58 protein-coding genes and 6 pseudogenes are annotated in these 54,214 nt (G+C 65.3%); 48 read left to right on the top strand and 16 right to left on the bottom strand.

Going from position 1 to position 54,214, the window contains the following annotated elements; translation table 11 throughout:
* Together OR16_RS37160 and OR16_RS37155 are read left to right on the top strand one after the other, a co-directional pair.
* Positions 1-766 (top strand): DUF1501 domain-containing protein (locus OR16_RS37160; protein WP_006164226.1); only part of this gene is annotated, 766 nt, incomplete at its 5' end.
* Positions 767-967: 201 nt separating this feature from the next.
* On the top strand, positions 968-1,366 hold the full coding sequence (locus OR16_RS37155) for a type II toxin-antitoxin system VapC family toxin (protein WP_006164224.1): 399 nt from the start codon (positions 968-970) through the stop codon (positions 1,364-1,366).
* A 35-nt stretch (positions 1,367-1,401) separates the two neighbouring features.
* Here the strand turns inward: OR16_RS37155 and OR16_RS37150 are convergent, their stop codons facing one another.
* Positions 1,402-1,986: a gamma carbonic anhydrase family protein gene (locus OR16_RS37150; protein WP_006164222.1), complete on the bottom strand. Its 585-nt coding sequence runs from the start codon at positions 1,984-1,986 to the stop codon at positions 1,402-1,404.
* A gap of 227 nt (positions 1,987-2,213) precedes the next feature.
* Between OR16_RS37150 and OR16_RS37145 the strand changes: the two genes are divergently transcribed.
* Both OR16_RS37145 and OR16_RS37140 read left to right on the top strand, forming a co-directional pair.
* A complete protein-coding gene (locus OR16_RS37145) occupies positions 2,214-2,942 on the top strand; it encodes an SAM-dependent methyltransferase (RefSeq protein WP_006164220.1) in 729 nt (242 codons plus the stop codon).
* A 151-nt stretch (positions 2,943-3,093) separates the two neighbouring features.
* Positions 3,094-3,612 (top strand): BON domain-containing protein, encoded by a 519-nt coding sequence (locus tag OR16_RS37140; protein WP_237717378.1) that lies wholly within the window; start codon positions 3,094-3,096, stop codon positions 3,610-3,612.
* 174 nt (positions 3,613-3,786) lie between these two features.
* Here the strand turns inward: OR16_RS37140 and OR16_RS46945 are convergent, their stop codons facing one another.
* A complete protein-coding gene (locus tag OR16_RS46945) occupies positions 3,787-4,113 on the bottom strand; it encodes a hypothetical protein (protein ID WP_006164216.1) in 327 nt (108 codons plus the stop codon).
* 62 nt (positions 4,114-4,175) lie between these two features.
* Between OR16_RS46945 and OR16_RS46940 the strand changes: the two genes are divergently transcribed.
* From OR16_RS46940 to OR16_RS37115, 5 genes are all read left to right on the top strand, one after another.
* Positions 4,176-4,550: a hypothetical protein gene (locus OR16_RS46940; protein ID WP_006164214.1), complete on the top strand. Its 375-nt coding sequence runs from the start codon at positions 4,176-4,178 to the stop codon at positions 4,548-4,550.
* A gap of 60 nt (positions 4,551-4,610) precedes the next feature.
* Positions 4,611-5,015 (top strand): DUF4440 domain-containing protein, encoded by a 405-nt coding sequence (locus OR16_RS37130; RefSeq protein WP_100228057.1) that lies wholly within the window; start codon positions 4,611-4,613, stop codon positions 5,013-5,015.
* Between the two features lie 365 nt (positions 5,016-5,380).
* Complete coding sequence (locus tag OR16_RS37125) at positions 5,381-5,905, top strand: alpha/beta hydrolase (RefSeq protein WP_043422662.1); 525 nt, start codon at positions 5,381-5,383, stop codon at positions 5,903-5,905.
* Positions 5,872-6,150, top strand: coding sequence for a hypothetical protein (locus OR16_RS37120; RefSeq protein ID WP_043422660.1), 279 nt, complete (start codon positions 5,872-5,874; stop codon positions 6,148-6,150). The genes OR16_RS37125 and OR16_RS37120 overlap by 34 nt, the downstream gene beginning before the upstream one ends.
* Positions 6,147-6,536 (top strand): RidA family protein, encoded by a 390-nt coding sequence (locus OR16_RS37115; protein ID WP_006164211.1) that lies wholly within the window; start codon positions 6,147-6,149, stop codon positions 6,534-6,536. The genes OR16_RS37120 and OR16_RS37115 overlap by 4 nt, the downstream gene beginning before the upstream one ends.
* Before the next feature lie 75 nt (positions 6,537-6,611).
* On the opposite strand, the gene OR16_RS37110 is transcribed toward OR16_RS37115, so the two are convergent.
* On the bottom strand, positions 6,612-7,328 hold the full coding sequence (locus OR16_RS37110; protein WP_006164209.1) for an FCD domain-containing protein: 717 nt from the start codon (positions 7,326-7,328) through the stop codon (positions 6,612-6,614).
* 425 nt (positions 7,329-7,753) lie between these two features.
* Here OR16_RS37110 and OR16_RS37105 point away from each other — a divergent pair, with 425 nt between their 5' ends.
* From OR16_RS37105 to OR16_RS37020, 20 genes and pseudogenes are all read left to right on the top strand, one after another.
* The gene (locus tag OR16_RS37105) at positions 7,754-8,743 is read left to right on the top strand and encodes a Bug family tripartite tricarboxylate transporter substrate binding protein (protein WP_006164207.1); all 990 of its coding nucleotides are present in this window, start codon (positions 7,754-7,756) and stop codon (positions 8,741-8,743) included.
* Between the two features lie 358 nt (positions 8,744-9,101).
* Positions 9,102-9,545: pseudogene (locus tag OR16_RS46935) on the top strand (porin); the annotation flags it as partial.
* A 25-nt stretch (positions 9,546-9,570) separates the two neighbouring features.
* Positions 9,571-10,173 (top strand): annotated as a pseudogene (locus OR16_RS46930) (porin); the annotation flags it as partial.
* Positions 10,174-10,266: 93 nt separating this feature from the next.
* Positions 10,267-10,764, top strand: a complete 498-nt coding sequence (locus OR16_RS37095) for a MarR family winged helix-turn-helix transcriptional regulator (RefSeq protein ID WP_006164203.1) — start codon at positions 10,267-10,269, stop codon at positions 10,762-10,764.
* Between the two features lie 185 nt (positions 10,765-10,949).
* A complete protein-coding gene (locus OR16_RS37090) occupies positions 10,950-11,375 on the top strand; it encodes an organic hydroperoxide resistance protein (protein ID WP_006164202.1) in 426 nt (141 codons plus the stop codon).
* A 149-nt stretch (positions 11,376-11,524) separates the two neighbouring features.
* Entirely contained in the window at positions 11,525-12,451 is a 927-nt protein-coding gene (locus tag OR16_RS37085; RefSeq protein ID WP_006164201.1) for a LysR substrate-binding domain-containing protein, read from the top strand.
* A 133-nt stretch (positions 12,452-12,584) separates the two neighbouring features.
* Positions 12,585-12,959, top strand: coding sequence for a CzcE family metal-binding protein (locus OR16_RS37080; RefSeq protein WP_006164199.1), 375 nt, complete (start codon positions 12,585-12,587; stop codon positions 12,957-12,959).
* Between the two features lie 112 nt (positions 12,960-13,071).
* Positions 13,072-13,443, top strand: a complete 372-nt coding sequence (locus OR16_RS37075) for a helix-turn-helix domain-containing protein (RefSeq protein WP_006164197.1) — start codon at positions 13,072-13,074, stop codon at positions 13,441-13,443.
* A 42-nt stretch (positions 13,444-13,485) separates the two neighbouring features.
* Positions 13,486-13,752, top strand: a pseudogene (locus OR16_RS46925) (HipA N-terminal domain-containing protein); the annotation flags it as partial.
* Positions 13,670-13,984 (top strand): hypothetical protein, encoded by a 315-nt coding sequence (locus OR16_RS46920; RefSeq protein ID WP_006164195.1) that lies wholly within the window; start codon positions 13,670-13,672, stop codon positions 13,982-13,984. The pseudogene OR16_RS46925 and the gene OR16_RS46920, both read left to right, overlap by 83 nt.
* Positions 13,985-14,184: 200 nt before the next feature.
* Positions 14,185-15,189 carry a tripartite tricarboxylate transporter substrate binding protein gene (locus tag OR16_RS37065; protein ID WP_006164193.1) on the top strand — a complete coding sequence of 335 codons (1,005 nt, stop codon included), beginning with the start codon at positions 14,185-14,187 and terminating at the stop codon, positions 15,187-15,189.
* Positions 15,190-15,241: 52 nt separating this feature from the next.
* Positions 15,242-15,631, top strand: a complete 390-nt coding sequence (locus OR16_RS37060; RefSeq protein ID WP_006164191.1) for a Zn-ribbon domain-containing OB-fold protein — start codon at positions 15,242-15,244, stop codon at positions 15,629-15,631.
* Entirely contained in the window at positions 15,628-16,809 is a 1,182-nt protein-coding gene (locus OR16_RS37055) for a thiolase (protein WP_006164189.1), read from the top strand. Before OR16_RS37060 ends, OR16_RS37055 begins: the two co-directional genes overlap by 4 nt.
* Positions 16,810-16,826: 17 nt before the next feature.
* Positions 16,827-18,948 (top strand): annotated as a pseudogene (locus OR16_RS37050) (3-hydroxyacyl-CoA dehydrogenase NAD-binding domain-containing protein).
* Between the two features lie 139 nt (positions 18,949-19,087).
* Positions 19,088-19,270, top strand: coding sequence for a hypothetical protein (locus OR16_RS37045; RefSeq protein ID WP_006164185.1), 183 nt, complete (start codon positions 19,088-19,090; stop codon positions 19,268-19,270).
* Positions 19,267-20,349, top strand: a complete 1,083-nt coding sequence (locus OR16_RS37040; protein WP_006164183.1) for an FUSC family protein — start codon at positions 19,267-19,269, stop codon at positions 20,347-20,349. Before OR16_RS37045 ends, OR16_RS37040 begins: the two co-directional genes overlap by 4 nt.
* A 275-nt stretch (positions 20,350-20,624) precedes the next feature.
* The gene (locus OR16_RS37035) at positions 20,625-20,834 is read left to right on the top strand and encodes a DUF3311 domain-containing protein (RefSeq protein ID WP_006164181.1); all 210 of its coding nucleotides are present in this window, start codon (positions 20,625-20,627) and stop codon (positions 20,832-20,834) included.
* A gap of 19 nt (positions 20,835-20,853) precedes the next feature.
* Positions 20,854-22,239, top strand: coding sequence for a sodium:solute symporter family protein (locus tag OR16_RS37030; RefSeq protein WP_006164180.1), 1,386 nt, complete (start codon positions 20,854-20,856; stop codon positions 22,237-22,239).
* 28 nt (positions 22,240-22,267) lie between these two features.
* Positions 22,268-23,920, top strand: coding sequence for an amidohydrolase (locus OR16_RS37025; RefSeq protein ID WP_043422674.1), 1,653 nt, complete (start codon positions 22,268-22,270; stop codon positions 23,918-23,920).
* A complete protein-coding gene (locus OR16_RS37020; protein ID WP_006164177.1) occupies positions 23,917-24,933 on the top strand; it encodes a CobW family GTP-binding protein in 1,017 nt (338 codons plus the stop codon). Before OR16_RS37025 ends, OR16_RS37020 begins: the two co-directional genes overlap by 4 nt.
* On the opposite strand, the gene OR16_RS37015 is transcribed toward OR16_RS37020, so the two are convergent.
* Positions 24,900-25,721: a CPBP family intramembrane glutamic endopeptidase gene (locus OR16_RS37015; RefSeq protein WP_006164175.1), complete on the bottom strand. Its 822-nt coding sequence runs from the start codon at positions 25,719-25,721 to the stop codon at positions 24,900-24,902. The genes OR16_RS37020 and OR16_RS37015 overlap by 34 nt on opposite strands.
* A 316-nt stretch (positions 25,722-26,037) precedes the next feature.
* Between OR16_RS37015 and OR16_RS37010 the strand changes: the two genes are divergently transcribed.
* The 5 genes from OR16_RS37010 (at position 26,038) to OR16_RS36990 (ending at position 33,107) form a co-directional block, all read left to right on the top strand.
* Positions 26,038-27,150, top strand: a complete 1,113-nt coding sequence (locus OR16_RS37010) for a LacI family DNA-binding transcriptional regulator (protein ID WP_006164174.1) — start codon at positions 26,038-26,040, stop codon at positions 27,148-27,150.
* Positions 27,151-27,535: 385 nt separating this feature from the next.
* On the top strand, positions 27,536-28,369 hold the full coding sequence (locus OR16_RS37005; RefSeq protein WP_006164173.1) for a Bug family tripartite tricarboxylate transporter substrate binding protein: 834 nt from the start codon (positions 27,536-27,538) through the stop codon (positions 28,367-28,369).
* A 74-nt stretch (positions 28,370-28,443) separates the two neighbouring features.
* The gene (locus tag OR16_RS37000; RefSeq protein WP_006164171.1) at positions 28,444-29,601 is read left to right on the top strand and encodes an L-talarate/galactarate dehydratase; all 1,158 of its coding nucleotides are present in this window, start codon (positions 28,444-28,446) and stop codon (positions 29,599-29,601) included.
* A 249-nt stretch (positions 29,602-29,850) separates the two neighbouring features.
* Positions 29,851-30,138, top strand: coding sequence for a hypothetical protein (locus OR16_RS36995; RefSeq protein WP_006164169.1), 288 nt, complete (start codon positions 29,851-29,853; stop codon positions 30,136-30,138).
* A gap of 395 nt (positions 30,139-30,533) precedes the next feature.
* Entirely contained in the window at positions 30,534-33,107 is a 2,574-nt protein-coding gene (locus OR16_RS36990; protein ID WP_006164167.1) for a penicillin acylase family protein, read from the top strand.
* A 184-nt stretch (positions 33,108-33,291) separates the two neighbouring features.
* Here OR16_RS36990 and OR16_RS36985 read toward each other — a convergent pair whose 3' ends face one another.
* Genes OR16_RS36985 through OR16_RS36975 form a run of 3 tightly spaced genes read right to left on the bottom strand, consistent with a single transcriptional unit; the run spans position 33,292 to position 36,268 of the window.
* On the bottom strand, positions 33,292-34,068 hold the full coding sequence (locus OR16_RS36985; RefSeq protein ID WP_006164165.1) for an enoyl-CoA hydratase: 777 nt from the start codon (positions 34,066-34,068) through the stop codon (positions 33,292-33,294).
* A gap of 9 nt (positions 34,069-34,077) precedes the next feature.
* Positions 34,078-35,049 carry a Bug family tripartite tricarboxylate transporter substrate binding protein gene (locus tag OR16_RS36980; RefSeq protein ID WP_006164163.1) on the bottom strand — a complete coding sequence of 324 codons (972 nt, stop codon included), beginning with the start codon at positions 35,047-35,049 and terminating at the stop codon, positions 34,078-34,080.
* 46 nt (positions 35,050-35,095) lie between these two features.
* The gene (locus OR16_RS36975) at positions 35,096-36,268 is read right to left on the bottom strand and encodes a CaiB/BaiF CoA transferase family protein (protein ID WP_006164161.1); all 1,173 of its coding nucleotides are present in this window, start codon (positions 36,266-36,268) and stop codon (positions 35,096-35,098) included.
* 306 nt (positions 36,269-36,574) lie between these two features.
* Between OR16_RS36975 and OR16_RS36970 the strand changes: the two genes are divergently transcribed.
* Together OR16_RS36970 and OR16_RS42340 are read left to right on the top strand one after the other, a co-directional pair.
* The gene (locus OR16_RS36970; RefSeq protein WP_006164160.1) at positions 36,575-37,000 is read left to right on the top strand and encodes a phasin family protein; all 426 of its coding nucleotides are present in this window, start codon (positions 36,575-36,577) and stop codon (positions 36,998-37,000) included.
* Positions 37,001-37,159: 159 nt separating this feature from the next.
* A complete protein-coding gene (locus OR16_RS42340) occupies positions 37,160-37,306 on the top strand; it encodes a DUF3096 domain-containing protein (protein ID WP_006164159.1) in 147 nt (48 codons plus the stop codon).
* Between the two features lie 45 nt (positions 37,307-37,351).
* On the opposite strand, the gene phaP is transcribed toward OR16_RS42340, so the two are convergent.
* The 5 genes from phaP to OR16_RS44745 form a co-directional block, all read right to left on the bottom strand.
* Positions 37,352-37,912, bottom strand: coding sequence for a TIGR01841 family phasin (gene phaP / locus OR16_RS36965; protein WP_006164158.1), 561 nt, complete (start codon positions 37,910-37,912; stop codon positions 37,352-37,354).
* Between the two features lie 345 nt (positions 37,913-38,257).
* Positions 38,258-38,581 carry a putative quinol monooxygenase gene (locus OR16_RS36960; RefSeq protein ID WP_006164155.1) on the bottom strand — a complete coding sequence of 108 codons (324 nt, stop codon included), beginning with the start codon at positions 38,579-38,581 and terminating at the stop codon, positions 38,258-38,260.
* Between the two features lie 49 nt (positions 38,582-38,630).
* Complete coding sequence (locus tag OR16_RS36955) at positions 38,631-39,380, bottom strand: SDR family oxidoreductase (RefSeq protein WP_006164153.1); 750 nt, start codon at positions 39,378-39,380, stop codon at positions 38,631-38,633.
* 222 nt (positions 39,381-39,602) lie between these two features.
* Positions 39,603-41,258: an acyl-CoA synthetase gene (locus OR16_RS36950; protein WP_006164151.1), complete on the bottom strand. Its 1,656-nt coding sequence runs from the start codon at positions 41,256-41,258 to the stop codon at positions 39,603-39,605.
* A 427-nt stretch (positions 41,259-41,685) separates the two neighbouring features.
* The gene (locus OR16_RS44745) at positions 41,686-41,853 is read right to left on the bottom strand and encodes a hypothetical protein (protein WP_006164149.1); all 168 of its coding nucleotides are present in this window, start codon (positions 41,851-41,853) and stop codon (positions 41,686-41,688) included.
* A gap of 186 nt (positions 41,854-42,039) precedes the next feature.
* Here OR16_RS44745 and OR16_RS36945 point away from each other — a divergent pair, with 186 nt between their 5' ends.
* Entirely contained in the window at positions 42,040-42,594 is a 555-nt protein-coding gene (locus OR16_RS36945; RefSeq protein ID WP_006164147.1) for a YbhB/YbcL family Raf kinase inhibitor-like protein, read from the top strand.
* 424 nt (positions 42,595-43,018) lie between these two features.
* On the top strand, positions 43,019-44,224 hold the full coding sequence (locus OR16_RS36940; protein ID WP_006164145.1) for an NAD(P)/FAD-dependent oxidoreductase: 1,206 nt from the start codon (positions 43,019-43,021) through the stop codon (positions 44,222-44,224).
* A 39-nt stretch (positions 44,225-44,263) separates the two neighbouring features.
* On the opposite strand, the gene OR16_RS36935 is transcribed toward OR16_RS36940, so the two are convergent.
* Together OR16_RS36935 and OR16_RS36930 are read right to left on the bottom strand one after the other, a co-directional pair.
* Entirely contained in the window at positions 44,264-44,803 is a 540-nt protein-coding gene (locus OR16_RS36935) for an RrF2 family transcriptional regulator (protein WP_006164142.1), read from the bottom strand.
* A 123-nt stretch (positions 44,804-44,926) separates the two neighbouring features.
* Complete coding sequence (locus OR16_RS36930; protein ID WP_006164141.1) at positions 44,927-45,721, bottom strand: SDR family NAD(P)-dependent oxidoreductase; 795 nt, start codon at positions 45,719-45,721, stop codon at positions 44,927-44,929.
* A gap of 266 nt (positions 45,722-45,987) precedes the next feature.
* Here OR16_RS36930 and purT point away from each other — a divergent pair, with 266 nt between their 5' ends.
* From purT to OR16_RS36915, 3 genes are all read left to right on the top strand, one after another.
* Positions 45,988-47,190 (top strand): formate-dependent phosphoribosylglycinamide formyltransferase, encoded by a 1,203-nt coding sequence (gene purT / locus OR16_RS36925; RefSeq protein ID WP_006164140.1) that lies wholly within the window; start codon positions 45,988-45,990, stop codon positions 47,188-47,190.
* A 100-nt stretch (positions 47,191-47,290) separates the two neighbouring features.
* Entirely contained in the window at positions 47,291-47,989 is a 699-nt protein-coding gene (locus OR16_RS36920; protein WP_006164139.1) for an aspartate/glutamate racemase family protein, read from the top strand.
* A gap of 79 nt (positions 47,990-48,068) precedes the next feature.
* Positions 48,069-48,449, top strand: coding sequence for a DUF427 domain-containing protein (locus OR16_RS36915; RefSeq protein ID WP_006164138.1), 381 nt, complete (start codon positions 48,069-48,071; stop codon positions 48,447-48,449).
* 24 nt (positions 48,450-48,473) lie between these two features.
* Here OR16_RS36915 and OR16_RS47570 read toward each other — a convergent pair whose 3' ends face one another.
* Positions 48,474-48,869: a GntR family transcriptional regulator gene (locus OR16_RS47570; protein WP_272942903.1), complete on the bottom strand. Its 396-nt coding sequence runs from the start codon at positions 48,867-48,869 to the stop codon at positions 48,474-48,476.
* A complete protein-coding gene (locus OR16_RS47565; protein WP_272942902.1) occupies positions 48,827-49,216 on the bottom strand; it encodes a GntR family transcriptional regulator in 390 nt (129 codons plus the stop codon). Before OR16_RS47565 ends, OR16_RS47570 begins: the two co-directional genes overlap by 43 nt.
* A gap of 199 nt (positions 49,217-49,415) precedes the next feature.
* On the opposite strand from OR16_RS47565, the gene OR16_RS36905 reads away from it, so the two are divergent.
* The 7 genes and pseudogenes from OR16_RS36905 to OR16_RS36880 form a co-directional block, all read left to right on the top strand.
* The gene (locus OR16_RS36905; RefSeq protein WP_237717375.1) at positions 49,416-50,033 is read left to right on the top strand and encodes an isocitrate lyase/PEP mutase family protein; all 618 of its coding nucleotides are present in this window, start codon (positions 49,416-49,418) and stop codon (positions 50,031-50,033) included.
* Positions 50,000-50,230: a hypothetical protein gene (locus OR16_RS46915; RefSeq protein ID WP_237717374.1), complete on the top strand. Its 231-nt coding sequence runs from the start codon at positions 50,000-50,002 to the stop codon at positions 50,228-50,230. Before OR16_RS36905 ends, OR16_RS46915 begins: the two co-directional genes overlap by 34 nt.
* A 2-nt stretch (positions 50,231-50,232) precedes the next feature.
* A pseudogene (gene leuC / locus OR16_RS36900) lies at positions 50,233-51,634 on the top strand (3-isopropylmalate dehydratase large subunit).
* A 2-nt stretch (positions 51,635-51,636) separates the two neighbouring features.
* Positions 51,637-52,263: a 3-isopropylmalate dehydratase small subunit gene (gene leuD / locus OR16_RS36895; RefSeq protein WP_043422666.1), complete on the top strand. Its 627-nt coding sequence runs from the start codon at positions 51,637-51,639 to the stop codon at positions 52,261-52,263.
* A complete protein-coding gene (locus OR16_RS36890) occupies positions 52,260-52,886 on the top strand; it encodes a YbhB/YbcL family Raf kinase inhibitor-like protein (RefSeq protein ID WP_081488998.1) in 627 nt (208 codons plus the stop codon). The genes leuD and OR16_RS36890 overlap by 4 nt, the downstream gene beginning before the upstream one ends.
* 60 nt (positions 52,887-52,946) lie before the next feature.
* Positions 52,947-53,945, top strand: coding sequence for a Bug family tripartite tricarboxylate transporter substrate binding protein (locus OR16_RS36885; RefSeq protein ID WP_006164135.1), 999 nt, complete (start codon positions 52,947-52,949; stop codon positions 53,943-53,945).
* Between the two features lie 33 nt (positions 53,946-53,978).
* A pseudogene (locus OR16_RS36880) lies at positions 53,979-54,214 on the top strand (tripartite tricarboxylate transporter substrate binding protein); the annotation flags it as partial.

Genomic DNA, 54,214 nt, shown 5'->3' with positions numbered 1-54,214 from the left:
GCTCACCGTGCCCAATGTCTCGTTGAAGGGTACCGGACGCACGCCCTTCGACGAGCGCCAGACCCGCGTGCTCGCGCAGATGTATCGCGGCACGCGCTTCGAGTCACTGATCAACGAGGGCTTCGAGCTGCGCCAGACCGTGGCGCAGGAGGCCGAGGCCATGCAGCGCCGCAACAGCATGATGACCGCGAACCTGCCCGCGCAGGCCGAGCCTGACATGGCAGGCCGCATGCAGGAGATGCAGGCGGCCAACCGCCGCGCGCTCAGCGCCAAGGGCTTCGAGGTGGAAGCGCGCCGCATGGCGGGCCTGATGCGCGAGCGCTTCAATCTCGGCTTTATCGATGTCGGCGGCTGGGATACGCACGTGAACCAGGGCGGCGCGCAGGGGCAGTTGGCCAACCTGCTGGATAACCTCGGGCGCGGCATCTCCGGATTCGCGGACGAGATCGGGCCGGTGTGGAGCAAGACCACGGTGGTGGTGGTCTCCGAGTTCGGCCGCACCTTCCGCGAGAACGGCACGCGTGGCACCGACCACGGCCACGGCACGGTGTACTGGGTAGCCGGCGGCGCCGTGCGTGGCGGGCGCATCGCCGGGGAGCAAGTCGCGGTGGAGCAGCGCACGCTGAACCAGAATCGCGACTGGCCAGTGCTCAACGAGTACCGCGCGATGCTGGGCGGGATGTTCAAGCGGCTTTACGGGCTGGACGACGCGCGCCTGGCGCATGTGTTTCCCGATACCCGGGCGGTGGATATCGGGCTGGTCTAGGAGACGCGGCCTACGGCTAGCCATAGAGCGGCGACGAGGAGGGAACGCTTGTGGTCACGGGCGTCGGATGCTAGGCTTAGCTAATTGATTAGCTAGACGAAGCGGAGCCTGCCATGCTGATTGTGAACATGCACGACGCCAAATCGGGCCTCTCCAGGTTGGTGGAAGCGATCGAGAGTGGCGAAGAGAAGGAAGTGGTAATTGCCCGAACTCCTGCTCGACACGCATATCGCGCTTTGGGCCAGCTTTGACGATGAAAGGCTTTCGCCGCGCGCTCGCGAGTTGATCCAGGCGCCCACAAATGAGATCTGGGTCAGCGCCGCCAGCATTTGGGAGATTGCCATCAAGAGTTCGCTCGGCAAGCTGCCAGCAGCCATCACTGCAGCGCAGGCCGCGGTTGTCTTCCGCCTCTCGGGCTACCAGATGTTGCCCGTCGAGGCAAAACACGCACTCTTGGTCGAGTCTTTGCCAACCTTCGCCAATCACAAGGATCCATTCGACCGGATGCTGATTGCACAAGTGATGAGCGAGGCAATGGTGTTGCTAACGGAAGATGCGCTGCTTCCCCAATACGGCAAGACCTACGTGCTTGGCGCATAGAAGGGAACCTTTGACTGCGGTGATCGTGGCGAGCGTCAAACGTCGCTCGCCTCCAATTCCGCCTGCAGCCGTGCAACCTCCCGCATCATCTCCGCCGAGAACGCCGACCCTTCCCACACCCGGTAATTCTGCTGCGCATAGGCCTGCGCGTTCCTGGCGTACAAGAACGCATTCAGCCGGTTGCGTAGGTAGTTGTTCTGCGTGCGCGTGACCTTGCCCGGGCTGCCCATCACGATGGAATTGGGCGGGATCACGGTGCCTTCCTTGAGCAAGGCATGCCCGGCGACGATGCTGTTTTCGCCGATCACGCAACCGTCCATGATGGTGGCATTGATGCCGATCAGGCAGTTGTCGCCAATCGTGCAGCCGTGGATGGTGCAGTGGTGCGTGATGGAGCAATGGCTGCCGATGATGGTCGGCGTGCGCTCGCCGATATGCAGCATCACGAAATCCTGGATATTGGTGTAGGCGCCGATCACGATTTCCCGGCTTTCGGCGCGCGCCGCCACATTGATCCAGATCGATGCGCCCTCGTGTACCGTGATCTTGCCATAGAGGTAAGCCGACTCATGCACGTAGGCGGACGGGTGCAAGCTCACATCGGGGCCGATGACTGCCATCGCTGTCTCCTGGGATTATTTTTGGAATGCGCAGATTGTACGTCGATGCGCTCGCGCGCCCGGGGCGGCGCGCGCCAGCAGCCGCGTCATTGCCCGCGTGACGGGCCCTGTGCTGGTAGGTCTCATACCAGCATAAATTCTCATCTTGTCGCGCCGGGACCGGCCCTTTAGGCTGTTCAGGGCCATCTCCCCGCAACCAGCCTGAGCGAACGAAGAGGAACGCTTCCATGACCCCCAACAAGACCGCCGCCGCCGATTCCGCAGCCAAATTCGACCCCAGCCGCGCCGGCGAGTACGAACAGCAAAGCCGCATCGCGCTGGCTGGCTACGATGCCTGCCATGAACTGTCAGCCTGCATGCTGGCGGCAACGCTCGGCGCCGGGCGCGCGGCCGAGGTGCTTGTGGTCGGCGCCGGCGGCACGGCGCAGGAGATCCTTTGCGCGGCCCGGCTGGAGCCGGCGTGGCGTTTCACGGCGGTCGATCCGTCGCAGCCGATGCTGGACCTCGCCATGGCGCGCGTCGCCCAGGCCGGGCTGGGCGAGCGCACGCATGCCGTGCCGGGCGTGGTGGAGGACCTGCCCGCCACGCTGCGTTTCGACGCTGCCACCTTGATCGGTGTGCTGCATCACCTGCCGGGGGACGCAGCCAAACGCGAGATCTTGCGCGCCATCGCCGCCCGCCTGAAACCGGGCGCGCCGCTGATCCTCGCCGGCAATTACCGCGCCTATGCCAGCGAGCCGCTGCTGCTCGCGGCGTGGGGCGAACGCTGGCGTATGCAAGGCGCCAGCGCCGACGCAGTCCAGGCCAAGCTGGGCAAGATCCTGCAAGGCGCGGACCCGCTGCACTCCGAGGCTGCCGTGCAGGCGCTGCTGGCCGAGGCGGGCTATGACGCGCCGCAACGTTTCTTCGGCAGCCTGTTCTGGGGCGCGTGGCTGGCGCGCAAGCGGGGCGGCTGAGCCTGGACGCTCGCGCATGGCCGGGCTTTGCACGGTTGCCAGCCGGTTCTATCCTACGCAAACGAGAGCCGCCATCAAGGAGCTTGCCGTGCCCTTCCGCCCTTTGTCCTTGCCCGTACAGATCGCCATGGCGGCGCTGGCCGCCACCGCCATGCTGGCCTGGCCGGCGCGCAGCGCCGACAGCGACCAGGAAAACCGTGGCCACGACCCCTTCTTCCCGATCTCGTCGCGCATCGCCAATTGCCCGGAGCCGCTCGGGCCTCGCGTGGACGAGGCACAATGGCGGCGCGACGCCCATCACCGGATCGAGGACGGCAACCACTGCTATGTCGAAGGCCGCTGCCGTCTGGGCAATTCCTACCAGTATGAGCAGGAGATCGTGGAAAGCACGCAGCGCCGCCTGCGGTCGCTGTCGATCGCGCTGCCGAGCTGGCAGGAATCCACGCTGTGGCTCACCGTGCGGGGCCGCTGGCTGCTGGTGCAGGGCTGTGTAGGGCGGGGCTTCCCCGGGCAGCCCTTCATGGCGGCACTGCGCGAAGTCGCCGACGTGGAGATCGTGGTCGACCAGACCACGGCGGATCCGGCGCGCGGCGTGCCTTACCCCGTATTCGGTAGCCGTCCCGGCCCGGTGGCACCCGTTCCGCCGCCATCCGGCCGAGGGTCGAATTAGGCATTTTCTTCCTGGGGTTGGATTCTTTGCTGCTGGCGCCAATCCGGATTGTGGGGCGCCATGCCAAGTGCTACCTTCTGGGCGTACTGGCGGCCCGTCCGGGTGGAAACCCTGATGCATGGGAAAGCGCCAGCGGCAGGTTTTTTGCTCGGGACACGACATGACTGCTTACCCTCACGGGCCGAAGCCCGCCTTCAGGCGGCTGGGTGCGATGCTATTTCCATTGCTGCTATGGGGGCTTGCCAATGCCGCCCCGGCGCAGCAAAGCCGCACCGACAGCCCGGCGGAGGGTGTGCCCGGCACCATCTGCGACGCGCCGTGGTTCCAGTCCGGCGCGCGGGCGCAGATGGAGGCCAGTGGCGACATGCCGATGTCGATCACCATGACCATCCGGCACCCCACGCTCACGGAGAATGGCTGCAGCGCCTGGCTGTCGATCCATTCGAAGTCGGCGCTGGCGGCCATGATGGGCCCGCCGGTCGTGATGGACCAGGTCCACAAGATGAGCTTCGAGCGCGGGGCGACCGCCGGTTCGGTGGGCAGCGTGAGCAGCCAGGGAGGGCGTGGTGCTGCCGGGCGAGACGCTCAGTTCGAGCCTGGATCTCGAGATCCACAGCCTGGCAACGGACGAGATGGTCACGACCATTCGCGCGCCATCGGCCTCGGTCTCGGTAGGCGAGCGGCGCGTCGGCCGCGCGCAAACCATCGAGACCACGCTGGGCCGCCGCGAATGCATGCCGATCACTTACGAAAAGCGCACCTCGCTGGGGCCCTTGATGATGGGCGATGAGCTGATCCAGACCGACCCAGCGGTCATGAGCGTCACTGACTGGTACTGCCCGACGGAAGCGTTCGTGCTGCGCACCGAGGTGCGGCAAAAAGGAAAGGTTGAGAGAATCGATACGACTGCGATTGGCATGGACGACGATGCGCAGTGATGCAGGATGCTGAGCGCTGGCGGGAACGCTGCGCCGGGGAACGCCAAGGAGCACCACGATATGAACAACGAGAACCAAGAGATCGATTTGCTGCCCTTGCTCCGGCAACTCGAAACCGAACTGCACCGTCCCGCCGCGCGCGGCGACCGTCACCGGCTGGACGCGCTGCTGCACGAGGACTTCCTGGAGTTCGGCCGCTCCGGCGGCATCTACACCAAGGCCGACACACTGGATGAACTGCCCAACGAAGCCGCCACGGGCACGATCTGGGCGCAGGACTTCTCGCTGCGCACGCTAGGGCCAGGCGTGGCCATGCTGAACTACCGGTCCGCCTGCCAGCAGCCGGACAACCGGCTGGACCGGCACACCCTGCGCACCTCGATCTGGACGCTGACCGCCAAGGGTTGGCAGATGTCGTTTCACCAGGGCACGCCAACCGAGAGCTTCGCGGAAAAACCCGTGTAATCGGGCAGCCGCTTGGCGGCTCCTGCCCCTAGCCGCCTGGTCGTTTCCCCCTTCATGCCAGTCCCGGCAGCACTGCGCTCGCGGCGCTCCGATCGTCGAATTGTGTGTTTTGCGATAATTTATAAATGTTAGTTGTTTGTGTCTGTTGACTTGTTATGTATATTTAAATACATTGTTGAGCACGCGGGCGCGCCGGCCACCGGCATGGCAGGCCGCGCTTCGCCGCCTGCGTGACACCCAAGCAAGAACAAGCGGCGAGAGACGCCGATTCGACCGAGACCAGATTGAATACTCCAGACCCAACTTCCCTTGAACCGCAGCCGCAACTGCCCACCGAGGCGGCCCGCGCATACGAGCAGACCGTATTGGACTGGTCCCAGGATCTGCCCGACGGCATCGTGGCGGTGCGTCACCTGCGCTATGGAACGGATCGCCAGCACAGCTATGACGTGTTTACCGCCAACACCTTGCGCAACGCGCCCGTGCTTGTGTTCTGGCACGGCGGGGGATGGACGAATGGCTACAAGGAGTACGTTTCCTTCCTGGCATCCAACGTGATTCGCCTGGGCATGGTGCTGGTTGCGCCGACCTATCGGCTGGCGCCGGCGCATCGCTTGCCCGCGGCATTCGACGACGCCGTGGCGCTGCTGGCGGAATTGCCCGGCGAGCCGGCTTTACCTGGCCGGGCATTCCGCCGGGGGCGGGATCGCGGCAAGTGGCGGCGCTGCGTACACCGGCCTTGCGCGCGGCCGGTGTCGGGCCCGAGGCGATCCGAGGTTGCCTGCCGATCAGCGGCATCATGGATCTTCATCATCCGAGCCCGGTGCCGCAAAGCCTGGAGGACCGGGTCTATACCATGCTGCTGGAAGCGCCCGATCTCGACGCGGTGATGAGCCCATTGTGCTGGGCCGCAGGCAACACCGTCCCCATGATCCTGAGCTACGGCGAGCACGATAGCGAGCGCGTGATTCACTCCAACCGCCGCCTGCGCGCCATGCTGGCTTGCCAGGCCGGCCCGGTCGCATGCCATGTGCACCAAGGGGAGGATCACTTCCAAACGCACACTGCGCTGAGGGATCCCTCGCATCCGTGGTTCGCGCGGCTTTCCGCGCTCGTCAAGGAGACGTCGCAATGAAAGAGGTGATCGATATCGGCCTGCCCGTGCCGGGCCAGCCCTTCTCTTGGGCCACCAAGGCGGCAGGGCTGCTGTTCACGGCGCATGGGCCGGTTCGCCGCGATGGCTCGGTCGATACCGGGGACATCGCGCAACAGGCGCGGCTCACTTTCGAGAACCTGCGGATGGCGGCCGAGGCCGCGGGCGCGGATCTGTCGTGTGTTGCGCAGGTGCTGGTCACGCTGGTGGATGCCGGCGACGTGCCCGTTGTCGATGCCGTGTATCGGGAGTTCTTTGCAATGCCATATCCAAACCGCTCGACCGTGATTGCCAAGGCGCTGGTGGTGCCTGGCATGCGCATCGAGATCGTTGCCTATGTTTCACTGTCTTCCGTGCAAGCTGGCTAAGAACGCAAACAAGCAACCACGCGCGCGCCGCCCACGAGCCGGGCAGCGCATGGCAGCGTTGACCGGCGGCGCGGGCTACTCCGCGAAGCGTTTGCTGAGTACGTCGGCCGTGCGCATCAGGTGCTGGCGCAGCAGCTTGGAGGCCTTCGCGGTGTCGCGGGCGAGGACAGCTTCCATCAGGTCCAGGTGTTCCTTGAGGACATCGTTGGCCAGCTCCTTGCTGGAGCGCGGATAAGCCAGGCGGATACGGCGATAGCGCTCCGAATGATCCACCAGTTGTTCGTCGATGCGCAGCAGCCATTTCGACGTGGCCGCGCAGACCAGCGCGAAATGAAAGCGGCGATGCGCCGATTCCCAGAGTTCGACCGCGGCGGTATCCGAAGCATCCGTCGGGAGCCGGGCCTTGGTCAGCTTGTAGTAGGCCGCCATGATGTTCGCCCCCCAATCGTCGTCGCCGTGCGCGATGGCATCTTCCAGCAGCAACAACTCGATCGACGTGCGCGCGCCCATCAGGTCAAGCAGGTCGCTCCTGGACAGCGGCGAGACGCTGAACCCACGCTGGCCTTCATTGCTGACGAGCCCTTCGCCGCAGAGCAGCATCAGCGCCTCGCGAATCGGGCTGACACCCAGTTCGTAGCGCTGTTGCAGCGCCTGGAGGCGCAGCTTTTCGCCGGGGGCCAGGCCGCCCGCGATGATGTCCGCGCGCAGCAACTGATACGCCCTCTCGGAGATGGTCTGCGCTGGAGCGGGTTCGGTGTTCTGCAGCCTATGCAGCAAGTCTGTGGTCCGCATGATCTCTCTTCTTTGGTGAGTCTCGGCGGGGTTCCGGGAAAAACTCAAGAGCACAGAATTATATACCTGAGGCCATCCTTCATAAATTATCGGTGTTCAACGAAATTGTGAGTTAGTGGGGTAGCCGCCGCCAGACACGGCTTCGTACCTGCAAAGCGGGTGTAAGCAAAACGGTACTCAAGTGTCCGCAGCCCTCTGTGCTTGCCTCCCATGCTTTCCCACGCTCGGCATGTTTCCTGTTGGCCCCGGGTATACACCAGCGTTTATTTGATTGAAGAGAATTTATAATTTTTTTAACTTGTTATGTGAAACGTTGTTTCATATATGAACAGCGGGACGGCATGGCAAAGGGTGCCTCATGGCGAATGAGGCTGCGTGACCAAGAGCGTGTATGTGCAGGTCTGAATAACTTCCAGAGGGTTGTCATGAAGCATTTCGAAAGGCGCAAGGTGGTGGCTGCCATCGCAGCCGTTGTCTCCGTCCTGGCCACCGGTGCCGCCTGGGCACAGGGCGGCTATCCGTCCAAGCCCGTCACCCTCGTCGTGGCCTATCCGGCGGGCGGCGACACGGACGTGCTGGCACGCCTGTTTGCCGAGAAGCTCACCGGCCGCCTGGGGCAGCCAGTGGTGGTGGAAAACCGGTCAGGCGCGAGCGGGACGATCGGCACGGCGTTTGTGGCGAAGGCGGCGGCCGACGGCTACACGCTACTGTTAGCGCCGAATACCATCTCCATCTCGCCGCACGTGCTGCGCCCGGGCACTGGCGCGTCTTACGACCCGCAGAAGGACCTGACGCCAGTCGCGCTGCTCGGGACGCAGTCGTTGTTCGTGATCGTGAACAAGGCCTCCGGCGTGAACAAGATGGCAGATCTTGTGGCCCACGCGAAGTCGGGCAGCTTGCAGAGCTATGCCAGCCCCGGCAGCGGTTCGCCGATGCAGATCCTTGCCGAGCTCTTCAACAAGTCGGCGGGCGTCAAGATCATGCAGGTGCCCTATCGCGGCAGCGCACCGGCGGTCGTCGATCTGCTTGGGGGCCAGGTCCCGATGATGTACTCGACGCTGGGCCCGGTTGCGCAATATTTCCCCTCCGGCAAGCTGATGCCCCTTGCCGTGGCCGACCAGAAGCGCTCGCCGTTCGCGCCCAACGTGCCGACGCTTGCCGAGTTGGGATACAAGGACGCCGAGGTCGGGGCCTGGCAAGCCGTGGTCGGGCCGAAGGGCATGCCGGCCGAGCTTGTGCGCACGCTGAACGGCCACTTCAACGAAATCCTGAAGATGCCCGACGTGGTTGCCCGCATGGCCACCATTGCCGTGACGGCCCAGGGTAGCGACCCGGCCACGCTGGGCAAGCTCATTGCCTCGGACTATGCGCGCTACGGCAAGCTGGTCAAGGAATTCGGCATCCAGGCGGATTAGTCGTCTTGCCGGCGGGCGTAAAGGCCAGATGGCGGCCTTGCTGCGTTCCCTCACGGTCGGGCATTTCTCCGGCTTGCTGTGATCTAGCCAGAGCATCCGGGCGGGCCACGTAGCCACGCAGCCGTCCCTGAAATCGCAACGCACCGTGTTTTTCCCGCCGCTTCGGCGCCGGGGAGGGCTTCGTGCGTGCCGGATCCGGATTTGTATGGAGTTATGGAGTTTATAGATTTCTAGCGTGGTTGCCGAAGCTGCCCGCGACCAGGGGCAGCTTCGCGTGCAGGGCGGGTCCGGGAGGGATGGGAAGCCCCGTCTCTCCTGCCATCAAAACGATTCGATTCGAACGGCTGGAGGGAAGGCAATGAAGCGGGCATGGGTGGTGTTTGGCGCAGTGGGAGCAATCGGCGCAACGGCGGGAATGAGCGGGGCCTGGGCGCAGTCGTCCAGCGTGACCCTCTATGGCGTGACGGACATGGGCGTTGTCCGCGAAAGTGGTGCCGCCGCCGGTTCCGTGACCAAGGTCACCAGCGGGATGATGGCGGGATCCCGCGTTGGCATGCGCGGGCGGGAAGAATTGGGAGGCGGATTGGCCGCCTTCTTCACGCTGGAAGCGGGCATCCTGATGGACACGGGCGCTTCGGGGCAGGGCGGCCTGTTGTTTGGCCGCCAGTCCTACCTGGGACTGGACTCGCGTTATGGTCGGCTGACCCTGGGGCGCCAGTACACGACGCTGGCCTACGCCCAGGTCGAGATGGATCCCTTCGTCACGGGCCTGGCCGGCACGTCCGCCAACCTGATTTCGGCGGGCGGGCGGGCGTGGCGGCAGCAACCGTTTCGACAATGCGGTGAAATACAACCTGCCTGGCTCGCTGGCGGGCCTCGAAGGCGAAGTGTCGTACAGCTTCGGCGAGGTCCCCGGAAGCACCAATACCAACAGCCAGTTTGGCGCATCGATCGGTTATACGCGTGGCCCGTTCAAGGCGAAGCTGGCTTACGCCGATGCCCAGGATGCCAACGGCCCGGGCAAGAATGCCCGCGAGGTCTTCTTCGGCGCGAAGTACGATTTCGGCGTTGCAACGGGCTACTTCAACTATGTCGTCAATCGCGGCGCGATCGTTCCTGGCACGCCCAACTACAAGTCGGAGGATGTGCTGGTCGGGGCTTCCGTGCCAATTGGTCCGGGGCGCGCCATCCTCTCCTACATCTACAAGAACGATCGCACTGCGGCTAACAACGATGCCCAGCAGTTCGCCGTCGGCTATGTCTATGACCTGTCCAAGCGGACCAGCCTCTACACGTCTTACGCGCATATCCGGAACAACGCGCCGAATACCGCGGCGACCGGTTTCTATCGGGTCTGGAATGCGAACGATGTTGGCAATGCCGGCGCCGGCAACAGCGCGATGAGCATTGGCGTCAACCACATTTTTTGAGCCGCAGCGCCGGGTGCAGATGCTCAGATATGCGTTAATGTACTCATTAAAAATAGCTTGCAATTGAATCGTGCGCTATGTATATTTCAGCCCATGGACACGAAACGCACCTCCCGGACCAAGCAGGCAGCACCTGGCGCCGCGGCAAATGCCGCTTCGGCGTTGCTGCTGGGCCAGCAGTTCTGCTTTTCCGTGTATGCCACGTCGCTTGCGCTGAACAAGCTGTACCGCAAGCTCCTGGCGCCGCTGGGCCTGACGTATCCGCAGTATCTGGTGATGATGGTGCTATGGGAGGCCGATGGCCTGACCGTCTCGGAAATCGGTGGCCGCCTGCATCTGGATTCGGCCACGCTGACCCCGCTGCTCAAGCGCATGGAAGCGCAGCAACTGCTGCGGCGTGAACGTGCCGTTGCCGACGAACGGCAGGTCATTGTCACGCTGACCGCCGAAGGCCATGCGCTCAAGGAGCAGGCTGAGGCGGTGCCCCGGGCGGTGCTGTGTGCCTCTGGCTGCAGCGTCGATCAGGTGATGGCGGTGAAGACGGAGCTGGACCAGCTGCGCGAGAGTTTCGCCACAGCGGCCGGCGGGTAAGGATCAAAGCGCCGGCGCGATTGGAGCGACGGCTGAAGGCGGGCTGAACAACTTGACAGCCCATCTTTATTGTCTAATATATAGCGTGCTATTTAATAGTTAGCTATTTAATAGGGAAAGCGAACAGGCTTTCTTCAACCGAAGGCTCGATGAGCCGGTTTTTATCACTAGCCAGGAGTGTCATCATGTCGATCGAAAAAGTCCTCTACCGTGCTTCCGCCACCGCAACCGGAGGCCGTGACGGCCGCGCCGTGTCGTCCGATGGCGCGCTGGATATCAAGCTGGCCACCCCGCGCGAGCTGGGCGGCGCGGGTGGTGCCGGCACCAACCCGGAACAACTGTTCGCGGCTGGCTACTCGGCTTGCTTCCTCGGCGCCCTGAAGTTCGTGGCGGCGCGTGACAAGGTGGCACTGCCCGCTGACACCGCCATCACCGGCCAGGTCGGCATCGGCGCCATCCCCACCGGGTTTGGCATCGAGGTGGACCTGAACATCGCCCTGCCGGGGCTGGACCGCGCCGTTGCGCAAGACCTGGTCGACAAGGCCCACGTGGTCTGCCCGTACTCGAATGCCACGCGTGGCAACATCGACGTGCGCCTGACGCTGGCCTAAGCACGCATCCAGATCCCCGGAGTCCCCGGGGCCGGCCCCGCGCGATGCTCTAAAATGCGCAATCCTTGCACGCGGGGCCGGGGGGCTTGTCTCGCGCGCTGTCCCAGGCAGCAAATGGCGAAACAACAACACAGCCCCACGGAGACACAGTGCGCTACGAGCTCACCGACCTGCGCCTGTTCCAGGCGATTGCCGAAGCACAGAGCCTTTCCAGCGGTGCTTCCGCTATCCACATCACGGCATCCGCCGCCAGCTACCGCCTCAAGAATCTCGAGCATGCGATGGGCACCGCCTTGTTCGTGCGCAGCGCGCGCGGCATGGAGCTCACGCCCGCCGGGGAAACCTTGCTGGTGCACGTGCGCGAACTGCTGCGCGGCGTGGAGCGCATGCATGGCGAAGTCGGTCGCTTTTCCGCTGGGCTCAAGGGCCATATCCGGCTGCTGGCCAATAGCAGTTCGCTCAATGGCTTCATCATCCCCAGCGTAAGCCGCTTCCTGGCCGCCAACCCGGACGTCAACATCGACCTGGAAGAGCGCGCCAGCCAGGCGATTCCCTCCGCCGTGGCCGCGCAGGAGGCCGATATCGGCATCCTGGCCGGCGACATCGATGCCAGCGAGGTGCGCGCCGTGCGCTACGCGGTGGACGAACTGATCCTGGCGGTGCCCAACGGCCATCCGCTGGCGCGCCAGGCCGAGTTGCGCTTTGGCGCTGCGCTGGATTTCGATTTCGTCTGCATGAGCCGCGCCAGCAGCAACTTCCTTTTCTTGCGCGACATGGCGCAGCGCGCCGGCAAAAGCCCCAACGTGCGGCTGCACGCCCACAGCTTCGAGGCCGCGTTGTCGCTGGTCGAAGCCGGCGTGGGCGTGGCGCTGGTACCGCGCAGCGTGGCCGCGACGGCCCTGCGTGAGGCGAGGATAGCCGGCGTGCGCCTGGCGGAGACCTGGGCCCGCCGCGAGCTGAACCTGATCGTGCGCGCCGAAGGCAAGCTGCCGTCCTTCACGGCGGCGTTCGTGCAATTCCTGCTCAGCGACCCGCGTGTTGCCGCCACGCGGGAGGATGGCGCGCCTGTGGTGTAGTTGCGGGCATTGCCGCCATCCATGAAAAAAGCGACTGCATTTTGGCGGAATATATCATTTTTAGAATAAATTCATCGTCGCTACACTTTCCTCGTGTACCCAAATTTGACAAGGGTAGGCACAAGGAAAAACGATGAACAAGAAGCAAACGCTCGCCGCCGCTCTGGCACTCTCCCTCCTCGGCATCGCCTCCGCCAGTCCCTCCGCCTGGAGCGCCACGGCGCCCACGCCGGCCAATAAGGCAACCCGTGTCGCCGCCCTGTTCGGCAGTCCCGCCGACGTGAGCACGACGACCCGCACTGTCACGCTTGCCCCGGGCATGAACTACGTGAGCGTGGCCTCCGGTGAATCGGTGGCCTTCCGCGCCGGCGACAAGACCGTCGGCTGGACGTTCCTGGAGGCCATCGGCGGCACTTCGGTCGAGATGAGGACCATCTTCCCGGATGTGGCGCAGGCCAGGGGGATCCGCGTGTATATCGCGCCGAGCCAGTTGTTTACCGGGGGATGAGCTTAGATGGAATACAGTACATAACTTGTATTTCAAATTTACATTGTTTAACCTGTATTCCGTTTTTACTGGCTAGACTTTGTTGGCTAAATAGCATGTGCCGGAGATCGCCATGGACTATCCCATCAAAGCCATCAGCCAGCTACGTCCCATCCTGCAAGGCTTTCGCAAGGCCAATCACCTGACGCAGGCGGAGGTTGCAGCAAAGCTGGGTATCACGCAGCAGTCATACGCCCAACTGGAGGCCAACCCCGCCGCGGCCAGCATCGAGCGCCTGTACCGGACCCTGCAAGTTCTTGGGGTGGAACTGGTATTGAGTCCGATAGCCTCACAGGCCGCCATGCCTCCCGGCGCTTATCAGTCGGCGCCGCGACAAGGCACCGCGGCGACTGCTCTGGTGGCGCAAGATAGCGCCGCCCCCGCCAAGCCCAAGCGCGCGAAGGCGATCGCGCCCGCCGCGCCGAAGCGGCGCGAGGCTTGGTAGGCATGGGGCGCCGCTCACACAAGCAAAAGGCTGCAGATCTGGATGAACGGCGTCCCGGTCGGCATCTGGGAACGCGCGCAGGTGGAGTCGCTGACCTACTTTGACGAGTGGATCCAGGACGAGCAAGGGCGCCCGCTTTCCCTGTCCCTCCCATTCCTGCCGGCCAATGCGCCCTACAAGGGCAGCATCGTCACCGATTTTTTCGGCAATCTGCTGCCGGACAGCGATGCCATTCGGCGTCGCCTTGCGCAACGCTTCCGGACCAGCGGCGTCACGCCGTTCGAACTGCTCGGTTCGCGGCAACGAGAACTACTACCTGATTGGGCAGATACGCCGCAGGCACTGGCTTGCACAAGGCCGGCAGGTCGGCTTGAGCACGCAGGGCGTCGAAGCGCTTATCGAAGAACTGATCGCCGCAATGGACTTGGTGCTGTCCAAGGTCGCGGCCGGCCTGCCGGCGGGTTTCCCCGCGGACCTGGCCGACGCAATCCTCGAAGGTGTACGGTGGCAGTCCCGAAAGCTGGCCGGAATGCCGGCATGACGGAGCAATGGCCAGGCGCCCGCCGGGTCTGATAACCCCCCAAGCGTTCCAATTCCACGAACCGGTGATTCGAATCTTTCGGATGGCCGGGCTCCGGCCACAAAAATATACTGGCCGGCAGCCCCAAGCCATCGATGGCGGATTTCTCCGCCTCTTGTCGACCAGGCGGCGGCACACAAGAACGAAAGACCGGAGACATCGTGAAATCCATTCAGGCCCGCCCGCGCCTGCTCGCCTTGTGCGGCAGCGTCATTAGTTCCCTGATCTCCCTGGCGGCCTCCACGCCCGCGCTGGCCCAGCCGGACGCGTATCCCAGCAAGCCTGTCACCATCGTGGTGGCATTCGCGCCCGGCGGCATGACCGATATCGTGGGGCGTTTGCTGGCGGCCGAACTGACGCAGGCGTTCAAGCAGAGCTTTGTGGTGGAGAACCGTCCCGGCGCCGCCGGGCAGATCGCCACCGAGTATGTGGCGCGCAAGCCCAACGATGGTTACACGCTGCTGCTTAGCGCGACCGGCCATGTGATCGGGCCGGCCGTGCAGAAGAACGTGCGCTACCAGCCGGTGAAGGATTTCGAGCCGATCGCATTGATCGCCAAGGCGCCGAACATGCTGGTGGTGAACCCATCGGTGCCGGCCAGGACGTTGCCGGAATTCATCAAGTGGGCTAAATCGCAGCCCAGCGTGCCTTATGGCTCGGCCGGGGTCGGCGGCTCCACGCACCTTGCCGGCGAGCTGTTCCGGCAGGTGGCGGGCGTGCCGCTGGTGCATGTGCCGTACAAGGGCGCGTCGCCGTCGACCAACGATGTGGTGGCGGGGCAGATTCCGATGGTGTTCCAGGATTCCATGAGCGTGTCGGCGTTTATCGCGGCCGGCAAGCTGCGTCCGATCGCGGTCACCAGCGCGGAACGCAGCAAGCTGTTTCCAGATCTGCCGACGATTGCAGAAGCCGGTTTCAAGAACTATGACCTCTACACCTGGCTGGGTTTGTACGCACCGGCCGGCACGTCGCCGGAGATCGTGGCGCGGCTGAACCAGGAGGCCAACCGCATCATGAGCTCGCCGGAGATGGCGGCCAAGCTGCGCAAGCAAAGCGCCGAAGCCGCGGGCACGCTGGGGCCGGCGGCATTCCGCAAGTACGTCGAGGCCGAGGTGGCCAAGTGGCAGCGCACGGTCCAGGTCACCGGCGTGAAGGTGGACGAGTAAGTGGGTGGGCAGGTGAACGAGCAGGTGAACTAGCAAGGGCGGAGCCATATCGATGCAAAACGAATCCTCCACACAGGACGCCCAGGGCGCGGACGCCTTCTACTTTGGGCAGTTGGCCCAGGGCCGCTTCGCCATTCCGCGCTGCGCGGATTGTGGCCGGTGGCACTTCTTTCCACGCGTGCTTTGCCCGCACTGCGGCTCGGATGCGCTGGAATGGCTTGCGCCCTCGGGCCGCGCCACCGTGTATTCCACCACCACGGTGCGCCGCAAGGAGGGCGACTACAACGTCTGCCTGGTCGACCTGGACGAAGGGCCAAGGATGATGAGCCGCATCACCGGCGTCGCGCCGGATGCGGTCCGCATCGGCATGCGCGTGCAGGCGCAGGTCGCGCACGAGGAAGCCGGGCCGTTGCTCGTATTCGTTCCGGGAGAGACGCAATGATGGGCAGTACCAGAGGCACATCCGGCTCGCAGCGCGGCGCCATCGCCATCCTCGGCACCGGGCTGGCCGGCCTTGGCCACGCCGGCGGGCGTACCGAGCAGGAGATCATCGCGCAGGCAGCGCATGCCGCGGTGAAGGCCAGCGGACTGCGCATGCAGGAGATCGACGGCATCATCACCTCCAGCCTCACCTCGCCGTGGTGGGTGATGCGCATGGCCGAGTACCTCGGCATCCGGCCGAGATTCTCCGATAGCACGATGTTTGGCGGCTCGTCGTTTATCGCCGACCTGAAGATTGCCGCCATGGCGATCGAGGCGGGCGAATGCGACAACGTACTGATCTGCTACGGCAGCACGCCGCGCAGCGCGCCGAGCAGCTCGCGCCAGAACCAGATGCGGGCCGAGCTTGACCCGCAGCCCTACGAGCACCCGTACAAGCCCTTCAACCCGCCCAGCAGCTATGCGCTGGCCGCGGCGCGCCACATGCACCAGTACGGCACCACGCGCGCGCAACTGGCCGAGGTGGCCGTGGCCGCGCGCAAGTGGGCGCAGCTCAATCCCGACGCGTTCTCGCGCGACCCGCTTACGATGGATGACGTCATCAACGCGAAGATGATCTCGGACCCGCTCACGGTGCGCGATTGCTGCCTGGTCACCGATGGCGCTGGCGCCTTCGTGGTCACGCGGGCCGACCGCGCGCGCGGCCTGCACGCCAGCCCGGTGTATGTGCTGGGTTGCGGCCATGCTCACTGGCACCGGCAGATTTCCTGCATGGACGATGTGACGGTCACGCCCGCCGTGGAGTCCGGGCGCAGGGCATTCGCCGAGGCGGGCCTGAGGCCGGACGATATCGATGTGGTGGAGCTCTACGATGCGTTCACCATCAACCCGATCCTGTTCCTGGAGGATCTCGGCTTCTGCGCCAAGGGCGAAGGCGGTGCCTTCGTGTCCGGTGGGCGCATCGAGCCGGGCGGCGCGTTTCCGATGAACACCAATGGCGGTGGGTTGTCCTGCCTCCACCCGGGCATGTACAGCATCTTCCTGGTGATCGAGGCCGTCACGCAGCTGCGCCGCGAGGCTGGCGCGCGCCAGGTCAAGGACGCTGAGATTGCGCTGGTGCATGGCAATGGCGGCGTACTGTCCAGCCAGGCTACGGCCATTCTCTCCACTTTGCTTTGAGCCCGCGCAATCCCATGATGTCCAGTTCTTCGGCATCCGCCTTCACTCCGCTCACCGCTACGGTGCAATATGGCCGCCAAGGCCGCATCGCCATCCTGTTGCTCGATAACCCGCCCGTGAACGGCCTGGGGGACACCGTACGCCTTGGCCTGTTCGACGGCATCGCGCTGGCCGCGCAAGACGATGCCGTGGCGGCAATCGTGATCCTCGGCGCCGGCAAGGTGTTCTGTGGTGGCGCGGATATCCGCCAGTTCAATACGCCGGCTGCCAGCGCGCAGCCCACCCTGCGCCAGGTGATCGCGCGCATCGAGCGGTCGGCCAAGCCGGTGGTTGCCGGCCATCCATGGCGTGGCACTGGGCGGCGGCATGGAACTGGCCCTCGGCTGCCACTACCGCATCGCCAGCGCCGACGCCAGCCTGGGGCTGCCGGAGGTCAACCTCGGGCTGGTGCCGGGCGGTGGTGGCACGCAGCGCCTGCCGCGCTTGATTGGCGTACCGGCGGCGCTGGCGCTGATCCAGGGCGGCAAGCCCGAGCGCGGCGACAAGGCGGTGGCGCTCGGCATGGCCGACGCACTGATCGGAGGCGAGCCGCTGGCCGCGGCCGTGGCCTTTGCCGAGCGTGTGGCGGGTTTGCCGGGCACCCATCCCGTGATCGCGCGCAAGCCTTGTGCCGATGCCGCTGGCGTGGACTTTGCGGCGCGCATCGCGGCGGTTAGCGCCAAGGCGCGCAATGCGCTGGCGCAACGCGCCGCCATTGCCTGCGTGGAAGCCGCCACGCGCCTGCCGATTGACGCCGGTCTCGACGCCGAACGAGGCCACTTCGACCAGCTCGTGGCAGGCACGGAATCGAAGGCGCTGCGCCACCTCTTCTTCGCAGAACGCGAGGCGCCCAAGGTGGCAGCACTGCCGGCAGGCGCATCGCTGCGCACGGTGGCGCGGGTGGGCATTCTCGGCGCCGGCACCATGGGCGCCGGCATTGCCATGGCCTTTGCCAACGCCGGCATCCAGGTGACCTTGCTGGAACAGCAGCAGGCCGCGCTGGATCGGGGACTGGCCATGATCCGCCGTAACTACGAGATCACGGCAGCCAAGGGCAAGCTCACGGCGCAGGGCATTGCGCAGCGCATGGCATGCATCACGCCCACGCTGGCCGAGGCTGCCCTGGCGGATGCCGACCTGGTCATCGAAGCGGTCTTCGAGGACATGGCGGTCAAAGAAGCCGTGTTCGCCCGGCTCGGCGCGTTATGCAAGCCCGGCGCCATCCTCGCCACCAATACCTCGCGCCTTAGCATCGACGTGATCGCCGCCTCCACTTCGCGCCCCCAAGATGTGATCGGGCTGCACTTCTTCAGCCCGGCCAACGTCATGAAGCTGCTGGAAGTGGTGCAGGGCGAGCGCACCGCGCCGGAGGTCACCGCCACCTGCATGAAGATGGCCCAGGCCATCGGCAAGATCCCGGTGCTGGTGCGCGTGTGCGAAGGTTTTGTCGGCAACCGCATGCTCACGCCATACTGGCGCGAGGCCGGCTTCCTGCTGGAGGAGGGCGCATCCCCGCAACAGGTGGACGGCGCGCTCACGCGCTTTGGCATGGCCATGGGCCCGCTGGCCATGGCCGATCTTGCCGGCATGGATATCAACTGGGCCACGCGCAAGCGGCTCGCACCGACGCGGCCCGCGCACCTGCGCTACTCCAAGGTGGCCGACCGCATCTGCGAGCAAGGCCGCTTTGGCCAGAAGACCAATGCGGGCTACTACCGCTACGAAGCCGGCGGCCGCTCGCCGCTACCCGATCCGGCGGTCGACGCGCTGATCCGTGCCTGCGCGGCGGAGGCCGGCATCGAACGCCGCGACGTGAGTGACGAGGAGATCGTCGAGCGCTGCATGCTCGCACTGGTTAACGAGGGCGCGCGCATCCTGGAGGAGGGCATCGCGCAGCGCGCCTCGGATATCGACGTGGTGTACGTGCATGGCTATGGCTTTCCTGCCTGGCGCGGCGGGCCAATGTTCCATGCCGAGACCATCGGCCTGGGCTGCACGCTCGACAAGATCCGGGCGTTGCATGCCATCCACGGCGAGCACTGGGCACCCGCGCCACTGCTGGTGCGGCTGGTGGCGCAGGGGCGTGCGACCTTCGCCTAGGGCTGAACGGCACAAGGCGCGTGCCTGTGTGCCCGGGCACCGGTTGCCTTGCGGTGAAAGGCGGAGGACACTAGCGTATTTAGCTGGTGCCAGCCGGGCGGTCGCGCCCGGCGCTTCCCCGTTGTCAGCCAGGTAGCCGATGATGTTGCCAAGAATCACCCGTCTGCTCAAGCGCACGGCCGTGGTGGCCGGCGTGGTGCTTGTCACCGTGCTGGGCGTGCGGGCCTACGATTCGCAGCGCGGCGCGCCGCTGGAGCCGTGGCACACCCACGTGCCCGAGGAATTGCATGAAGGCATCGCGCAAGCCGGCGGGCCAGCATGACCGGCATGCTGTTTTCTCGCGCCCATCCGTGGCTGCGGCGCGTGCTGCGCCCGATGCTGGATCCGGCGCGGCGCTACCGCCATGCCAAGGTGATACATGCGGGCAGGGTGGCGCTCGGGCTGGTCGGGCTGCTGACGTCCATTGCGCTGACCACCGGCATCCACCTGCCCCACGGCGAATGGGCATCGATCACGCTGCTGGTGGTCATCGGCGGCCTGCAGCACCACGGCAATATCCGCAAGAAGGCGGCTGAGCGTGCGCTCGGCACGCTGATCGGCGCTGGCGCGGGGCTGGTGATCATCCTGCAGCAATCGTATTTTCACGCGCCCTTGCTCAGCTATGCGCTGATCGTGATCGCTTGCGCCATCTGTGCCTATCACGCGATCGGCAAGGGCGGCTACGTGGCGCTGCTCTCGGCCATCACCATCTTTATCGTCGCCGGCCATGGCGAGAACGCCATTGCGGACGGCCTTTGGCGCGCGGCGGATGTGCTGATCGGCATCGCGATCGCGCTGCTGTTCTCCTTCGCGCTGCCGCTGCACGCCACCTACACGTGGCGCTACAAGCTGGCCGAGGCCCTGCGCAGCTGCGCCAGGATGCACACAGCCATCGTCAACGGCGCGGGCTTCGACCGGGCTGTGCTGCAGCGGGCCATGGTGCTGCAAGGCAGCTTGCTGGTGCAGCTGCGATCGCTGATGCCATCGGTGGCCAAGGAGATCAACGTATCGATGGAGCAGCTCGAAGCCATCCAGCACGGCATGCGCGTGAGCATCAGCCTGCTGGAAGTGCTCGCGGCCACGCGCCCGCGCGTTGACGACGAACTAGCCAAGGCATTTGTGCGCGACTATCTTGCCGAAGAGAACCGCCGCGTCAGCGCGATGCTGATCGGCATGGCGCGCGCGTTGACCCATGGCGTGGTGGCGCGCCTGGCGCCGCGTGGCACTTGTTCGCTTGCGCAAATCGCGGGCACCGTTGCGCCGCGATGGGCCGGCTATGTCTCGCTGACGCTGCGCTTGTCCGAGGAGTTCGACGACCTCAGGCAGCGTCTGGCGGCCATCGCGGATCGCTGGAACATTTAAGCCCGCTTTGGCATCTCCAACCGCCTGATTCCCTCGCAGCGGCACCATCGGTGCCTGCCTGCCCACAGGCGTTAACCCTGAGCCCGCTTGGGAAAACGGGAAGCGCTGGACTCATCGATACGTGCCCGCTGGTACTAGCGCTTCCCTGGCCGATCTTCAATACTGCAAAAAAAGACCAGCCGGCCATGCCAGGCGGGACGATGGCCGTGGCGTGCATCCACCATGCACATTTGCGCGTATCGCCACGGCCACAACAAAAATCAAAGGAGACAAGCATGCTCAGGTACCTGATCGGTATTGGCATCCCCTATGTTGGCGTGATCGGCTTGCTGCCGTGGGTGGCCTCGATGGACATCTACGTGCTCGGAGTGCCGTTTATCTACATGTGGATCTTTGCCTGGTTCGTCCTCACCTCCGGCTGCCTGCTCACCTGCTGGCTGATGTTCGACCGGCATGTGCCGGACACCGATCCCCGCAATTGCTGATCGCCACCGGAGCCTGAGCATGTCAACCATCGTATTCCTGGGCTTTATCGCATTCTCGCTGTATCTTGCCATCCGCTCCCGGAAGGGGCACGGGGCGCAGAGCGTGCACGATTTCTTCGTGGCGTCTCGGCAGTTCGGCGCCGCGCTGGTGTTCTTCCTCGCGGCCGGCGAGATCTACAGCATTGGGACCATGGTTGGCTTTCCCGGCGGCATCTACGCCAAGGGTCCCACCTATGGCATCTGGTTTCTCGGCTACATCCTGCTGGCGTATCCCATCGGATACTTCCTGGGCCCCAAGATCTGGCAGGCCGGCAAGCGCCACAATGCCATCACCTTGCCCGACCTGTTCAAAAGCCACTACGGCAGCCGCGCGCTGGAGCTGGTAGTGGCGATCTCGGCCATCCTGTTCCTCATTCCCTGGGGCCAGTTGCAGTTCACCGGGCTTGTTGCCGCGCTCAAAGGGCTGGGCTGGCACTTCGAGCCCTTGCACCTGATCCTGATCTCGGCGGCGCTGGCATTCACGTACATTGCGATCTCCGGTGTGCGCGCCTCGGCCTATATCGCCATCCTCAAGGACATCCTGATGGTGGTGGCGATCATCGTCACTGGCGTCGCGGTATCGTGGGAATACGGCGTGCATGACGTGTTCCATGCGGCCAGCCAGCATGTGAGCAACACCATGAACACGCAGCAGCTGAAGTTCTCCATGAGCACCATGCTGTTCCAGGCGCTCGGTTTCTACATGATGCCCTTCGCGATACAGAACTTCTTCACGGCCAAGACGGCCAACACCATCCGCCGCACGCAGGTGGCGATGCCGCTGTACATGCTGATGTATCCCTTCCTGGTGGTAGCCTCGTACTACGCCATCAGCGCCGACCTGAAGCTGGCCTCGCCCAATGACGCGTTCTTCGCGGCCGCCGTGCATCTGCTTCCCGGCTGGCTGCTTGGTCTGGTGACCGCCGCCGCGGCGCTGTCCGGCCTGCTGGTGCTGGCGGGTATCTGCCTGGCGATCGGTCCCATTGTCAGCCGCAACCTGCTGCCGGGCATGCCGGAGAGCAAGCAAAAGCGCAGCGCCAAGATGGTGATCGTGTGCTACCTGCTGGCTTCCATCGTGACCACCATGTTCACGCCGAACCTGATGCTCACGCTGATCAACACCACCTACTACGGCGTGACGCAATTCCTTCCGGGTGTGCTGATCATCCTGTTCCATCTCAAGGTGCGGCCGGTGGCGGTGGGCCTGGGCATTGTCGTAGGGCAGTTGCTGGCCATTTTCTTCTACACGCAGCAGGTGGATTTTGGTGGCGTCAACCTTGGCTTTATCTGCCTCGCGGTCAATATTGCAGTGACGTGCGTGACCAACGCCGTGATGCGTCCGGTCAAGCCTTTCGCCATTCCCTAATGCCTGCATCCGGATGAAGTCCATCGCCATGACAATAAACGATAAGCCCGCCGCGACAACCGTATTCGCCGCCAAGCGCATCCTCACCATGAACCCGGCCCAGCCACACGCCACGCACGTGGCGGTGCGCGACGGCAGGATCCTGTCGGTGGGTACGCTGGAGGATGCAAGGCAATGGGGGCCGTACGCGCTGGACGACACCTTCCGCGACAAGGTGCTGATGCCGGGGCTGGTGGAGGCGCATTGCCACCTGATGGAAGGTGCGATGTGGGACGCCGTGTACGTTGGCTACTACGATCGCCGCGGGCCGGACGGCACGCTGTGGCGCGGCCTGACCACGCTCGAGCAGGTCATCGAACGGCTTGCCCAGGCGCAAAGCAACATGGCAGATGACGGCGAACCCCTGCTGGCCTGGGGGTTCGATCCGATCTTCTTTGGCACCGCGCGCCTCACCACGCGCGAGCTTGACGTGGTGTCCGCGCGCCGGCCCATTGCCATCCTGCACGCCAGCGTGCACCTGATGAACGTCAACAGCGCCATGCTGGCATTGGCCGGCATCGACGAAGACACCGACATCGACGGCATCGACAAGGATAGCGATGGCCTGCCCACCGGAGAACTGCAGGAGTTCGCCGCGATGTTCCCTGTCTACCAGGTGATCGGCGGCAAGCTCTCGATAGCCGCCAGCGAGAAGCCCGCCGCCATCTGGAACTTCGGCCGCGTGGCGCAACTGGCCGGCGTGACCACGGCGACCGACCTGGTCAATGACCTGACCGAGCTGGGCAACCGCACCTTGCACGAGGTCACCGCCGACCCGGCCTATCCCGTGCGCATCGTGCCCGCGCTGGCGCCGCAACGCAGCCCCGCGCACGGCGCGCAAGGGGCGCTGGCGGCCATGGAGGGCAATACCGACAAGCTACGCTTCGGGCCCGTCAAGTTCATCGTCGACGGCTCGATCCAGGGCTTTACCGCCCGCGTCAAATGGCCAGGCTACTTCAGCGGAAAGCCCAACGGCTTGTGGCTGATTCCCCCGGAGCAGCTTGCCGAGACCCTGGCGCCGTTCCATCGCGCCGGCCTTCAACTGCATATCCACACCAACGGCGACGAGGCCACCGAGGTCGTGCTCGATGCACTGGAGACCCTCCTGGAAAAGTATCCGCGCCCGGACCATCGCCACACGCTTCAGCACTGCCAGATGGCGGACGCGGGCCAGCTTCGGCGCATCAAGGCCCTGGGGCTGTGCGTCAACTTCTTCTCCAACCACATCTACTATTGGGGCGACGCGCACTACAGCCAGACCATGGGCCCCGATCGCGCCAACCGCATGGACGCGGCCGGCTCCGCCCTGCGGCTGGGCATTCCATTCGCATTCCACTCCGATGCGCCGATCACGCAACTCAGTCCGATGTTCACCGCCTGGTGCGCCGTGCAAAGGCAGACAGCCTCCGGGCGCATCCTGGGCGAGCAAGAGCGGGTGCGCATTGCCGACGCGCTGCGCGCGATCACGCTCGGAGCCGCCTACACGCTCCGCATGGATCACCTGGTTGGCAGCATTGAAGTCGGCAAGTTTGCCGACTTTGCGGTGCTCGAAGAAGATCCCTCCGTGCAGGCGCCCGAGCGGCTTAAAGACGTGAAGGTGTGGGGCACCGTGCTAGGTGGGCGCGTGTTCCCGTCGCCATGACCGGTGCCGCCATCCGCCCGCCAATCGACCTCGTGGTGATAGGCGGCTACCTTGGCGCTGGCAAGACCACGCTGCTCAACCGCGTGCTGACGCAACCCCACGGCAAGAAGGTGGCGGTCCTGGTGAACGATTTCGGTGATATCAATATCGACGCACAACTGATTCGGGGCCAAAGCGACGATGTGATCGAGCTGGACAATGGCTGCATTTGCTGCACCATCGGCGGGGCGCTGGTCGATGCATTGACCCGTATCGACACACGGGTAGACAGGCCGGATGTCCTGCTGATCGAGGCTAGCGGCGTATCCGATCCGCTCAAGATCGCGCAGATCGGCCTGCTCAATCGCGCTTTCAGCCTGACGGCGGTGCTTGTGCTGGTCGATGCGATTGGCATCGATGCCACGCTCGCCGATCCTTACGTTGGCGATCTGGCGCGGCGCCAGATCGTGGGCGCAGGCGTGGTTGTGCTCACCAAGCTGGATCTGGCGGGGGCTGAAGATCAGGCTGCCGTGCGCGCCCGTATTGCCGCGCTCACGCAGGCAACGCTGATCGTGGAGGCGGATCGTGGACGCATTCCGTTGAGCTTGATTTTCGATGCGTGCGTTGCGCCTCGCCCGCCGATCCGTTTGTGCCAGCCCCTGGCTTTCAGCCGCCCCGATACGCTGCAGATCTCCAGCTTCTCCGTGCGGCTGCATGGCAAGTTCGACAAGCAGCGCCTGAAGGCGTTTCTCAAGTCGCTGCCCGGTAATGTGCTGCGTGCCAAAGGTATCGTCAGGCTGGCGGGCCATGTGGGCGTGCATGCGTGCCAGCTGGCAGCGCGCCGAGTGGCACTGTTGGCTTGCGAGCAAGCCAACGCAGAGGATCTCTGCACGATGGTGTTCATCTCTGCACGATGGTGTTCATCGGCCGCTTCGACGCCGCGGAAGAAACTGGCTTGCGGGCCGGGCTTGTGGATTGTCTGCAGGATGAAACGGGGAAATCAGGAGTGGCCTTCCGTCGCGCCCGCGCCGTGACGTTGCCACAGTAGCCGGCGCAGCATCCAGGCCCCGGCCAGCCCCAATGGAGCGGCTAGCGCCCACACGCCGATCGACGCTTCCAGCGCCGTGCTTTCCGGTGCAATCGCGGCCGAGACCATGACGCCCGTGTTGAGGCCCGCATGCAGGACAATGCCGGGCCAGAGCGAACGCGTGCGGCAATAGAGCGCCGCCGCGAACAGCCCGATGGCGAACGCGATCACGAACTGGTAGATGTTCAGGTGCGCCACGCCGAAGACGAACGCCGAGTAGACGCTGGCGTCGGCGCGGCCATATCGCCTGAGCATGCCGCGCAGCAGGATGCCGCGGAAGAACATCTCCTCCACGAACGGTGCAATCACGCACACCAGCACCCAGATGCCGATGCCGCCGCTCGTCATCTCCGTGATCATGCGCGCGTCGTCGGCGGAAAAGGGGAACAGTGCCTCGATGCCGACCATGGCCAGGCCATCGAGCAGCAGGATCAGTGGCACCATCAGCAGGATCGGCGGACCCAACAGGCCCAGCGTGGCCGCCACGCTGGCGCTGCCCTCGTGGAACAGCTTGCGATAGCTCAACCCGCTGGCATGCAGCAAGGTGCTGAACACCAGCCCGTAGCAGACCACACGAATGAGACTGGCGGCGGCCATCGGCTGCATGCCGTTGCGCAGCAAGGCCGGGCGCAGCAACATGGTCAATATCACCTCGACAAACCAGGCCACGAAGGTGAGCGCTAGCGCCCACTGGAAGGTAATCGGTTGGGTCTGGTCTGGCCGGTTGGAATTCATGGATCGCGAGATCTTTCAGGGCGAAGGGCTTGTCGTAGACGGCCGTCTCCATTAACGGCAGCGGCATCGCGATTCTGTAGAGTCGGCCACTCGAAAATGACGTGAAAGGCAGGCCGGCGAGGGGTGCCGCTCAGGGCCACGCTCGAGCGGATCGCGATCACGGATGATCGCGCAGTCACTCGCCATTGCCGGCGAAGTCCTGCTCCTCGGTACCGATTCCGGGGCCATCGGGTCTGCCTGGCCAGGTGGGTATACTCTGCGGGCGCGGCGGTCCGAAGCGTCTATCCGGTCTCCGGCACAACTACCAGCAGAAGCGATGAAGCAGGAAAAAGAATCCATTGAGGGCAACCCGCGCAACGAAGAGGGCAGCGGCAAGAAGCCGGCGGCGTTGCCGCACGTTCGCAGCTCGCCCCGAGCGACCGGCAGCGCCACGGTGGCCGATGTCGCCAGCATCGCCGGCGTATCTGCCATGACGGTGTCGCGGGTCCTGAACAACCCGGAACGGGTTTCGCCTCGCACGCTCGCGGTGGTGAAGGGGGCCATCGAGCGCACGGGCTATGTGCCGAACCTGCTCGCAGGGGGACTGGCTTCACGCCGTAGCCGGCTCGTTGCGGTCGTGGTGCCGACCATCGCGAATTCCATGTTTGCCCAAGTCACGCAGGCGCTTACGGATGAACTCGGCAAGGCCGGGTACCAGGTGATGCTCGGCCTTTCCGGATACGACGCGTCACGCGAGCAGGAACTGCTGGACGCCATCCTGAGCCGCCGTCCCGATGGCATTGTCCTGACCGGCACGGTGCATACCGACACTACGCGCACCCGACTGCTCAATGCCGGTATCCCGCTGGTCGAAACCTGGGATATGAGTCCCTCGCCGATGGACATGCTGGTTGGGTTTTCCCACGAACAGGTCGGGGTGGCCGTGGCGGAGTACCTGCTGGGCAAGGGGCACAAGCGATTCGGACTCTTGTTCGCCAATGACCAGCGGGGCGAAGTTCGCCGCCGCGGCCTGCTTGCGACCTTGGCCAGGCACGGTATCGGCGACGTGCCCCTCGAGTCGGTACCAGTCCCAACCACCATGGGCTTGGGCAAGCGGCATTTTGCCAAGCTGCTGGAGCGTGCCCCTGGGCTGGATGTTGTGGTCTGCAGCTCCGACCCCTTGGCGCAGGGCGTCATCGTGCAGGCACAAGCGCTGGGCATCCGTGTTCCGGATCAGCTCGCGGTGATGGGCTTCGGCGATTACGACTTCGCCGCCGAGATGTCCCCAACACTCAGTTCCGTCAGCATCGATGGGAAGGCGATCGGTACTCGCGCTGCGCGTTTCCTGGTCTCCAGGATCGAGAAGGCGGAGTCCGCTGAGTCCGAGGCCGTTGTCGATGTCGGCTTCAGCATCATCGAAAGAGAAAGTACCTTAAAAGACGCTCGCTGAGCGAAGCTAGGGATTTCCCCGCTAAGCTAAGCCTTGAATTTGCTAAATGGTAGCGCTAACATCCTGTCGCTGTTGATCGATAGGCGAATTGCCTAAGTGGTTCGCTCAGAAATGTTAGCGCTAACACGTTGCGCGTTTTATTGACGAAAAGCGTGTTGGCAACGAATAGAAGGGCGCGCCCTGTCACGCATGAGGCAGCCCAGTCCATCAGGCAGGAGACACCCATGACCAAGATTTGCCAGGCGCAGACGCGCCGTTACGTTCTCTCGATGGCGGTGGCGCTCGCTGCCGTCACGCTGGCGCTGCCGGCGGCGTCCCAGCAGCCATATCCCGCCAAGCCGGTGAACATCGTTGTGCCGTTCCCCGCGGGGGCAGCTCCGACGCAATGGGCCGGATCCTGGCCGCTGAACTGCAAGCCCAACTCGGACAGTCGTTCGTCGTGGAGAACAAGGGCGGCGCCAATGGCGGGATCGGCTCCGTGGCGGTGGCTCGTGCAGCGCCAGACGGCTACACCTTGCTGATTTCGGGCGTTGGTTCGAACGCGATCAACTACAGCCTCTACAACAAGCTGCCGTACGCGGACAAGGACTTTGCCCACATCTCCTTGCTGGCGACCGGGCCGAATGTGCTGGTGGTGAACCCCGAGTTTCCGGCCAAGACCATCCAGGAGTTCCTCAAGCTCGTCAAAGCCTCGCCCGGCAAATACCAGGCGGCCAATTCCGGCAACGGCTCTTCGAACCACCTGGGCATGCAGATGCTCGAGTCCGCCGCAGGGTTCAAGATCACGGCTGTGCCATACAGGGGCGGCGCCGCCGCCATCAGCGACACGCTCGCCGGCCATGTGCCCATCCTCACGCTGAACCAGGACGTTCTGCTGCCGTACGTCAAGTCAGGGAAGCTGCGGCCCATTGCCGTTTTCAGCGCCGAGCGCAACCCCTCGTATCCGAACGTGCCGACCATCGCCGAGTCCGGCTTCCCCGGTTTCTCGGCGGTTTCCTGGTTCGGCCTGGCTGCCCCTGCAGGCACGCCCAAGGCCATCATCGACAAACTCGCCGCCGCATCGGACAAGGCGATGGCCAATCCCAAGGTCAAGGAAAAACTCGAGGCCGCAGGTTTCGTCGTGGTCGGCGGCTCACCCGCCAAGGCTAGCGAGTTCGTCAAGGCTGAAATAGAGAAATGGGGCAAGACCGTCCGGGACTCCGGTGCAACGGTCGAGTAGGGCCCGCACCAGGCATCACCAGGCATCACCAAGCGGCCTCGTGGGTCGCATCTCAAGGAATCAGGAGCACAAGCATGACCATGCAGCATCAGCAGAAGACCGGCGCAAACGACAATATCGCGTCGATACGGCTTTCGTCGGTGTACCTGCCGCTCGCAACACCCATCAGCGACGCCAAGGTGCTGACCGGCAGACAGAAGCCGATGACCGAGATCGCGATTCTCTTTGCCGAGATCGAGACGCAGGGCGGTGGCAAGGGGATCGGATTCAGCTACTCCAAGCGGGCCGGGGGCCCCGGGCAATTCGCACATGCCAAGGAGATCGCGCCGGCGCTGATCGGCGAGGATGCCAACGACATCGCGCGGCTGTGGAACAAGCTGATCTGGGCGGGCGCATCCGTTGGGCGCAGCGGCTTGGCTACGCAAGCCATTGGCGCATTCGACGTCGCGCTGTGGGACCTCAAGGCCAAGCGCGCCAACCTGCCTCTGGCGAAGCTTCTCGGTGCGCACCGCGACTCGGTGAAGTGCTACAACACTTCGGGCGGCTTTCTTCATACGCCGCTCGACCAGCTCCTGGTGAACGCGAGCAAATCGGTGGAGAAGGGCATCGGCGGCATCAAGCTGAAGGTCGGCCAGCCCGACTGCGCCGCCGACATCAAGCGGGTGGAAACGGTGCGCAAGCACCTGGGCGATGGCTTCCCGCTGATGGTCGATGCCAACCAGCAGTGGGATCGGCCGACCGCGCAGCGCATGTGCCGGATCTTGGAGCAGTTCAACCTGATCTGGATCGAGGAGCCGCTGGACGCCTACGACTGCGAAGGCCATGCCGCCTTGGCCGCCCAGTTCGACACGCCGATCGCCACTGGCGAGATGCTGACGAGCGTAGCCGAACACTGGGACCTGATACGCCATCGCGCGGCCGATTACCTGATGCCCGATGGTCCGCGCGTGGGCGGCATCACGCCTTTCCTGACGGTGGCAACGCTGGCTGATCACGCGGGGCTGATGATCGCCCCTCACTTTGCCATGGAGTTGCATGTCCACCTTGCGGCAGCGTATTCGCGCGAGCCTTGGGTGGAGCACTTCGAATGGCTGGAGCCATTGTTCAACGAACGCCTCGAAATCAAGGACGGCCGCATGCTGGTGCCCACGCGGCCGGGGATCGGCGTGAGCCTCAGCGGTCAAGTGGCCGGATGGACCCGGGAGGAGGCGGAGTTCGGCGCCAAGCGGTAGCCGGCGGATAGCAGAGGCACAGCGCACCTCACAAGAAAATGGAGACAACGATGACGGATGTGACGAAGGGCTTCGATGTTCAGCGACGCCTGCTGTTGATGCATTGTGGCTTTTCGCCCTCGCACTTGCCAGGAGCTAACAATTGATTACAACCGAGGGAGGCCAGTCGCACTATGCTCCCCGAGCCCCAAAAGACTGCGGCCGACAATACAGCGGCATGCCGTATTACATGAAATGCAGGAAAATCGCATGAACAAGATCTACTCGTTTGCCCTGATGGCGATTGCCATGCTGGCGGCGACCTCGGGGGCCGCCCAGGCGCAGCATGTTGTCGGGGGGATGGGCGAGGAAGTCAGGCTCGGCGCTTTCGGTGGCCGCGCGGACAATTACCTGGGCGGGCGCAGCCTGCCGGACAGCCATGGGCTCAATGCAGCGGGCCGGGACAGGAACCGCACGCGAGCCACCGACCGACACGCGGTGCGCGCCAGTGGCGCACGCGGAAAGACGCCTTCACTTCCCGGCAGACATTTGCCGTAGGGGGCAGAGACACCAACTTTTCCGCCGCTCTGGGGCCCGAGTGCACACCTTGGTAGGGAGTCGGGAATGACGTCGGCGCAAGCATTCCGCCAGGTGCGCCAGGGTACTGTCGCGTCAACGATGCAAATTACCGTCCGTCACCAATCCCGGAAGTGACGCTGACTGAATTTCATGGGGCGAGGACGTTCCATTCCGACTCGTTCCTTCCGGACTGGGATACGTCCCTGAAAAAACGCCTTGCCACATGGGCGACTGCAGCGACTCGTGCACGGAAGTCAGCGCAAACAGCCGGAGGGAATTGTTGCAGGGGCAGATGCGCCTTTATTAATTGACCGCCCGGTCGGTTTATTTTAGGATGTGCCGGCGCCATAAAGAAAAAAGACCCCGGAGACATCATGACCCTGCGCCCCCGCCTTGCCCGCATTCCCTGCATTGCATCGACTGCCGTCATCCTTGCCCTCGGCGGCATCGCGGATATTCCCATTGGTCTTGCGACGGCGCATGCGGCCTCGTCCCATGCCGCGCAGCAGGTCGTGATCAAGCGGGACGCGTATGGCGTGCCGCATATCTACGCGGATACCGCCTACAAGCTTTTCTATGGCTATGCCTATGCCGTCGCGCAAGACCGGCTGTTCCAGATGGAGATGGCAAGGCGCAGCACGCAAGGCACGGTGGCCGAGGTGCTGGGCGAGAAGTTCGTCAAGTTCGACCTGGCAACGCGCGGCAACTACTGGCCCGCGGCGATCGAGCAACAAATCGCGGCCTTGCCGAAAAAGGAGCGCGACATCCTCGATGGCTATGCCGCCGGGATGAATGCGTGGATCGCGCAGGTCCGTGCGCGGCCTGACACCTTGATGCCAAAGCAGTTCAACGATGCCGGCTTCAAGCCGTCGGACTGGAGCGCATTCGACGTGGCGATGGTGTTCGTCGGTACCATGGCGAACCGCTTCTCCGACAGCACCAGCGAGGTGGACAACCTGGCGCTGCTCACCGCCCTGAAAGACCGGTATGGCGAAGCGCGTGGCATGGACCTGTTCACGCAATTGAAGTGGCTCGTCAATCCGAAGGCGGTCACCACCATCGCAGCCGGCGAGCGTACTTACCCGATACGGCTCGGCGCCCCGGCAGGCACCGGCGACCTTGCCTACACGTTGCCGCGCTACGACGGACCGCCGCCGATGGCGGAGCGGCCCGCGCGCGGTGATGACGGCATGCTGCTCGCGCTCGACGCGCAGGCCAACCGCGACACCGTGTTCGCCCAGTATGCGCAGAGCGGCGCCAACGGCCTTGCCGGCTTCCCGAGCACCAGCAATATGTGGGTGATCGGCAAGCAGCGTGCGCGCGGCGCCAAGGCGATCATGCTCAACGGACCGCAGTTTGGCTGGTTCAACCCGGGTTACACCTACGGTATTGGCCTGCATGGCGCGGGCTTCGATATCGTCGGCAATACGCCGTTTGCTTACCCTTGCATCCTGTTTGGCCACAACGGCAAGATCTCATGGGGATCGACTGCCGGCTTTGGCGACGACATCGACATGTTCGCCGAGCGCGTCGACCCTGCTCGGCCTGACTTCTACTGGCACAACGGCAAGTGGGTGCAGATGCAAAAGCGCGCCGAGATCATCCACGTCAAGGATGGCGCGCCCGTGACACTCGTCGTCTACCGCACCGTGCACGGCATCGTCATGCAGCGGGACGACGCCACGCACACTGCCTATGCCAAGGCACGCGCCTGGAGCGGAAAGGAAGTCCAATCGCTCCTGGCGTGGACCCACCAGGCGCAGGCGCATGACTGGAAGAGCTGGACGGCCCAGGCCGCACGGCAGGCCCTGACCATCAACTGGTATTACGCGGACCGCCAGGGCAATATCGGATACGCGCACACCGGCGCCTATCCGCATCGTCGGACGGGCCACGACCCGCGCCTGCCCGTGCCCGGTACCGGGGAATGGGACTGGCGCGGCGTGCTGCCGTTCTCCACCAACCCGCAGGTCTACAACCCGCGCTCCGGCTATATCTCGCCTGAGCAGGGCTACCCGGCCTCTGACCTCTTTGCCTTCCTGTGGGGTGCGGCGGATCGTAATGTCGAAATCCAGCATCGCATCGAGGCGCACGCGACGCTCGACAGCGACGATGCCTGGCAGATCCTGAAGGACACCAGCCGCTCGGACCTGAACGTGCGGCACTTCCTGCCGTTCATCCGCAATGCCGCGGCGGCGCTGCCTGCCGATGACCCGCGCCGCCGCCTTGCCGATACGCTGGCGGGCTGGAACGGCATCAACGACGATCCGCGCGACACCGGAAAGTACGCCCAGCCCGGCTCGGCCATCATGAATGCCTGGCTCACGTCGATGCTGGCAAGGACCGTCGTCAAGGCGGTTCCCGCGCCGTTCGACAAGTGGTACATGGCCAGCGGCTACGAGACGACGCAGGATGGCCCCACCGGCTCGCTGAACCTCAGCACGGGCAGCAAGGTTCTTTACGAGGCGTTGCTGGGATCTCGCTCGGCCATTCCCCAGCGCGTGGACCTGTTTGGCGGCGCTGCGCCAGATGATGTCATTCGCGCCGCACTGGGCGACACCTGGACATCGCTGTCGGCCAAGTACGGGGACGATATCGCCCGCTGGCAACCGCCAGCCGTGCTGCTCACCTTCCGCGCGAACAACTTCTTCGGCATTCCGCAGGCGGATGCGGCCGAAGCCATCCGTGTGCCGGAGTACCAGAACCGCGGGACGGAGAATGACCTGATCGTGTTCGGCAGTGCCGCCGCTGCCGGCAAGACCCAGGCATGGGATGTGGTGGCGCCGGGGCAGAGCGGGTTCGTCGCGCCGGATGGCACCCGCTCACCGCACTACAGCGACCAGCTCGCACTCTATACGGGCTTCGGCCGCAAGCCGCTGCGCCTGGAGGCGGGCGAGGTCGCGCGGCATACGCGCAGCGAGGAAAGGGTCGCGGTCGCACCGCGATGAACCGCAGCTGCAGCCTTTGCGCTTCGGCCGGCTATACCACCAACCTGGACAGCACGCCCCGCAACAGCATCTTCGGTAACCTGGGCGTGCGCTGGAGCTGGTAGCCGCTGGCACCGCGCCAGTGTTTATCGCTACCGCATCAAGTTCTGGCAGCTGATTGACGTCAGCCGGCTCATGCGCCCGCCTACCGCTTGCGCTCCAGGAATTCGTTCATGTACCGCTGCGGCTCGCCAGTTTCAAAGGCGCTGCCAAACTCGGCCACGCTGTTGTTGATGGACACATCCAGCGGTGCTTCTTCCCACTCGCGCAGCAAGCGCTTCTGCTGGCGCACCACGGTGGGCCCGAAGCCCGCCAGCAGCGTGGCGAGGCGTTCGACCTCGGCATCCAGTGCGGCCAGCGGCACGACCTTGCTCACCAGGCCCCAGGCCAATGCTTCGCGCGCGTCGGAGATCTCGCCGGTCAGCAGCATCCACGCGGCACGGGCGTTGCCGATCAGCCGGGGCATCAGCGCGGCGTGGATCACCGACGGAATGCCGACCTTGACCTCCGGCATGCCGACCTGAGTGTTGTCCGCGGCGATGCGGATGTCGCAGGCCAGCGCCAGCTCCAGCCCGCCGCCCAGGCACCAGCCGGGCATGCGCGCGATCACCGGGACGGGGAAGTGGCGCAGCCCGTCGCACAGGCCGCGCAGGTCGCTGATGAAGCGCTGGGCGCTTTCCTCGGTGAGGGCGGCCATTTCCTTGATGTCGGCGCCGCCGATAAAGCCTTTCTCCCCGGCGCCTTGCACGATCAGCACGCGGATCTCGTCGCGCGCGGCGAGTTCGGTCACGGCCTGGGTCAGTGCAGCGATGACTGGCGTGCTCAGGATGTTGAGCGAGCCTGCCTCGCGGATGGTGAGGGTGGCGATGCCGAGCGCGTTGATCTCGACGCCGGCGTATTGCTTGCTATCTGGAGGGCTCATGGTTTTGCCTTACTGCAATTTGGTGAAATGGATATCTTCGACGACCTTCTTCCAGTGCGCGTTCTGGCTGCGGATCAGGTCGGCGAATGCCTTGCGCGCCATGGGTGCGGGAAGGGCGCCTTGCTTCTCGATGGCGGTGACGATCTCGGGGTCGGCCAGCACTTGCCGCACTGCGTCGTTGAGCTTGTCCAGGATAGCCGCTGGCGTGCCGGCGGGCGCGCCCAGGCCGAACCAGGAGGGATTGTTCATGGCCGGCAGGCCGGCCTCGGCATAGGTTGGCACATTGGGCAGCACCTTTAGCCGCTGTTTGGCCGCAACGGCCAGCGGGCGCAGGCGGTTGCCTTGAATCAGGCTGGAGGAGGAGGGGATGTTGTCGAACACCACCTGGATCTGTCCCGCCACCGCATCGTTGAGCGCGGGACCCAGGCCCTTGTAGGGCACGTGGAGCATCCTGGTACCGGTCTCGTTCATGAACAACTCGCCGTTCATATGGCTCAGGCCGCCATTGCCGGACGAGCCGAAGGAGTACTTGCCCGGGTTGGCCTTCAGCAGCTTGATAAAGGCGGACAGGTCGCTGGCCGGGAAGGCGGGGTTGACCACCAGCACGTTGGGTACGTCGGCGAGGTTGCTGATGGGTTCGAAATCCTTGACGGGGTCATAGGCTGTTTTGGCGTACACATTGGGGTTGACCGCGTGCGAGCTTTCCACTTCCATGACCAGCGTATAGCCGTCGGCCGGCTGCTTGGCCGCGTAGGCGCTGCCCACCGCACCGCCGGCGCCGGGACGGTTTTCCACGACAACAGGCTGCTTGAGCACAGCGCCGAGCCGCGTGCCGACGATGCGCGCGATGATGTCGGTGGTGCCGCCGGCTGCGTAGGGCACGATCAGCTTGATGGGCTTGTCCGGGTAGGCCGAGGCGTGCGCGCCGCCGGCAAGGTTCAGGCCCGTGAGCAGGGTGGTGGCGATGATGCGTGTGTTCAAGCGATGTCTCCGGATGGATTTGTTTATGTGTTGGTGCGCGCTGGCACTAGCCGCCGTTGCGCCGGCCGTGCTCATCGAGCAGCGGTGGCGGCGCCAGCGCTCGCGCGCCGCTACCGGCCAGCATGGGGTTGCGGATCATCGGCACGCGGCCGAGCACCGGGTGCTCGGCTTCTTGCACGAGCTGGCGGTGCGCCACTTGCGGATGCGCGAAGACTTCTTCCATCGAGTGGATCGGGCCCCATGGCACGCCGGCCGCGTCGAAGGCTTGCGTCCAGCTTTGCCGGTCGCGGGTGGGGAACACTTCGGTGAGCAGCTTGCGCAGGGCCGGCAGGTTGGCGATGCGCGCGGAGTTGGTGGCGTAGCGCGTGTCCGTTGCCAGCACCCCGAGGCCGGCCACTTCGCAGAAGCGGGCAAACTGTGTGTCGTTGCCGATGGCGAGGATCAGGTAGCCATCCGCGCAGCGGAAGACTTCGTACGGCGCGCAATTGGGATGCGCATTGCCGCTGCGTTGCGGCGCCTTGCCGGACACCAGGTAGTTCGATGCCTGGTTGGCATTGAGCGCCACGGCCACGTCGAGCAAGGCGATATCCAGGTACTCGCCCGCGCCGGTGGCATGACGGCGCAGCAGGGCCGCCAGCACGGCCGAGGTGGCATACATGCCGGTGGTCAGGTCCACCACCGCCACGCCGGTGCGCAGCGGGCCGGCGCCCGGCTCGCCGTCGGCATGCCCGGTGTAGCTCATCAGCCCGCCCATGCCCTGGAACACGTAGTCGTAGCCGGGCTTGTCGGCCATCGGGCCGCTCTGGCCGAAGCCGGTGATCGACAAGTAGACCAGACGCGGGTTGAGCGCCTTGAGCGTGTCGTAGTCCAGGCCGTAGCGGCGCAGCGTGCCGACCTTGTAGTTCTCCACCAGCACATCCGCTTGCCGTGCGAGCTCCCGGATCTGCGCGGCGCCCTCGGGGGTAGCGTAATCGATGGCTACGGATTGCTTGCCGCGGTTGCAGCAGATGAAGTAGGCGGAGAGGCCGTCCGCGCCATCGGCGCCCTCGGGCGCCTGCAGGTAGGGCGGGCCCCAGCCGCGCGTATCGTCGCCGTGCCCGGGGCGTTCCACCTTGGTGACTTCGGCGCCCAGGTCGGCGAGGTTCTGCGTGCACCATGGGCCGGCCAGTATCCGGGACAAATCCAGCACCTTGATGCCGGCCAGGGCCTGATGAAGCATGGGTTCTCCGCAAGACAGGTAGTGATGGTGCGGGCGAGTGTATCGGCGGCCCCCGGCATGGGCCAGTTCATAGTTTTCAAGCAAGCGTTCGCCGAATTCGAACGGCGCGGTGAATGCCGGGGGCGGCCTGAAGTGGATTTCGGGGCGCCCGGGTAAAAACGGTGCCGCATTCCTCTCCTAGTGGCGTGCGGCACGCGCTACACTTGTGCTACCGCGCCGGCGATCGAGAAGTCAATTGAGCAGAACCATCCGGATTCCGGTGCGGCCAGTTTCCTGCTTCACCTACCCCCAGCGAGGAGATGCATCATGTCGATACCGTCCAATCCGTTTACCGATTTCAGCAAGTTGCTTGAGCAGTACAAGCTCCCCGGGGTCGATATGACTTCGGTGATCGAAGCGAGGCGCAAGGATATCGAAGCCATCACCGAGGCCAACAAGGTGGCCTACGAAGGTATGCAGGCACTGGTGCAGAAGCAAACGGAGATCCTGAGCAAGACCATGCAGGAGATCCAGTCGGCGGCGCAAAAAATGACCACCGGCGGCAACCCGGCCGAGGCGATGGCCAAGCAGGGCGAGTTCGTTCAGCAGGGCCTGCAGACGGCGTTCAACAACATGCGTGAACTGGCGGAGATGGCGCAGAAGTCGCAGGCCGAGGCGCTGGCCGTGATCACCAAGCGCGCGGAGCAGAATATCGAAGAGGCGAAAAACCTGATGAAGGGACAGGGCAAATAAGCGCACGCAAGCGCAAGTCCGCGCCAGCACCAAGCTTGTTGCGGACCGCCTCGCCAGGCCAGAATCGCTTGCGATCCTGGCCTGGCGAGCCGCGCCGCCGCTTTATGCCATCGCGTCCATCGCAGTGCACCGGGTGCATTGCCGTGAAAGGGATCCATCATGATCGCCATCACGAACGCCAGCCCGCTGATCTCGCTGATCGCGGGCATCCTGATCCTGATCATGCCGCGGCTGCTGAACTACATCGTGGCGATCTACCTGATCATCATCGGCTTGTTGGGGCTGTTCGGCGGGCACCTGCGCTGAGGTGCCCGGCGTAGCCCCGCAGGCAATGCGCGGGCGGGCCCTGCGTCAAGCCTGCTTGACGGCGCGGCGTGCGCCTTGCTGTGCCGCGCCAGTCACGGCCGCGGTCGATGCTTCGAAGTTGGACTTGACCGTTTCAGCGGCTTGCATCGAGGCCTTTTGCACCGACGCGTAGGTGTTGTTGGCGGCGGCAACCGTCTGCTGCAGCAGGGCGGTGATTGCTTCCGAGCCGGCCGGCGCATTCTTCACGAACGTATCGACGAAGGTCTGCACGCTGCGGGTGTGCTGCTCGTATTGCGCTTCCACCGTCTTGGTCAGCTCGGCCTGGGTGGCCGAGGCAATCTCGTACACATGGCGGGCATACGCCAGCGCCTTGTCGGCTGCCGGCTGAGCGAACTTGCCTTGTGCGCTGAAGACGTCCTTCAGGTCGCCGCCGGACAAGGCCGCCTGGATCTGCTCCTGGCTTTCGGCAAGGCTCGACTTAGCGGCTTGCAGGTTCAGCTCGGCCAGTTTCTGAAAACCGTCGAAGGCCGTATTCGTCAGTGCGAACAAGCTGGCGAAATGCGCCTTCTGGGCTTCGGCGAACTGGTCGGACGAAAAAACGAACATGCGTGTTCTCCTGTGAATCGCCCGGCAGCCAGGCCGACAAGCACGGGATGCGCCGTCGCGGCAAGCGGGTCGAAAATCAGATGCTGAAGGGTGGCGGCATCACTGATTTGCGCAGTGCACCATCCAAGAGCCGATTCTAGAGCCCTCTATTTGGATAGCCCCTAGGGAGATACCCGGACAAAAGCGGTATCCGGGTTATTGCTGTGCAGCATGGTCGACATGGACATACCCAACTGCGTGGGGGTACTTCCAGAAGTACCATGCCGCCCCCCATTGCCGGGGCGGTTTCCTCCTCTGTTGGCAACCGCACGCGTTTGCGCGACAGGTAACGTCAACTGCCCGCGCTTACTTTGCCGGCTTTTCGAATGCGCGCAGTGGCTTGAGGAATTCCAGCGTGCGCTCGCGCTTGAGCAGCCTCGGCAATGCCTGCTCATACGCTTGCCGATAGGGCCGGTTCAAGTGATGTGCCTGGAAATACGCGGGGCTGCAAGCCCAGGTCTCGTACAGCACCAGCGTATCGGGGTCTTCGACCGAGCGATGCAGGTAGGTGTTGACGAAATCCGGCTCCTTGGCCATCTGCTCCAGTACATCCAGCAAGCTGGATTCGAGTTCGTCGCGATGCTCCGGCTTGCCCGGCAGGTGGACGATAAAGGCAATGTGCTCGCTCATGGTATTCAGTGCTCCTTGCAGGTGATAAGTCAGCCAAGTCAGCCCCGTCTCACAGCTGGCTCATGCCGCCATCGACGATGATCTCCGTGCCGACGATGAACGCCGATTCGGTGGCCGAGAGATGCAGCACCGTTGCCGCGATTTCCTTCGGGTCGCCAAAGCGGCCAAGCGGAACCTGGCTCTTGATCTGGGCGGCGGTATTGGCGAGGGTGTCGGCGTCCAGGCCGAGCTTGCCGTAGAGCGGCGTGCTCACCGGGCCTGGGCTGAGCACATTGACGCGTACGCCGCGCGGCAGCAGCTCGGCGGAGAGCGTCCTGGCCAGCGAGATGAGGGCGGCCTTGCTGGCCGCGTAGACCGCGGATGACGGCATGCCGATGTGCGCGTTGATGGAGCCGTTGAGCACAATCGATGCACCTTGGCTGAACAGCGGCGTCAGCGCCTGGATCTGGAAGAAGGGGCCCTTCACATTGGTGTTGAAGGTCTGGTCCCACATCGACTCCTCGACCTCCGACAGCGGTGCGAACTTGGCGATGCCCGCGTTGATGAACACGGCGTCGAGCTTGATGCCTTCGTCGGTGAGACGCTTTGCCAGCGCGCGGGCCGCGGCAACGGTGCCGGCTTCGTTCTGGATCGCTAGCGCGTTGGCGCCCAGCGTGGGCCTGGCGGCTTCCAGCGTCGCGGTGTCCCGGCCCGTCACGATGACGCGCGCGCCCTCGGCGGCGAATGCCTGTGCGCTGGCCAGGCCCATGCCACTGTTGCCGCCAGTGACCAGTACGGTTTTACCTTCGAAGCGATTCATGGTGTTCTCCTGAGAACGTTGTGTGGTGGTGTGAATGGATTATGGACAGTGCGGGGCAATAAGCCATGCGAAAGAGTTGGCGATCTCGTTCGATAAGATTGGACATCTTTGGAGGGCTGTCGAAAGCGGCTTCAGCCACACGCGGACTCGGGTGGAAAAGAAAAAGGGCGCTGCCAAGCAGCGCCCCCATGTTTTTTTTCGCCGGCAGCCGTGCCGGCAACGCTATGCTTGCCCTTGCCCCTCGCGTTGCCGCGCCACTTCCTGGTTGCGCAGGATAAAGCGCTGGACCTTGCCGCTTGGCGTCTTGGGCAACTCGGGCACGAACTCGATCTCGCGGGGATAGGCGTGGGCCGCGAGGCGATTGCGCACGTGCAGCCGCAGCGCTTCGGCCAGCTCCGGGCTCGCCTTGTATTCCGGGCCGAGCACGACAAAGGCCTTGATCAGTTCGGTACGTTCCGGATCGGGCTTGCCGATGACCGCGGTCTCGACCACTGCGGGATGCTCGATCAACGCGCTCTCTACGTCGAACGGGCCGACACGGTAGCCGGAGGTGGTGATGACATCGTCGGCGCGGCCGATAAAGCTGATGCTGCCATCGGGGTTCAGCTCCGCGGTGTCGCCGGTCAGGTAGTACTGGCCGACGAAGGCGCTGGTGGGCGTGCCGTGGTAGCCGGCGAACCAGGCCATCGGCGATTGCTTCAGATCCAGCGCCAGCGTGCCGGGCTGGCCGGCCGGCAGCTCGCGCGCGTCGTCGTCCACCACCACCACCCGATGGCCCGGACTGGCGAATCCGGCGGCGCCCAGGTGCACCGGATGGCGCAGCGCATGGTGATTGCACAGCACCATGCCGAGCTCGGTCTGGCCGTAGTGATCGTGGATGGTGACGTCGAGCTGGTCGGCAAACCAGCGGATCACTTCCGGGTTGAGTGGCTCGCCCGCGCTGCTGACCGCGCGCAGCTTGCCGCGCAGCGCACCGGCCACGGCCTGGCCCGCCGCGATCAGCAGGCGATAGGCGGTGGGGGAGCCGGCCAGGTTGGTGATGCCGTACTTGTCGATCACCCGGCAGGTGCTCTCGATGCTGAACGGGCCATCGTAGAACGTGGTGGGATGCCCCAGGGCCAGCGGCCCTGTCACCGCGTAATACAAGCCATAGGCCCAGCCCGGATCGGCGAGATTCCAGAAGGCATCTTCGGGGCGCAGGTCGACCGCGTCGCGCATATAGCCCGCGAACGCGGCCACGGCCTTGAGCGGGACCAGCAGCGGCTTGGCGGGACCGGTGGTGCCGGAGGTGAACATCATCAGGAACGGATCGTCGCCTGTGCGCATGACCGGATCGAAGCGGGCCGGCTGGCGGTCCAGCTCCGCCCAGAAACTGAAGTCTCCGCGCACGAGGCCGCGGCCTTTGGCGCCGCCAACGGTAAGTACGCCGGGGCAGTTCGCCACCTCGTCGAGTTTGCCGCGATTGGCGCCGTCGGTGACGACGAGCCGGGCGCCGGAAGTTTGCAGCCGGTGCTCGATGGCCTTGGGACCAAAGGCTGTGAACAACGGCTGGTAGACGGCGCCGGCGCGCCAGGTGCCCAGGATGGTGACCAACAGTTCCGGCGTGCGCGGCAGCAGCCCGGCCACACGGTCGCCGGGCCCGATGCCCTGCGCCGTGAGGAAGCTGGCGAACTGCGCGGAGAGCTTTTGCAACTGGCTGAAGGTATAAGTCTCGCTGGTGCCATCGCGGCTTTCCCAGAACAGCGCGATGCGCCCGGGCAGGGCATGGCGGTCGCAGCATTCAACGCAAGCGTTGACGGCATCGAGCTTGCCGCTCAGGCGCTCCGAGATCGATGCCTCATAGGAAAAGCCGGCGATGGCCTCGGCATAGTCGCGCATGGTGGTCTCCTGGTTTTCTCTTATGAATCGCAGCCGTCCGTATGGACAGGGGGTGCGCAAAATTCTGGGCCATGCAGGCGTGGCCGGCAATGGCCTAAATTTCCAGGCTGGCTGAACCCGTTTGCCAGTGTGCGTCGTGGGGGCTGCCCGGGCGCTATCTGCCGCCCTGGGCACCATGGCCGCCGCCACCGCCATGACCCGGTGGACCGCCGGGCGGATAGGCACCAGGCGGGCGTACATGTGCGGGCGGATAGCCCGGTCCGGCCGAGCGGGTCCGGCACGCAGGTTGACGGGGCTGACGGTGAAGGCCTGGGCAGGCTGCGCGAGCGCCACGCCGGGCGCGGCGAGCCATGCGGTGAATCCCGCAAGAACGCATTTAACGGCCTGTCGGCGCATCAAGGCCTCCGCGGCCGCCGGTGATGGCGGTTTACCCCACCACGTGCCAGGGCGAGACGGAAAATGCCACCATCAGGACCGAAACGATGGCGGGCGCACCGTATTTGATCGCGAGCGATTGGGAGAGTGTGCCGAGCAAGACATAGAGGCACACCAGGCCAATAGCGCACATGAAAACAAGGCTTTGATAATCTTGCATGGATGTCTCCTTTAGTCGTTATATTTTTAACGTTATATCTAATGACATCGTCCGTACCTGCTAACAGCCTTGAGCACGATCAAGCCCATATTAAGTCCGGGCAATCGTGAATGCCAGAGGGTATACGCGGACCTTTCTTTGCGTGTACCGAATACATTCCACTCATTCCATTGGAGCGAGACGCAAATGAATCTCATCAGAACACGCTTCGCGGCACTGGCCGGCGCGCTGGTCTATGCCTGCATCGGCACGGCATATGCAGCGGCCATGCAAGTGTCGTCCGCATCGTTCGCGGATGGGGCGACGATCCCTACGCTGCATGGCAACAATACGTCCGATTGCGGCGGCAAAGGCGTGTCGCCGCAGGTGTCGTGGTCGAATCTTCCCGCCGGCACCAGATCCGTAGCGGTGCTGCTGCTGGATCCCGAGGGCAATATGGGGCTAGGCAATTCGCATTGGGTCGCCTACAACATCGCCGCCGATCGTGGCCAGTTGAAGGAAGGCGAGGGCCAGGCCGACGGCCACGGTGCCACCGTTGGCAAGAATGTCCGGGGCGAGCCGATTTATCTTGGGCCTTGTCCGCCGGTTGGTGATGCGCCGCACCATTACATGTTGACCGTTATTGCCACGGACCTGGCGCCAACCGCGCTGCCGCCGGGCCTGACCCGGGAGGAACTGATGCAGGCGTTGAAAGGCCATGCGCTTGGCGGCCAAAGCGTCATTGGAAAATATGCACGCTAGGCGCTCGCGTATCTGTTTGAGCGCATCGTTCATTAGCAGGAAGCCAAAGGCATTAAGCCATCGGCAATAACGCCGGCAATAGCGCCGGCAATAACGCCGGCAGTAACGCAAACAGCAATGCGCCATGACCCGCCACGCCGGTGTTGCGAGCGTGTTGTCCGCGCGGTGCCGGCCATCGCCGGGCTGCGACCAACGCCGTCACCTGTGACGCGCCAACGTGATGTCGCACATCACGCAATGATGCTTGGCGCGCTCGATCCCCTTGCTACGATTTCGTGCTGCCGACCGAGGTCGGCTGGTAACGCGTGCCGAAAAAATTCCCTTGAGTTTCAAAACTACGACTCGTAGAATCGGAGTTATGGCGCCGCACGGCGGGCGAGGTACGGCAGCATGAACGCATGCGTAAATTCAAAGGAGTTGGATGATGGGCAAACGTATCCTGATCGTTGGCGCCGGCTTCGCCGGTATGTGGAGTGCATTGAGCGCGGCGCGCCTGCTCGACCAGCAGGGCGAGAAGGAGGTGGAGATCGCGCTGATCGCGCCCCAGCCGGAACTGCACGTGCGTCCCCGCTTCTACGAGGCGGGCGCCGCACGGATGCGGGCGCCGCTCAAGGAGATCTTCGACGCGGTCGGCGTCAGGTTCATCCAGGGCACCGTCGAGCGGATCCATGCGCAGCGCAATGAAGTGGAGGTGGTTGGCGCCGATCAAGCGAGGTCCACGCTGTCCTATGACCGGCTCGTGCTCGCCACGGGCAGCCGCCTGTTCCGCCCGCAGATCCCCGGCCTGGACAAGCATGCGTTCAGCGTGGACCAGATCGATGAAGCGGCTGAGCTGGAGGCGCATATCAAGCGCCTTGCCGATCATCCGGCATCCGCCGCACGCAATACCATCGTGGTGGCCGGTGGCGGCTTCACCGGCATCGAGACCGCGGCTGAAATGCCGGCGCGCCTGCGCGAAGCGCTGGGCGAGGACGCCGAAGTGAACGTCATCGTTGTCGATCGCCATGACGAACTGGCCGCCGAGCTCGGCGCCGGGCCGCGGCCTGTCATCACGCAAGCGCTTGAAGCGCTTGGCGTGACCTGGCGGCTGGGCGCGTCGGTGGCGTCGGTCGACGAGAATGGCTTGACCACGGCGGACGGCGAGCGCATCGATGCCAAGACGGTGATCTGGACGGCGGGCGTGCGCGCCAGCGCGCTCACGCAGCAGATCCCCGCGCCGCGCGATGTATTCGGTCGCCTCCATGTGGACGGCAACCTGCGCGTCAAGGGCGTGGATGCCGTGTTTGCCACCGGCGATGTGGCCTATGCCGCCACCGACGATGACGGCAACCATGCCGCGATGTCGTGCCAGCACGCGATGAACCTTGGCCGCTCGGCGGGGCATAACGTTGCCGCGGACCTGCTCGGCCTCGCACCGATCCCCTACAGCCAGCCCAGGTACGTCACCTGCCTGGACCTGGGCCCGTGGGGCGCCGTCTACACCGAGGGCTGGGAGCGCGAAGTGAAGCTCGTTGGCGCGGACGCCAAGAAGCTGAAAGGCCGGATCAATTCCGAGTGGATCTATCCGCCCAGCGCAGATCGCGCGCAAGCACTGGCCGCGGCCAATCCCAATCCCGGTGTGGTGGCGTAAATCCCTTGCGTTGGCTGGACGGCATCGCTCTCGCCAGGCCTAGCCCTTGTCTGCCGTATCGCGATCGCCGCGCCGATGGGTGGCGCGGTCGGCGAGCCATCGCACTACGTGGTGGCCAAAGCTGGCTGGCGCCTTGACCAGGGTCCGCTCGGCGAGATCGGCGAGCGTGTGCTTGGCGAGCTCTTGCCGCATGGCCTTTTCCGCCGCCTGCATGACGGCATCGATGGAGCAGACGCCACGGGTGGCCCAGGCGGGCGGCGACGCATCGAACAGCGCGCAGCGCTCGCGGATCTCGCGGCAGTCGAACAGCGCCTTGTCGCCGTCGATCGCTTGCACGACATCCAAGACCGTGATTTTTGCCGCCGGCCGCGCCAGCGAGAAGCCGCCGCGAACGCCTTCGGTGGCGACGACCAGGTCGGCCTTGGCCAGCTTGGTGAACAATTTGGCGAGGTATTCGGCCGGGACACCCTGCAGCTCTGCCAGGTCGCGCACGCTGGCCTCCCTGACGCTTGCCGTTGGGTCGGCGAGGAACAGCAGGCAGTGCAGTCCGTACTCGACGCCCGTGCTGATGTGGGACATGGCTTAACTAGGATGGATTGAATCGTAGTTCAGCCTATACAGATTCAGTGCGAAGCGCAAGCGCCGGGACGGGCGAGAGGCGCGGCCGCGTGGCCGCGCGAGAAAGAGGCCGCCCGGCGGGACTCAGGCGATCGTATCCACGACCCCGCCGTCCACGCGCAACGCGGCACCGGTGGTGGCCGAGGCCTGCGGGGAGCAGACATAGACGATCATGTTGGCGACTTCTTCGACGCTGGCAGCACGCTGGATGATCGAGGTGGAGCGGTGTGTCTTGACGAAGTCCGCTGCCACGGCTTCGGCGGATTGCCCCGAGCTTGCCATGGCATCCTTGAGCATGTCGGTGACGCCCGCCGACAGCGTGGGGCCGGGCAGCACCGCGTTGACGGTCACGCCGGTGCCGGCAAGCCGCCTGGCCAGCCCGCGCGAGACCGCGAGCTGCGCGGTCTTGGTAAAGCCGTAGTGGATCATGTCGGCGGGGATATTCAATCCCGATTCCGACGAGACGAACACGATCCGCCCCCATTGACGCTCGGCCATGGACGGCGCGTAGGCCCGCGACAGCCGCACGCCCGACATGACGTTGGTCTCAAAGAAGCGGGTCCACTCGCTGTCTGGCGTCTCGAAGAAGTCCTGGAGCTGGAAGATGCCGAGGTTATTCACCAGCACATCCACCCGGGGATGCGCCGCCAGCAGGCGGGTGCAGGCCTCGGGCTCGGCAAGGTCGCCGGCGAATCCCGTCACGTCGGCGCCGGCAACGGCGGCGCGCAGCGCCTGCAGGGCCTTGCCTACCGTGGCCTCGCTGCGCCCGTTGACGATGACGCTGGCGCCCGCGCCGGCGAGCCCCTTCGCCGTCGCGAAGCCGATGCCCGCGGTGGATCCTGAAACAAGGGCGATCTTGCCCGTGAGATCAATCTTCATGGCCATTCCTGGTTGGCGGGCCTGCCAAGCGCAGGCCGACTGACCTAGTGTATTGGCTCAGCGGATTTCGGCAAGGCTCGCGGTGGCCGGGGCTGCGGCCGATGCGGCCGCAGGAGCCGGTGCCGCGGCCTGATCGGCGGCAGGCGTCGATGTGGTGAAAGCCTCACCGCCCTTGCATGCCTTGCGGGCCGGCCTGCCGCCTTGCCTGGGCGCGCGCTTTCGGTCCACGTACAATCCCTGTTTTTACTTGATCCCAAGGGTCCCACATGACCACTATCGGCACCCCTCTCTCGCCCGGCGCGACCAAAGTCATGCTGCTGGGCTCCGGCGAGCTCGGCAAGGAAGTCCTGATCGCGCTGCAACGCCTCGGCGTTGAAACGATTGCGGTGGACCGCTATGCCGATGCGCCCGGCCAGCAGGTGGCGCACCATGCGCGCACCATTTCCATGAGCGACCCGGACCAGCTCAAGGCGCTGATCGAAGCCGAGAAGGACCTGGTGGTGCCGGAGATCGAAGCCATCGCCACGCAGATGCTGGAGACGCTGGAAGCCGCCGGCGTGGTGCGCGTCATCCCCACGGCGCGCGCGGCGCGCCTGACCATGGACCGCGAAGGCATCCGCCGCCTGGCCGCGGAGACGCTCGGCGTGCCCACCAGCCCCTACAAGTTCTGCGACTCGCTGGAAGAACTGCAGGCCGCCATCGACGGCGGCATCGGCTACCCGTGCGTGGTCAAGCCGGTGATGAGCAGCTCCGGCAAGGGCCAGAGCAAGATCGACGGCCCGGCGGACGTCAAGGCCGCCTGGGACTACGCCATGGCCGGCGGCCGCGTCAACCACGGCCGCGTGATCGTGGAAGGCTTTATCGATTTCGACTATGAAATCACGCTGCTGACGGTGCGCGCGATCGGCGCCGGCGGCCAGGTGCAAACGCAGTTCTGCGAGCCGATCGGCCACGTGCAGGTCAGCGGGGATTACGTGGAAAGCTGGCAGCCGCATCCCATGCACCCGGCCGCGCTCAAGACCTCCCAGCAGATCGCGCAGGCCGTCACCGCCAACCTGGGTGGACAGGGCCTGTTCGGCGTGGAGCTGTTCGTCAAGGGCGAGCAGGTCTGGTTCAGCGAAGTCAGCCCGCGCCCGCACGACACCGGCATGGTGACCATGATCACCCAGTGGCAGAACGAGTTCGAGCTGCATGCGCGCGCCATTCTCGGCCTGCCCGTCAGCACCGCGCTCAAGAGCCCCGGTGCAAGCGCGGTGATCTATGGCGGCGTGGATGCGCAAGGCGTGGTGTTCGACGGCGTGGACGAGGCGCTGCGCGTGCCGCAGACCGAGCTGCGCCTGTTCGGCAAGCCGGAGAGCTTCACCAAGCGCCGCATGGGCGTGGCGCTGGCGTACGACGCCGATGTGGAAGTGGCCCGCGTGCGCGCCAAGGAGGCGGCGGGACGCGTGAAGCCGCGCGCGGCAAGCTGAGCCAGCGCTAACTTGCTGTCACCGCCCGGTGCGCGGCGGCTGACTCAGCCGCCGCGCACGATCCCGTGAATTGACGTGACCGCGCATGGAGCCATCCGTCATGACCCTGCATATCGGCATCGTTGCCTGCTCCGCCGAAGGCGCCGCGCTTTGCTACCGGACCATCTGCATGGAGGGCGCGCGGCTGCTCGGGCCGCATGCGCATCCCGAGATATCCATGCACACCCCGTCGCTCGCCGAGTACGTCAAGCACCTGGAGCGCGGCGACTGGCAAGCCGTAGGTGAGTTGATGCTCACCTCTGCCAGGAAGCTTGCCGGCATGGGTGCGGATTTCCTGATCTGCCCCGACAACACCATTCACCAGGCGCTGCCGTACGTGGCGGCGCGTTCGCCGCTGCCCTGGCTGCATATCGCCGAGGTGGTTGCCGAGAGCGCGGTGGCGCGCGGATTCACCTGCCTTGGCCTGACGGGAACGCGCTGGCTAGTCGACAGCGAGGTCTACCCGGAAAAGCTCGCTGCGCGCGGGCTAGGCTTCATGCGGCCGGACTCCGCCGAGCGCGATGAAATCAACCGCATCATCATGGACGAACTGGTGGGCGGCATCGCCACCCCGGAAGCGCTCACTGACTTCCAGCGGGTTATCGGGTGGATGAAGTCGCAGGGTTGCGACGCCGTTGTACTGGGCTGCACGGAAATCCCGCTGATCGTGAACGACGCGAACTCGCCGCTGCCGACGCTGGATTCCACGCGGCTGCTGGCGCAGGCAGCGTTGTCACGGGCGGTGCAAGGCGCACATTGAGGCCAGGCACGCTGGCGGGTTCGCGCGTAGTATTGGCGACTCCGCCGGCTACGCCGCGACACCATCAGGAAGCCCAGCCATGACCAGCAAGCCCATCAGGATCCCGGGGCCGGATCATCCGATCGTGATCGAGGCGAACCCGGCGCGCGTCGTCGTGACGCTCGGCGGCGCTGTCATTGCCGACACCCGCAACGCGCTTACGCTGCGCGAGTCATCCTACCCGGCAGTGCAATACATCCCGCGCAACGATGTGGACATGACGCTGCTGACACGCACCGACCACGCCACCTACTGCCCGTACAAGGGCGAGTGCGCTTACTACAGCATCCCCGCGGGCGGTGAGCGATCGGTCAATGCGGTGTGGACTTACGAGGCGCCGTACGCCGCCGTCGAGGCGATCAAGGATCACGTGGCGTTCTACCCCAGCCGCGTCGATGCCATCGAGGAACGGCAAGGCTGAGCGCTGAACGCCAAGGCCGTGCGCCTAGTCGCGCGGCACGTCGTGGACGAACTGCCCGGCGCTCAGCGTGTTGACCTTGTCGGCCGAGATATCCATCAGGATGCGGCTGCGTTCGGGTGACAAATACACCGTGATGTACTGGACTGGCCGCGACTCCGGATCGTGCAGCAGGCGCACCAGCTTGAGCAGCGGTGCGCCAACCTCCGTGCGTAGCCAGCCCGCATAAGCCGGGTCGGCCGCCTGGGCCGTGATCTCCTGCACCACGCGGCCGAACTTCACCCCCTGCGCCATCAGGATCTCGTAGAGCGCGTGCTTGCGCAGCGCCGCCGCCGACACGCGCTTGCCCAGCGCGGCGGGCACCCATGCATCCGTCAGCATCACCGGCGCGCCTTTGATGCTGCGCAGGCGCAGCGCGTGCACCGCTTGCTCGCCAGGGGCACGTCCGTCTCCAGCGCGGTCTTGCGCAGGCCGTCGATCACGCTAAGGCTAGGGCTACTGCGCCCCGCCGGCACGTCCGAGCGCACGAAGGTACCCAGGCCATGGCGCCGCTCCACCAGCCCCAGCGCCGCGAGCTCGGACAGCGCCCGGCGCACCGTGATGCGCGAGACGCCAAAGCGCTCGCAGAGCGCTTCTTCTTTTGGCAAAGCCCCCGTTTCCGCATAGACGCCACGCGTGATTTCATCGCGCAGCACAAGAAAGAGCTGCCGGTGCAGAGACGTGCCGGGCATATGGCCCAGTGGCGAAGGGGGGGTGGTTGTGCGCGGCATGAGGTGGTGATTTAGTGGCGTGGGCAGCATAGCACAACGGTCCCGGGGCGAATCTTCTTGTCCTTGACGGATCTGCTCAGTTGTATCTAGAATATAAACACATAAACACAGGGCGGAAGGCGATAAACCGTTTCCGCTCGCCATGACGCTCACTTCGTACGCATTGCCGTCACCCACCGCAAGCACACAGGACTCATCCATGACCCTCGCAGCTACCCTTCGCCAGCATCTGCAGGCACCCGGCATGATCATCGCGCCCGGCGCCTACGACGCCATCGGCGCCCGGCTGGTAGAGCAGGCCGGCTTCCCGGCCTGCTACATGACCGGCGCCGGCACGTCGGCCGCGCGCGGCTTCCCCGATTTCGGCCTGCTGACCATGAGCGAGATGGTCGAGAACGCCGCGGTGATGGCGCGCTCGGTGTCGATCCCGCTGATTGCCGATGCCGACACGGGCTATGGCAACGAACTCAATGTCACCCGCACCGTGCGCGAGTACGAGGCCCGTGGCGTGGCGGCGATCCATATCGAGGATCAGGTCGCGCCCAAGCGTTGCGGCCACCTGGATGGCAAGGAAGTGGTCTCGCGCGAGGCGTTCGTCTCCAAGATCCGCGCGGCGCTCGAGGCAATGCCGCGCTCGAAGCCGGCGCGGATCTGGCTTTCGTGGAAGCCACGCAGACCATCGAGGAAGTCGCGGCCGTGCCAAGGCTGGTGCGCGGCCCCTGCCTGCTTAACGTGGTGCCCGGCGGCCGCACGCCGGTCTTCGACCTGCGCGAGGCCGAGGCCATGGGCTACAAGCTGGCCATTCTGCCGGGCCTGATGCTCAAGGCCGCAATCCTGGCCGGCGACCAAGCCCTGGCCGAGCTCAAGGCCACCTTCACCGCGCCGGGCGTGTCGGCCAGCGTGGCGCAGACCTTCCGCCGCTTTGGCGCCGATGAGTGGGATGGCCTGCGCCAGCGCTTCCAGGCCGGCGAGCGCGCCACCAGCCCCGACGCGCCGGCAGGCGCACAGGCCTGACCATGGCCCGCACTCTCTTTGACAAGCTCTGGGACGCGCACGTGGTGCGCGAGCTCGGCGATGGCTGGGCGCTGCTCCATATCGACCGCCACTTGCTGCACGATCTCTCCGGCCCGCCGGCGCTGGCCGAGGTGGCGGCGCGCGGCCTTGCGCTGCACGACCCGGCGCTGGTGTTCTCCACGCCGGACCACGCGGTGTCCAGCCAGCCCGGGCGCGATGGCAATACCTATGTGCCGGGCGGGCGCTTGTGGTCCGCGTTGCGCGAGCGCTCGGCCGCGGCCGGCGTGACGATGTTCGACCTAGGCCAGCCGGGGCAAGGCATCGTCCACGTGATGGGCCCCGAACTAGGCATCGTGCTGCCCGGCCTGACGGTCATCTGCGGCGACAGCCACACCTGTACCAATGGTGGCCTTGGCGCGATGGCGTTCGGCGTGGGCTCATCCGAGAGCACGCACGCGCTCGCCACCCAGACGCTGCGCCAGCAAAAAGCCGCGCCGCATGCGCATCCGCTGCGATGGCGTGCTGGCGGACGGCATCACCGCCAAGGACCTGGCGTTGCATATCATCGGCCGCCTCGGCGCCGCAGCGGGCGGGGGCTATGCCATCGAGTTCGCCGGCACGGCCATCGACGCGCTGGAGGTCGAGGGCCGCCTGACGCTGTGCAACCTGAGCGTGGAGCTTGGCGCGCGCTTTGGCATGGTGGCGCCCGACGCACGGACCATTGAATGGCTGCGCGGCCGCGCCTATGCGCCAACGGGTGCGTTGTTCGACAGCGCAGCGGACTATTGGCGCACGCTTGCCACCGATGCCGACGCCGTGTTCGATCGCGAGGAGGTGATCGACGCGGCGGCCGTGGCGCCCACCATCACGTGGGGCACCAGCCCGGAGCACGCGATGGCGATCGACGGGCATGTCCCCGACCCGGCATCGGCAGGCGACCCGCCGGCTAGCGCAGCGATCGGCGCCGCGCTGGCCTACATGGGCCTGGCGCCCAACGCCCCGATCGCCGGCACGCCGGTGGACTGGGTCTTTATCGGCTCGTGCGCGAACTCGCGCTTGTCCGACCTGCGCGCCGCGGCCGCCGTGGCGCGCGGGCGGTACGTGGCCCCGGGGGTGACCGCCTGGGTCGTGCCGGGCTCGGAGAATGTCAAGCGCGCGGCCGAGGCCGAAGGCTTGCGCGCCGTGTTCGAGGAAGCGGGCTTTGCCTGGCGCGAGCCCGGCTGCAGCATGTGCGTGGCCGCCAATGGCGAGCAGGTGCCGCCGGGGCAGCGCTCGGTCTCCACTTCCAACCGGAATTTTGTCGGACGCCAGGGGCCGGGGGCCCGCACCCATCTTGCCAGCCCCGCGATGGCCGCCGCCGCCGCGGTCACCGGCTGCATTTCCGACGTACGGAAACTGAAATGACCATGCAACCCTTTACCGTCGTAGCGGGCGCCGCCGTGCCCCTGATGCGCGCCAACGTCGACACCGACGTGATCATCCGCATCGAGCGGCTCACCTCCCTGGCGCGCGAGCAGCTCGGCCCCTACGCGCTGGAAGCGCTGCGCTACCGCGCCGATGGCAGCGAGGACCCCGAGTGTGAGTTCAACCAGCCCGCGTTTCGCGGCGCGCCGGTGCTGCTGGCCGGCGCCAACTTTGGCTGCGGATCCTCGCGCGAGGGCGCGGTGTGGGCGCTGATGGGCCTGGGCGTGCGCTGCGTGATCGCGCCGAGCTATGGGGATATCTTCTACAACAACTGCTTCCAGAATGGCGTGCTGCCGATCCAGCTCCCCGCCGGGACGGTGCAAGCGCTGGCCGTGCAGTGCGCGCGCGGCGCGCATGTGCGCGTGGATCTGGTGAGCGCCACGCTGAGCGCGCCAGATGGCGTGACCATTGCGTTTCCGGTCGACCCGCTGCGCCGCGAGGCCTTGCTGCACGGGCTGGACGATATCGGCCTGACGCTCAAGGACGACGCGCTGATCCGCGCCTGGCAGCAAGCCGACCGCGCTCGCCGGCCCTGGGCCTGGACCGTGCGCGGGGACGGTGCGGCATGAGCGCCAGGATGCAGCATGCGCTGGTGATGAGCGCGGCCGGCTTGTTGCTGCGCGGACGCCACGCGGGCGATGGCAGCCTGGCCTGCAGCGATGCCGCACTCGCCGCACTGCCCGCCACGCTGGCGCTACGCAGCACAGCATTCACCCACCAAGGCGCCATGCCCGTGCGCCATGCCGGCAGGGGTGTGGGCGCCAATCACTCGCCCGCGCTGGCCTGGGCCGCGTTGCCGGCAACGGCCACGCACTGGCTGCTGCTGGTCGAGGATCCGGATGTGCCGCTGGCTTGCGCCATCGTGCACGCGCTCGCCTGGGGCCCGGCCTCGGTCGGCGCGCTGGCCGAGGGCGCGCTGTCGCGCGAGCAGGTGCCCGTCGGCGTGACGCTGGCCGTCAACGGGCTGGGCGACGCGCGCTACGACGGCCCCCGGCCGCTGCCCGGGCATGGGCCGCATCGCTATGTGTTCCAGCTGTTCGCGCTGGCCGCCGAGCCGCCAGCCGGTCTTGCGCGCGACGCGCTGGTTGCGTGGCTGTGCGCGCACGCCATCGCGCGCGGCCGGCTCGACGGCGTGTTCCAGCGCGACTGGCGTGGCCGGCCACTAACGCCCCCGGCTGCCGCGCTGGCCTGAGCGCTCGCAAAGCCAGCCAGAGACGCCACGCTTCCCTTCATAAAAAAATACGGAGACAACATGCCATTCCCGATCCAACGACAAACCACTTGGCGGCGCGCTGCCATGCTCGCCGTCGGCGCCGCGCTGCTGTCGGCCGGCACGCTATCCATCGCCGCCACGCCCGCGGCATGGCGCCCGGACCATCCCGTCACGCTGGTGGTGCCCTACAGCGCCGGCGGCGGCACCGATGCCACGGCGCGCGCGGTCTCCAAGCAGCTTGGCGTGCTCTGGGGCCAGCCGGTGGTGGTGGAGAACCTGCCGGGCGCCGACGGCTTGATCGGGACGCGGCGCGTGATGGAGGCCAAGCCCGATGGCTATACCTTGCTGCTGCAGGTGCCGGGCATCGTGGTCACCAAATACACGCCGGGGCTCAAGGGCATCGATCCGCTGGCGCGGCTGGACCCCGTCACGGCGATTTCGCAGTCGCCGGCTGCAGTGGTGGCCAGCGCCAAGCTGCCGGTGAAGACGCTCGGGGAATTCGTGCAGTACTGCAAGACGGTGGCCAAGACCTGCTCGCTCGGCACAGGTGAAAGCCTGGCGCGCATATCCGGCAAGCAACTCGCGGCGGAGGCCGGGTTGCCCAACCTCATCATCGTCAACTACCGGGGCACCGGCGCTATCGTCACGGACATGATCGCCAACAACGTCAACCTGGCGTTCACCGGCATCACGGCGGCGCTGCCGCATTACAAGGCCGGTACGCTGAAGATCCTCGCCACGCAGGGGCACAAGCGCGCCGCCGCGCTGCCCGAGGTGCCCACCACCGCCGAGGCTGGCTTCCCGCAGTTCCAGTCTGTCACCTGGTACGGCCTGTTCGCGCCCAAGGGCACCCCGGCCGCGATCACGCAGGGTGTGGCCGCCGCGCTGCGCGAGGCCGTGAAGGATGCGGAAGTGCGGCGGACCATCGCCGCCGCGGGCGCCGAGCCGGTGGTCAACTCGCCCGCCGAGTTTGCCGCGCAGGTGCGCGAGGACAGCGAGCGCATGGGCGCGCTGGTCAAGCAGTATCCGTTCGAGTAAGCGTCCGGCGGCAATCATTTCCAGGAGTCAGACATGACACATCCCATCAGCCGGCGCGCCGCGCTGGCGCGGGCGGCGGCGTGCGCCTTGCTGGCGCTATCCTGCCTGCACGCATCCGTCCATGCGCAAGGGCCGCAAGGGCCGGACAAGCCGATCCGCCTGGTGCTGCCGTTCTCGGCCGGCGGCCCGGGCGATATCACCGCGCGCCTGATTGCGCAGGCGCTCGGGCGCCAGCTTGGCCAGACCGTGATCGTCGACAACAAGCCGGG

The organism is Cupriavidus basilensis OR16, assembly GCF_000243095.1.
In the GTDB taxonomy this organism is placed as follows: Bacteria; Pseudomonadota; Gammaproteobacteria; order Burkholderiales; family Burkholderiaceae; genus Cupriavidus; species Cupriavidus basilensis_D.
Note: the sequence above shows the minus strand (reverse complement) of the source record. Positions and strands in the feature narration are given on the sequence as shown.

Excerpts from the sequence above, each read along its gene's own strand:
- OR16_RS37150 (WP_006164222.1), bottom strand. The coding sequence starts at position 1,986 with ATGGCAGTCATCGGCCCCGATGTGAGCTTGCACCCGTCCGCCTACGTG.
- OR16_RS37095 (WP_006164203.1), top strand. The coding sequence starts at position 10,267 with ATGGACACGAAACGCACCTCCCGGACCAAGCAGGCAGCACCTGGCGCC.
- OR16_RS37120 (WP_043422660.1), top strand. The coding sequence starts at position 5,872 with ATGCTGCTGGAAGCGCCCGATCTCGACGCGGTGATGAGCCCATTGTGC.
- purT (WP_006164140.1), top strand. The coding sequence starts at position 45,988 with ATGACCACTATCGGCACCCCTCTCTCGCCCGGCGCGACCAAAGTCATG.
- OR16_RS36995 (WP_006164169.1), top strand. The coding sequence starts at position 29,851 with ATGAACAAGATCTACTCGTTTGCCCTGATGGCGATTGCCATGCTGGCG.
- OR16_RS36970 (WP_006164160.1), top strand. The coding sequence starts at position 36,575 with ATGTCGATACCGTCCAATCCGTTTACCGATTTCAGCAAGTTGCTTGAG.
- OR16_RS37060 (WP_006164191.1), top strand. The coding sequence starts at position 15,242 with ATGCAAAACGAATCCTCCACACAGGACGCCCAGGGCGCGGACGCCTTC.
- leuD (WP_043422666.1), top strand. The coding sequence starts at position 51,637 with ATGCAACCCTTTACCGTCGTAGCGGGCGCCGCCGTGCCCCTGATGCGC.
- OR16_RS37145 (WP_006164220.1), top strand. The coding sequence starts at position 2,214 with ATGACCCCCAACAAGACCGCCGCCGCCGATTCCGCAGCCAAATTCGAC.
- OR16_RS37010 (WP_006164174.1), top strand. The coding sequence starts at position 26,038 with ATGAAGCAGGAAAAAGAATCCATTGAGGGCAACCCGCGCAACGAAGAG.
- OR16_RS36885 (WP_006164135.1), top strand. The coding sequence starts at position 52,947 with ATGCCATTCCCGATCCAACGACAAACCACTTGGCGGCGCGCTGCCATG.
- OR16_RS37115 (WP_006164211.1), top strand. The coding sequence starts at position 6,147 with ATGAAAGAGGTGATCGATATCGGCCTGCCCGTGCCGGGCCAGCCCTTC.
- OR16_RS37025 (WP_043422674.1), top strand. The coding sequence starts at position 22,268 with ATGACAATAAACGATAAGCCCGCCGCGACAACCGTATTCGCCGCCAAG.
- OR16_RS37045 (WP_006164185.1), top strand. The coding sequence starts at position 19,088 with ATGATGTTGCCAAGAATCACCCGTCTGCTCAAGCGCACGGCCGTGGTG.
- OR16_RS37090 (WP_006164202.1), top strand. The coding sequence starts at position 10,950 with ATGTCGATCGAAAAAGTCCTCTACCGTGCTTCCGCCACCGCAACCGGA.
- OR16_RS37075 (WP_006164197.1), top strand. The coding sequence starts at position 13,072 with ATGGACTATCCCATCAAAGCCATCAGCCAGCTACGTCCCATCCTGCAA.
- OR16_RS36960 (WP_006164155.1), bottom strand. The coding sequence starts at position 38,581 with ATGAGCGAGCACATTGCCTTTATCGTCCACCTGCCGGGCAAGCCGGAG.
- OR16_RS37040 (WP_006164183.1), top strand. The coding sequence starts at position 19,267 with ATGACCGGCATGCTGTTTTCTCGCGCCCATCCGTGGCTGCGGCGCGTG.
- OR16_RS37140 (WP_237717378.1), top strand. The coding sequence starts at position 3,094 with ATGCTGGCCTGGCCGGCGCGCAGCGCCGACAGCGACCAGGAAAACCGT.
- OR16_RS36905 (WP_237717375.1), top strand. The coding sequence starts at position 49,416 with ATGACCCTCGCAGCTACCCTTCGCCAGCATCTGCAGGCACCCGGCATG.
- phaP (WP_006164158.1), bottom strand. The coding sequence starts at position 37,912 with ATGTTCGTTTTTTCGTCCGACCAGTTCGCCGAAGCCCAGAAGGCGCAT.
- OR16_RS37000 (WP_006164171.1), top strand. The coding sequence starts at position 28,444 with ATGACCATGCAGCATCAGCAGAAGACCGGCGCAAACGACAATATCGCG.
- OR16_RS37035 (WP_006164181.1), top strand. The coding sequence starts at position 20,625 with ATGCTCAGGTACCTGATCGGTATTGGCATCCCCTATGTTGGCGTGATC.
- OR16_RS36935 (WP_006164142.1), bottom strand. The coding sequence starts at position 44,803 with ATGTCCCACATCAGCACGGGCGTCGAGTACGGACTGCACTGCCTGCTG.
- OR16_RS47565 (WP_272942902.1), bottom strand. The coding sequence starts at position 49,216 with ATGCCGCGCACAACCACCCCCCCTTCGCCACTGGGCCATATGCCCGGC.
- OR16_RS36945 (WP_006164147.1), top strand. The coding sequence starts at position 42,040 with ATGAATCTCATCAGAACACGCTTCGCGGCACTGGCCGGCGCGCTGGTC.
- OR16_RS36930 (WP_006164141.1), bottom strand. The coding sequence starts at position 45,721 with ATGAAGATTGATCTCACGGGCAAGATCGCCCTTGTTTCAGGATCCACC.
- OR16_RS46920 (WP_006164195.1), top strand. The coding sequence starts at position 13,670 with ATGCCATTCGGCGTCGCCTTGCGCAACGCTTCCGGACCAGCGGCGTCA.
- OR16_RS37130 (WP_100228057.1), top strand. The coding sequence starts at position 4,611 with ATGAACAACGAGAACCAAGAGATCGATTTGCTGCCCTTGCTCCGGCAA.
- OR16_RS36985 (WP_006164165.1), bottom strand. The coding sequence starts at position 34,068 with ATGAGCCCTCCAGATAGCAAGCAATACGCCGGCGTCGAGATCAACGCG.
- OR16_RS37055 (WP_006164189.1), top strand. The coding sequence starts at position 15,628 with ATGATGGGCAGTACCAGAGGCACATCCGGCTCGCAGCGCGGCGCCATC.
- OR16_RS37030 (WP_006164180.1), top strand. The coding sequence starts at position 20,854 with ATGTCAACCATCGTATTCCTGGGCTTTATCGCATTCTCGCTGTATCTT.
- OR16_RS37005 (WP_006164173.1), top strand. The coding sequence starts at position 27,536 with ATGGGCCGGATCCTGGCCGCTGAACTGCAAGCCCAACTCGGACAGTCG.
- OR16_RS36920 (WP_006164139.1), top strand. The coding sequence starts at position 47,291 with ATGACCCTGCATATCGGCATCGTTGCCTGCTCCGCCGAAGGCGCCGCG.
- OR16_RS36975 (WP_006164161.1), bottom strand. The coding sequence starts at position 36,268 with ATGCTTCATCAGGCCCTGGCCGGCATCAAGGTGCTGGATTTGTCCCGG.
- OR16_RS36990 (WP_006164167.1), top strand. The coding sequence starts at position 30,534 with ATGACCCTGCGCCCCCGCCTTGCCCGCATTCCCTGCATTGCATCGACT.
- OR16_RS36950 (WP_006164151.1), bottom strand. The coding sequence starts at position 41,258 with ATGCGCGACTATGCCGAGGCCATCGCCGGCTTTTCCTATGAGGCATCG.
- OR16_RS36890 (WP_081488998.1), top strand. The coding sequence starts at position 52,260 with ATGAGCGCCAGGATGCAGCATGCGCTGGTGATGAGCGCGGCCGGCTTG.
- OR16_RS36955 (WP_006164153.1), bottom strand. The coding sequence starts at position 39,380 with ATGAATCGCTTCGAAGGTAAAACCGTACTGGTCACTGGCGGCAACAGT.
- OR16_RS37020 (WP_006164177.1), top strand. The coding sequence starts at position 23,917 with ATGACCGGTGCCGCCATCCGCCCGCCAATCGACCTCGTGGTGATAGGC.
- OR16_RS37105 (WP_006164207.1), top strand. The coding sequence starts at position 7,754 with ATGAAGCATTTCGAAAGGCGCAAGGTGGTGGCTGCCATCGCAGCCGTT.
- OR16_RS44745 (WP_006164149.1), bottom strand. The coding sequence starts at position 41,853 with ATGCAAGATTATCAAAGCCTTGTTTTCATGTGCGCTATTGGCCTGGTG.
- OR16_RS36915 (WP_006164138.1), top strand. The coding sequence starts at position 48,069 with ATGACCAGCAAGCCCATCAGGATCCCGGGGCCGGATCATCCGATCGTG.
- OR16_RS42340 (WP_006164159.1), top strand. The coding sequence starts at position 37,160 with ATGATCGCCATCACGAACGCCAGCCCGCTGATCTCGCTGATCGCGGGC.
- OR16_RS37015 (WP_006164175.1), bottom strand. The coding sequence starts at position 25,721 with ATGAATTCCAACCGGCCAGACCAGACCCAACCGATTACCTTCCAGTGG.
- OR16_RS46915 (WP_237717374.1), top strand. The coding sequence starts at position 50,000 with ATGGGCTACAAGCTGGCCATTCTGCCGGGCCTGATGCTCAAGGCCGCA.
- OR16_RS37110 (WP_006164209.1), bottom strand. The coding sequence starts at position 7,328 with ATGCGGACCACAGACTTGCTGCATAGGCTGCAGAACACCGAACCCGCT.
- OR16_RS36940 (WP_006164145.1), top strand. The coding sequence starts at position 43,019 with ATGGGCAAACGTATCCTGATCGTTGGCGCCGGCTTCGCCGGTATGTGG.
- OR16_RS37080 (WP_006164199.1), top strand. The coding sequence starts at position 12,585 with ATGAACAAGAAGCAAACGCTCGCCGCCGCTCTGGCACTCTCCCTCCTC.